Source organism: Pseudomonas sp. Q1 (assembly GCF_009935975.1).
In the GTDB taxonomy this organism is placed as follows: domain Bacteria; phylum Pseudomonadota; class Gammaproteobacteria; order Pseudomonadales; family Pseudomonadaceae; genus Aquipseudomonas; species Aquipseudomonas palleroniana.
Window position 1 is genome coordinate 1 of record NZ_QODI01000023.1, and the last position, 57,671, is coordinate 57,671.

Genomic DNA, 57,671 nt, shown 5'->3' on the forward strand with positions numbered 1-57,671 from the left:
ATGGACTTGAAGAAAGAGAAGAATTTCTTCGAGACTCGGGTGATCGAGTACCAGACCGGCGGCGCGCTGAGCTGGGATTGATCAAGACGGATGCCCAATCAAACCATCAAGACGCCCTGCGTCGGCCTCTGCTCCACCGTTTACGGGGACCTGGTCTGCCGGGGCTGCAAGCGCTATCACCATGAAGTGATCCAGTGGAACGGCTACAACGCCGAGGAGAAGCAGGCAGTCTGGCTGCGCCTGGAGCAACTGCTGGTGCAGGTAATGGCCAGCAAGCTGGAGGTATTTGACGCGTCTGTTCTGCGTCAGCAACTGGAAACCCGCAAGATCCGCTTCGTGCCGCACCAGTCACCCTATTGCTGGGCGTACCAGCTGATTGCCCGGGGTGCGCGGGTGATTTCCAAGTTGGAGGCCTATGGCCTGGCGTTGCTGCCGGAATTTCGTGAGCGCAGCCTGGCCGATCTGCGGGATGCGATTGACCGGGAGTTTTTCCTGCTGTCCGAAGCGCATTACGAGCGGTACATCGCGCCACGATTTCTGCAGGACGCATTCGAGCCGGCGTTGATCGCCACAGTCTAACCCGCAACACAAATAAAATGTGGGAGGGGCGGTGCGACGATTCGACTTGCTCCCTCCCACATTTGATCTCTGTGGATCAGGCGATCCAGGACGGGTCACGCTCCGCCTGCAAGCCATATCGCTCAATCGCCTGCCGGCACACTTCGCGCTCCAAACTGCCCTGCTCCACCAACGCCGTCAGCGCCGCCAGCACGAGGTGATGGCGGTCCACCTCAAAGAAATCCCGTAGCGCCGCCCGTGTATCACTGCGCCCAAAGCCGTCGGTGCCGAGCACGGTGTAGCTGGAGTCCAGATACGAGCCCACCATCTGCGGCACGGCCCGTACATAGTCGGAGACCGCGATCACCGGCGCGCCTTTGGGCAAGCATTCGGCCAGGTGGCTGACCCGTTTGACGCCCTGCGGATGCAAGCGATTCCACCGTTCCACCTCCCGTGCATCCCGGGCCAGCTCGCTGAAACTGGTCACGCTGAACACTTCGCTCGCCACCTGCCAATCGTCCGCCAGCAGTTGTGCCGCCGCCTGGACCTCGCGCACCAGCGTACCGGCCCCGAGCAGGCGCACTTGTGCCTCGGCAGCGCCTTCCAGGCGATACATACCCTTGATGATCGCCGCTTGCACGCCCACCGGCAGGCTGGGCTGAGGGTAGCTTTCGTTCATCAGGGTCACGTAGTAGAACTCATCCACATCCTGCTCGAGCATTTGCCGCATGCCGTGGTCGAGGATCACTGCGAACTCGCCGGCAAACGCCGGATCGTAGGCGCGACAATTGGGCACGGTGGCCGCCGTGAGGTGGCTGCTGCCGTCCTGATGCTGCAAGCCTTCGCCCCCCAGGGTGGTACGCCCGGCGGTAGCCCCCAGCAGGAAGCCCCGGGCGCGTTGATCGGCGGCGGCCCAGATCAGGTCGCCGACACGCTGGAAGCCGAACATCGAGTAATAGATGTAGAACGGCAGCATGCGCAGACCGTGCACCGAATAGCTGGTGGCCGCCGCGACCCAGGAGCTGATGGCGCTGGCTTCGCTGATGCCTTCTTCAAGGATTTGCCCGTCGGTGGCTTCGCGGTAGCTGAGGATCGACCCGATGTCTTCCGGCTCGTAACGCTGGCCGACGCTGGAATAAATACCGATCTGCTTGAACAGATTGGCCATGCCGAAGGTACGCGCCTCGTCCGCCACGATGGGCACGATGCGCGGGCCGAGCGCCTTGTCCTTGAGCAGGTTGGTGAGCATGCGCACAAAGGCCATGGTCGTGGACATTTCCTTACCGTCGGCGCCGGTGGCGAAACCGGCGTAACCCGTCAGCGGCGGCACGCTGACCGGCGCTGCCTGCTGGGTACGGCTCGGCACATAACCGCCCAAGGCTGCGCGGCGCTGGTGCAGGTAGCGCATTTCCAGGCTGTCGTCGCCAGGTTTATAGAAGCTCAGGGATTCGGTCTGCTCATCCGTCAACGGCAAGCGAAAGCGGTCACGAAAGGCGATCAATGCCTCACGATCAAGCTTTTTCTGCTGGTGAGTGGTCATCTTGCCCTGCCCGGCCTCACCCATGCCAAAGCCCTTTTTGGTCTGGGCCAGGATCACCGTGGGCTTGCCTTTGACCCGGCGCGCGGCGTGGTAGGCCGCGTGGATCTTGAGCATATCGTGGCCACCCCGCTTGAGGCCGTCGATCTGTTCATCGCTCATGCCTTCGACCCGCATGGCCATGGCCGCGCTTTGGCCGAAGAAGTGTTCGCGGTTGTAGGCACCGTCCTTGGCGGCGAACGTCTGAAATTGGCCGTCGACGGTATTCGACAAGGTGTCGACCAGCGAGCCGTCGGTGTCTTGGGCGAGCAAAGCGTCCCAGTCCGAGCCCCACACCAGCTTGATCACGTTCCAGCCGGCGCCGGCGAACAACGCCTCCAGTTCGTCGATGATCCGCCCGTTGCCCCGCACCGGGCCGTCGAGGCGCTGCAGGTTGCAGTTGACGACCCAGGTCAGGTTGTCCAGCCCTTCACGGGCGGCCAGGGTCAGCGCCGACATGCTTTCCGGCTCGTCCATTTCGCCGTCACCGAACACGCCCCACACGTGGCGGTCGGTGGTGTCCTGCAGGCCGCGGTGCTGCAGGTAGCGCATGAAACGCGCCTGGAAAATCGAACTGATGGGGCCGATGCCCATGGAGCCGGTGGGGAACTGCCAGAAGTCCGGCATCAACCAAGGGTGCGGATAGCTGCAAAGGCCGCGTGCGCCGGATTTTGCGCCGCCCAGCTCCTGGCGATAGTGCGCCAGGTCGTTCTCGCTCAAGCGCCCCTCAAGGAAGGCCCGGGCATAGATGCCTGGCGCCGAGTGCGGCTGGTAGAACACCAGGTCACCGCCAAAATGCTCGTTGCGGGCCCGAAAAAAGTGATTGAAGCCCACTTCGAACAAATCCGCGGCACTGGCGTAGCTGGCGATATGGCCACCCAGTTCACCGTAGGCCTGGTTGGCCCGCACCACCATGGCCAATGCATTCCAGCGCACCCACGAGGCCAGGCGCTCTTCGGTGGCCAGGTCGCCGGGAAAGGCCGGCTGCTGCTCGACGCTGATGCTGTTGATATACGGCGTGCCGTGGCGCGGCTTCCAGTCGATGTGCGGCGCACTGCCCTCGCGGGCGAGCAGGTCGAGGATCTGCCGCGCCCGCGCAGGCCCGGCGTGGGAGGCCAGTGAAGCCAGGGCGTCACGCCATTCGTCCAGCTCTTGCTGATCCAACGCCGTGTGATTGACTGCACTTGCGAAACCGTTCATGAGCACCTCCGGGCTTTTTTTCCAGTTTATGTGGGTGCTTGAGGATTTTTTGCCTGTTATCAGGCGCGGTTTGCAGCGGTTTGAGCATGAATCACTGCCAATCGGCTTTTTACCAGCACATCGTGCTCAAGCCCCCCGAAACCACCCAACTGTGTTTAAAATGCCGCCCGCTCAATGACCGACGCTCGACGATGACCCCAGACGCACTCGCCACCCTGCACGCTCACCTGCTCACCGCCCTGGCCAGCCCACCGGCGGAGACCCGCCGCCTGTTTCACGGCCGTGGCCGCTGCTGGCCGGGCCTGGAGCAACTGACCGTGGACTGGTTGCAAGGCGTGGTGCTGGTCGCGTTGTTCAAGGAGCCGGAGCCTGCCCAGCTGGAAGCCTTGAAACAGTTGCTGCAGACGCACTTGGGTGCTTACACCGTCGCCCTGCAACACCGTTATCTGCCGCAAAGCACCACCGAATGGCTGGTGGGCGACGCGGTAGATGAGCTGACGATTACCGAAGGTGGCCTGCGCTACCTGATCGACCTGGGTAAAAAACAGAACAGCGGGCTGTTCCTCGATATGCGCTACGGCCGCAACTGGGTACGCGAACAGGCCACGGGCCAGCGGGTACTCAACCTGTTTGCCTATACCTGCGGGTTCTCGGTGGCGGCGATCGAAGGCGGCGCCGAACATGTGGTGAACCTGGACATGGCCCGTGGCGCCCTCAGCCGTGGCCGCGACAACCATCGCCTGAATGGACATGACCTGAGCAAAGTCACGTTTCTGGGCCACGACCTGTTCAAATCCTGGGCCAAGGTCATCAACGGCGGCCCCTACGACCTGGTGATTATCGACCCTCCGTCGTTCCAGAAAGGCAGCTTTTTATTGACCAAGGACTATCAGCGCGTGTTGCGCCGCCTGCCGGATCTGCTTACGCCACAGGGCACGGTGCTGGCCTGCATGAACGACCCGGCCTTCGGCGAAGACTTCCTGATTGATGGCGTAACTCGCGAAGCGCCGGGCCTGCGCTTTGTGGAACGCCTGGCAAACCCGCCGGAATTCCCCGACATCGACCCTCAAAGCGGTTTAAAGGCCCTGGTGTTCCGTCAGGGCTGATGCCGAAACGTCTTACGCTTGCTACGCTAAGGGATACGCCGGGGTGGTGAACCTTATCCCCCCCTTCCCGGTCGATAACTGCATTCCCTGGCCAGACTCGACGGCGTTACGTTGTCGGCTGCCCTGTTTCACCTTTTGGAGATCCGCCCGTGATATCGACCCTGCATGTAGCCAGACTCAAAGCCTGGGGCGCCCACGGCTTTACCGCCACCGGTGTGGTGCTGGCCTTCCTGGCGACCCTGGCACTGCTGGAAAACTCGCCCAAGGCTTGCCTGCTGTGGCTGGGCCTGGCACTGGTGGTCGATGGCGTCGACGGCTCGCTGGCGCGACGGGTCAATGTGAGCACGGTGTTGCCCAGCTTTGATGGCTCGGTGCTGGACCTGGTGATTGATTACCTGACCTATGTGTTCATTCCGGCCTTGTTTATCTACCGCTATATCGACCTGCCGGACTTTACCCATCTGTTTACGGTGTCGGTGATCCTGGTGTCGTCGCTGTTCTGCTTCTGCAATGTGAACATGAAGAGCAAGGACAACTACTTCGTCGGCTTCCCGGCTGCGTGGAACGTGGTGGCGTTGTGCGTGTATATCATCCAGCCCGAAGCCTGGGTCACCTTGTTGACGGTGATTGGCCTGGCGCTGCTGACCGTGACGCCGATGAAGTTTCTGCATCCGTTTCGAGTGAAGCGTTTCATGCCGCTGAATATCGCGGTGACCACGATCTGGCTGTTGTGCAGCTTTCTGATGGTGGTGGACTACCCGAATACCAACCCGTGGACGTTCGGGTTGTGGTCGCTGATGTCGGCTTATTTCCTCGGGATCTGCGTGTGGCGTACCGCGCTGGAATGGCTCGACAAACGCCACAGCTGATCACGCTCGAAAAAGTGGGAGGGGCTTGCTCCCTCCCACATTTGGATCTGGGTGCATCACACGGGTAAGATGACCGCCTCTCGCTTAGCGCCCTGCCAATAATAAGCCCTGCCCATGCCCTTCGAACTCAGCGTTGACCTCACCACCCTAGCCATTCTCGCCGTCGTAGCCTTCATTGCCGGTTTCATCGACGCCATCGCCGGCGGCGGCGGGCTGCTCACCACGCCGGCCCTGCTCACCGCCGGCATGCCGCCGCACCTGGTGTTGGGCACCAACAAACTCAGCTCGACCTTCGGCTCCGCCACGGCAAGCTTTACCTTCTATCGACGCAAGCTGTTCAACCCGCGCCAGTGGGTGCACGCCATCATCGGCACGCTGGTCGGCGCGCTGACCGGTGCCGTGGTCGCCCACTACCTGCCTGCCGAAACCCTGAACAAAATGCTCCCGGTGATCGTGTTCGCCTGTGGCGTGTACCTGCTGTTCGGCGGCACACCCAAGGCACCGCTGGATGCCGATGCACCGATCAAGAAGAAATGGCAAGCCACCCAAGGTTTTGGCCTGGGCTTCTACGACGGCGTGGCCGGCCCCGGCACCGGTGCGTTCTGGACGGTGAGCACCATGCTGCTGCACCCGATCGACCTGGTGAAGGCCAGTGGCGTGGCGCGCAGCATGAACTTCGTGAGCAACGCGGCGGCGCTGACGGTGTTTATCATCAATGGCTCGGTGGACTGGATCGTCGGCCTGGCCATGGGCCTTTCGGTGATGTGCGGCGCGTTCTTTGGCGCGCGCAGCGCGATCAGCGGCGGCGCCAAATTCATTCGGCCGGTGTTTATCACCGTGGTGCTCGGCCTGACGGTACGCCTAGCCTGGCAGCACTGGTTCAGCGTGACCTAGACGACGCGCCAGGTAGAGGTCGATCAGGTAACGCGCAATCGAGCGTGAGGCCGGCAACGGCGGTAGCTCATGGATGTTGAACCACTGCGCATCTTCGATTTCGTCGGCCTGGGGCACGATATCGCCCCCGGCGTATTCGGCATGGAACCCCAGCATCATCGAATGCGGGAACGGCCAGCATTGGCTGCCCATGTACTGGATGTTCTTGACCTCCACCTGCACCTCTTCGCGCACCTCACGGATCAGGCAGTCTTCGGCCGACTCGCCCGGCTCGGCAAACCCGGCCAGGGTGCTGTAGACGCCCGTGACAAAGCGCGGCGAACGCGCCAGTAGAATCTCGTCGCCACGGGTCACCAGCACGATCATGCTCGGCGAGATCCGTGGGTAGCTGCGCAGGTCGCAGGCATGGCAATACATCGCACGCTCGCGTGGCACCTGGACCATGGCCTGGCCGCAGCCGCCGCAAAACCGATGCTCCCGCGCCCAGGTGCCGATCTGCGCGGCGTAGCCCAGCACTTTGTACAGGGTGTGATCACCTTGCAGCATAAAGCCGCGCAAGCCCTGCCAACTGCAACCCGGCACTTGGGCGGCCGAGTTGAGTTCCAGCAAGTACACCGGTTCACCGTCGAGGTGGCCGATGCCATGCTCGGCGAACACCGACAGGTCCTGGCGCTTGAGCCACTCCCTGGGAAACAGCGGGCCGTTGCTGTCATGCAAAAAGCCGTCGCGGCTGCGGGCGACGGCCCAGCCGCCTGGCGTGTCGTTGTCGAGCAGGGTTGTGGTAATCCAGCCTGGGGTCATGTCAGTCAATCCACGAATTCGGGTTTCTGCTTACTCATGTGGGCCGCAATGGCCACGCGCAGGTCGTTGGATTGCAACATAGCCGCGTTCCAGGTGGCAACGTATTCCAGACCATCATTGATCGTGTGATCACGCATGTAGCTGATCATGGCCTTGGTGCCGGTCACGGCAATCGGCGACTTGGCGGCGATCTCATGGGCGATTTCCATCACCCCGGCCAGCAGGCTTTCCGGGTCGGCATACACACGATTGACCAGGCCGATGTCACGCGCTTCTTCGGCACCGAACTGGCGGCCGGTGTAGGCCAACTCGCGCAGCATGCCGTCACCGATAATGCGCGGCAGGCGCTGCAAGGTGCCGACGTCGGCGGCCATGCCGATGTCGATTTCCTTGATCGAGAACTGCGCCCCTTCGGCGGCATAGCGCATGTCACAGGCGCTGATCAGGTCGATGGCACCGCCGATGCAATAACCCTGGATCGCCGCCAATACCGGTTTACGGCAATTGTCGACGGCATTGAACGAGGCTTGCAGTTCGAGGATCTTGCGCCGCAGCAGGCGTGCGTTGCGCCCGACATCCTTGCCGAACTCGTTGGCCACCGAGGCAAGCATCATCAAGTCGATGCCCGAAGAGAAATGCTTGCCTGCGCCGCTGAGCACCACCGCTCGTACGGCATCGGTGTCTTCGATCCATTGGAAGATGTCGATGATTTCGGTCCAGAACGCCGCGTTCATCGCGTTGATCTTTTCCGGGCGGTTGATCTGCACATGAGCAACGTTGCCGGTGAGTTCGACGACGAAAGCTTGGTATTCGGACATGGCAGTGATCCCTGACTGGCGAGTGATAAGGCTCGAACTATAACAAGGGTGCGCGACGGCGCATCGGCCAAAAACGGGACTGGCAAAGTAATGCAATGTTGCAGGCGCGCCCCTGCATGCAGTACCGATACATTTCCTCCAGCAGACGCAACTGATCGGTTATACCATCAGGGCCCTAGCCTGGAGCAACCTTATGCCGCCCACGTTTCGTTCGTCGCTGACGCTGGCCCTGGTGGTCGTGTTGACCGGTATCGGCGCGGGTTTGGGCGGGATGTGCCTGGCGCTGTTGCTGCACGGCATTCAACACCTGGCGTACGGTTACAGCCTCGACAGCCTGGTCAGCCATCAAACCTTTTTGTGGGGCGTGACCGCCGCGACACCCGAACGCCGCCTGCACGTGCTGATGCTGTGCGGGTTGGTGGCCGGGCTGGGCTGGTGGACGCTCTATCGCTATGGCCGCCCGCTGGTGAGCGTCAAGCAGGCCGTGTCGGCAAGCCTGCCGATCATGCCGGCCAAGACCACCCTCGCCCACGCCGTCTTGCAGATCATCACGGTGGCGCTCGGCTCGCCCCTGGGCCGTGAAGTGGCGCCCCGTGAGGTTGGCGCGCTGGCCGCCACCTGGCTGTCCCAACGCGCACGACTAACGCCGGAGATGCACCGGCTGCTCGTCGCCTGTGGTGCGGGCGCCGGGCTGGCGGCGGTGTATAACGTACCGTTGGGCGGCGCGGTGTTTGTGCTGGAAGTGCTGGTGGGCGCATTCAGCTGGCCGGCCGCACTGATGGCGTTGGCCACGTCGGCTATCGGCGCAGCGGTGGCATGGCTCGGGCTGGGGGCGGAAGCGCAATACGTCGTGCCGCACTTTGTGCTGAGCCCGGCGCTGATCGCCTGGGCCGTGGTGTGCGGGCCGGTGTTCGGCGTGGCCGCCTACGGCTTTACCCACCTGACCGGCGCCGCCAGGGCCAACGCGGCACGCGGGTGGCGCCTGCCGGTGCTGGCGCTGCTCAACTTCAGCCTGATTGGCGGGTTGGCCATGCTGCTGCCGCAGATCCTCGGCAACGGCAAAGGCCCGGCGCAACTGGGCTTTGATAATGAACTGGGCATTGGCCTGGCCGCCGTGTTGCTGGTCGCCAAGGTGCTGGTCACCGCTGCCAGCTTGCGCGCCGGTGCCGAGGGCGGCCTACTGACACCCGGCCTGGCCAATGGCGCATTGCTGGCGATCATCCTGGGCGGTGCCTGGAGCCTGATGCTCCCCGGCGTACCGCTGGGTGCCTTTGCAATCATCGGCGCGGCGGCCTTCCTGGCGGCCAGCATGAGCATGCCGTTGACCGCCATTGTGCTGGTGGCGGAATTCACCCGTATCGAGCATGACTTTCTGGTGCCGATCATCCTGGCCGTCATCGGCTCGGTGTGCGTGAGCAAGCTGTGCCAACGCTGGGAAAACACTGGAAAAAAGCCGGCCTAAGCGCCATCCTTCGCGCTCTAAGCTGCCCACCCGCAGCGCTCGACGCTTAAAGGATATGCCCATGCACGCCCAACCCCTCGCCCCCGCCGATTTCGAATTTCTCGAAGACACCCTGCTCAAGTACGGCGACGATCATTCGGTGCTGAACCTGGCCGAACTCGACGGCTATTTCACGGCGTTGGTCTCCAGCCCCGCGCAGGTGGAAGTCGGCGAATGGTTTCCGGCGATCTGGGGTGGGCAAAATCCCGACTGGGAAAGCGTGGACGAGGCCCAACGCTTCCTGGAACTGTGCGTACGGCATATGAATACACTGGCGGCGCAGTTGGCGACCGACGCCCAGGCGTTCAAGGCACGTTTTGATGACACCGACCATCAGGGCCAAGTTGTCACGCTCGCCGAAGAGTGGTGCTTTGGTTACATCCGTGGTGCGGCCATCGGCAACTGGCCAGAGTTGCCGGCTGCCGAAGCCGCGGCGCTGGAAAAGATCTCCTGGTGCGCCGAGCAGGATAACTTCGAGTTGCCGGCAGACCTGGATGTAGGCGCCCATCAACAGCGGGTCAGCGAAATCGAACCGGCCGCGCGGGCGCTACATGATTACTGGTTGGCCAAGCGTTAAGCCGGCCTATTTGAAGTCCAGATCAAACGCCTGGTAGAACGCATTGCCGGTGTTGGCCACGATCCACATCAGCACCACCACGTGCCGGCCCTTCTTGCCCTTGGGCAGCGTCACCTGATGCTCGACCTTGGCTTTGAGCGCGTCGGCATGTTGGTAGTACGGCACTTGGGTGTAGAAATCCTCGAAAAACGGCTTGGCTTCCAACTGAGCGCGGCTGATGCGCTGTTTCGGGTCCCAGCCATCCTTGGTGATAAGCCAGCGGTAGCCCCGGGTGACGTGGGGCGCGGTGTATTCCCACTGCACCTTGAACACCTGGCCGGCCTCGACGTTCAACAACGGCCAGGTAAACGGCGTATTGAGCTTCTTGCTCATCTCTTCATCGGTGAAGTTGAGGCAGTCGCGATCGTCAGTCTTGCCGCCGCTCAGGATATGCCCATCGACAGGTGGCGTGACACTCTGGTCATCGGTCTGATAAGGCGCGGGAAACGGCCCGGCGTTGAGTGCCGGGAAGTTCTTGCCGCCTTCCATTTCGTTGACTTGCCAGTTGCCCAGCAGCCCGCGTTCCACCGCGACCGAGCCACGGCTGGCCGGGGTCACGACGCGACCATGCTTGAGTTGAGTCTGGGGTTTGTTCATTTCAGTCACTCCTTGATTGAAAACTCCCCGGGATGGGGAGCGACCTGAACTTACCCCACCACCCGCGCTTGTCCACCGAGCCACAGCGTAGGAAAAGTTACATGGCACGCACGTCCCATTGAGCAGACGCATTTGTCCTGCGCCGGATTTGGGTATACGCCTACCTTGCAAGGGGGCATCCACCTACAGCTCTTGTCCTGGGACCGGTAGCGGCCTGAACCACCCGAGCACCGAGCGCACTGCGGAAAATGCCGCTCGGCGGTGATCCCCGCTCGACAAGCACTGCGCCTATACCCGATTATTCGGGTCCGCCCGTTGGCCGCGCCAGCCACCTTGCCTTGACCAGGAGCCTTGTACCTTGAGTTCGCAGAAAACCGTGACCGTGACACCGCCCAACTTCCCCCTGAACGGCAAGGTCGCGCCCCCCGGCTCCAAGTCCATTACCAACCGCGCCCTGTTGCTGGCGGCCCTGGCCAAGGGCACCAGCCGCTTGAGTGGTGCGCTGAAGAGCGATGACACCCGCCATATGTCGGTGGCGCTGCGCCAGATGGGCGTGACCATCGATGAGCCGGACGACACCACCTTTGTCGTCACCAGCACGGGCAAACTGCAACTGCCTGCACAACCGTTGTTCCTCGGCAATGCCGGCACCGCCATGCGTTTTCTCACCGCCGCCGTGGCCACCGTGCAAGGCACCGTGGTACTGACCGGCGACGACTATATGCAAAAACGCCCGATCGGCCCGCTGCTGGCGACCCTTGGCCAGAACGGTATCCGCGTCGACAGCCCCACCGGCTGCCCGCCGGTGACGGTGCACGGCGTGGGCAAGGTGCAAGCCAAGCGTTTCGAGATCGATGGCGGTTTGTCCAGCCAGTACGTGTCGGCCCTGCTGATGCTCGCGGCCTGCGGCGAAGCACCGATTGACGTGGCGTTGACCGGCAAGGACATCGGCGCCCGTGGCTACGTGGACCTGACCCTGGACTGCATGCGGGCCTTCGGCGCGCAGGTCGAGGTGGTCGACGACAGCACCTGGCGCGTGGCTCCGACCGGCTATGCCGCGCATGACTACCTGATCGAACCCGACGCCTCCGCCGCCACCTATCTGTGGGCCGCTGAAGTGTTGACCGGTGGTCGCATCGATATCGGTGTGGCGGCGCAGGACTTCACCCAGCCGGACGCCAAGGCCCAGGCCGTGATCGCGCAATTCCCGAACATGCAGGCCGAGGTGGTCGGCTCGCAGATGCAGGACGCGATCCCGACCCTGGCGGTGCTCGCCGCCTTCAACAACACGCCGGTCCGCTTCACGGAACTGGCCAACCTGCGCGTGAAAGAATGCGACCGCGTACAGGCCCTGCACGACGGCCTCAACGAAATCCGCCCGGGCCTGGCGACCATCGAAGGCGACGATCTGTTGGTGGCAAGCGACCCGGCACTCGCCGGCACCGCATGCACGGCGCTGATCGACACCCACGCCGACCACCGCATCGCCATGTGCTTTGCCCTGGCCGGGCTGAAAGTCTCAGGTATCCGCATCCAAGACCCCGACTGCGTGGCCAAGACCTATCCTGAATACTGGAAGGCCCTGGGTAGCCTTGGGGTTACGCTGAGCTACTGAAGCCGGCGGCGTCGGAATGGGGAGGTCGTGCACATGACAATTCGCCAACCCTGCCCACCCGGCGCCTGCGTTTGCGATCGCGAACAATTGCTGGACGTGCCCGGTGCCGACTTACGTATCCTGCATCTGACGCGCCAGGAAGAGAAACGCCTGATCGAACGCCTCGAAGACCTCAAGAGCCTGCAAGACCTGGAACACATGCAACAGCGGATGTACGAGTTATTGGGCATCCGCCTGCATATCGCGCCAGGGCATACCGAGGTCAAGAGCATGCGCGGGATCCAGATCGTCATCGACGAACTGCCCGGCATGTGTCGCAAGACCCGGCAGGCGATCCCGGCGGCGATTCGTCGCGGCATGGAGAAACGCCCGGAAATTGCCTACCGCTTGCTGGACGCCCACGACCTGTTTCGCGAAGGCTGAATCAGCTAGCGACCGGTTCGTCCTCAAACACCCTCTGCCCGATGGCCTTCGCCGTCTGCAAATGCGCCTGCGCAGTGCCGCTTTCCGATTCCAGCAACAGCTGCGACGTCACCACCTGCGCCCCGCAGTAATCAAAGATGCCGTAGTCGATTTGCGTGCGCATGGCCTGGGCGTAACCGTGCCGCTCAAACGCCCCCTCATCCGCCGCACCGACTGCGAGCAAGTGCACCTGCACATGGCGCAGCTTTTTCACCACCGGCAAATCCGGGCCGTAATCGATCGCCCAACCGTTGACGAACACGCGGTCCACCCAGCCCTTGAGCAAAGCCGGCAACGACCACCAATAAATCGGAAACACCAGCACCAAGGCATCCGCGCGGTCGATACGCGCCTGTTCGGCAAGCACGTCAGCCGGTGGGGTGGCACGGGCGCGATGCACCCGGTGATCGGCCAGGGTATAGCGCGGATCGAAGCCTTCGCCCGCAAGGTCAGCGATTTCATAGCTGTGCCCGGACGCAGTGAGGCCAGCAGCGACCTGCGCCGCCAGGCTGTGGGTGAGCGATGCCGGGTCGTGGTGAGCAACAACGATCAAAGCGTGCATGACAATGACTCCCTTTCGGTTTAGGCTGCACCTAAATTACTTTTAGTAAGTTACCTCTAGTAAGTTACGTTTGGTATATAAGCATGTCAAGTCATGAATCCCCTGCCCCACGTCGACGCTTGTCTCGCGAAGATCGCTTTCGCCAATTGCTCGAAGTGGCCTGGCAACTGGTGCGCGAAGAAGGCACCGACGCGCTCACGCTGGGTCGCCTGGCGGAACTGGCAGGTGTCACCAAGCCGGTGGTGTATGACCATTTCGTCACGCGGGCGGGGTTGTTGGCTGCGCTGTATGAAGATTTTGACGGGCGGCAGAATCAGCTTTTTGCCGAGGCCATCGAAGCCAGCGCGGCCACCCTGGAAGATCGGGCCGGGGTGATCGCCGCGTGTTACGTCGATTGCGTGTTACTGCAAGGTCGGGAGATTCCCGGGGTGATCGCCGCACTCAGCAGCTCGCCGGAACTGGAGGCGCTCAAGCGACGATACGAGGCGATCTTCCTCGATAAATGCCGTGAGGCGCTGTCGCCATTTGCCCCCGGCAGGCAGGTTTCCCAAGCCGGGCTGCGGGCCATGCTGGGGGCCGCGGAGGCCCTGTCCCAGGCCGCCGCCAGCGGCGAACTCAGCCGTGAAGAGGCGCAACAGGAACTGCTGGCGACCATCCTGGCGATGGTCAGTCGCAGTTAAACGCACATCTGCCGCAAGGGCGCGTGTTTCAGCCGCGAGCCTGTAGAAACAACTGCGCCTTGCGCGCCAATTGATCCAGATGGCGATCGCGCTGCTTCTCGGCATCGACCATGGCGCGCTTGCCGTGTTTTTGCAGCAGGTAGGTGTGAATCTGCCGCACTTCCAACGAGCGGTAGATGGCCGCGACATCCAGCACGCCCATCAGGCCGTCGGTGCCATAGTCGCGAGTGTTCATCAGCACCTGCGTGCCACGCGCACCGCGCACTTGAAACCCCATGGCCTCGAAGGTCGCGACCTTTTCCACAGCGCACGCCAGCTCGGCATGGGGGTAGCGTGCGAGTACGTCCTGCAGCATCGCCCGCGCGATCCCCTGGCGCCGATACCCGGCTTGCACGGCCATGAAGGCAATACCGCAGGCGTGCGGATCATCCTTCACCGGTAGATAGAGGCAAAAGCCCACCACCTGTTCCTCTTCCATCGCCACGACCAGTTCGACGGCGATGCCCTTTGCCCCATCCAAGGCCTCCAGGTACAGGTGCACCTCAAAACCGATGGCGTATTGGTAGATGTTGTAGAGCAAGTTGCTCGGCGGCAGCGCGACACTGCTGATGTCGGTGAGGTTGTCCACCACCATCTGCAGGATCTGGCCATTGATGGCTTCGGGGCACGGCGTGGTGTAATGGGTAAGGCTGAACATGCAAATTCCTGGGGTTTCGCGTCAAGGCAACGGCGATTGTACCTGTTGCAGGCACACCTCACGCAAACAGCCGCGCAGCCAGCGATGGGCCAGGTCGGCGTCCTGACGTGGGTGCCAGAGCATCGCCACGGTGAAAGGCGGTAGCGCAACCGGCAAGGTAAACCGGAACAGCCCCTCGGGCTGATTGGCCGTGTAGCGTTCGGGCACGCTGGCGATCAGATCGCTGGCGCGGGCCAGGGCGACAGCGGTGGAGAACCCCGCCACAACCGTGCAGATCTGCCGGCTCAAGCCCTGCGCTTCAAGGGCATCGTCAATCTGGCCACGGTCCTGGCCGCGCCGCGAGACATACACGTGGCCGCCTTCGGCAAAACGCGCAGCGCTGATTTCACCCTGGCTCAGCGCATGGCCGCTGCGCACCACCCCGATCAACCGGTCGCGAAACAGCGCCTGGGTCAGCACCTCGGGGCCGGCGCCGGCGTCGACCACGCCGGTTTCCAGGTCGACACTGCCGCCGCGGAGCCAGTCCGTGTGTTTGTCGGTTTTATTGATGAAGCGCAGCCGCACGCCCGGCGCGTCCCGGCCGATGCGCGCGAGCAGCGCAGGGCCGAAGCTTTCGACGAACTCCTCGCTGGTGCGCAGGGTAAAGCTGCGCGTCACGCGTCGCATATCCAGGGATTGTGCGGGGCGCAGAACGCCTTGGGCCTGCTGCACCAGGCTGCCGACCTGTTCGCGCAATGCCTGGGCACGTGGCGTGGGCACCAGTCGGCGACCGGCGCGGACCAGCAACGGGTCGCCGGTGGTTTCGCGCAGACGCGCCAGTGCCCGGCTCATGGCCGACGGGCTCAAGCCCAGGCGCTTGGCGGCACCGGCGACGCTGCCTTCGCTCAACAAGACGTCCAGGGTAATCAGCAGATTGAGATCGGGCATCGGCACTCCTGACAAGGCGTTATACGCACGTATTAACTGCAAACCATGCGTCTTCCGCCATGTTAAACGAGGTCGTAGATTGGTGACATCCGCATTCATTCAAGGAATCGTCCATGCAGACCTCCTCCCGAGGCGCTCTTTGGAGCCTGTGTTTGTCCATGTTGCTGGCCTCGCTCGGCACCAGCATTGCCAATGTCGGCTTACCCTCGTTGGCGCAGGTGTTCGAGACGTCATTTCATGCCGTGCAGTGGGTGGTACTGGTGTATCTGCTGGCAATCACGGCGGTGATTGTTGCGGCCGGCAGCCTGGGTGATCGCGTGGGGCGCCGGCGCTTATTGCTGATCGGGCTGCTGCTGTTTGCGCTGGCCTGCGGGTTGTGTGCGGCCGCGCCGTCGCTGCCATGGCTGGTGGTCGCACGGGGACTGCAGGGGCTGGGGGCGGCGAGCATGATGGCAATGACCTTGGCGCTGGTCGGCGACACCGTCACCAAAGCGCACACGGGCCGTGTCATGGGGTTGCTCGGCACAATGTCGGCGCTGGGTACCGCCCTGGGTCCGAGCATCGGCGGAGTACTGCTCAGCCTGTGGGGTTGGCGGGCGCTGTTTCTGGTCGGCCTGCCATTGGGCTTGCTGGCCACCACCCTCGCCTATCGCTACCTGCCGACTGATCGGCTACGCAGATCGAATGCCACCGGCCTGGGCTGGCGTGTCGCGCTGGCAGACGGGCCGTTGCGCGCCGGCCTGGCGATGAGCGCGCTGATTGCCGCCGTGATCATGGCGACCTTTGTCGTCGGTCCGTTTTATTTGTCCCGTGGCCTGGGGCTCGATGCGACCTGGATGGGCCTGGCCATGGCCGTTGGCCCCTGCGTGGCGGCCTGCGCCGGCGTACCGGCGGGCCGTCTCACCGACCACTTCGGCAGCCGCCGCATGACCCTTGCCGGCCTGGGCTTGTTGTTCTGTGGCGCCCTGCTGTTGTCATGCGCCAGCGGCCTGCCGGCGTACCTGACGGCACTGGTGGTTTTGACCTGCGGCTACAGCCTGTTCCAGGCGGCCAACAACACCGCGGTGATGAGCGACGTGCACGCGCCCCACCGAGGCACGGTCTCGGGCCTGCTGAACCTGTCGCGCAACCTGGGCCTGATTATCGGCACTTCGGCCCTCGGCGCAGTGTTTGCCTGGGCCACGCCGGATGTTACGAATGCCCCCGCACAATCGGTCGCCAACGGCCTGCATGCGACCTTCAGCGTCGCGCTGGGGCTGATCCTGTTGGCGGTCGTAATACGACACAAATATTGACAAGATAAAATCGTAACGACTATTGTCTGACAACCTGATCAACAAGGCTGTCCCATGCTTGAGCTCCAACGCCCCGACTCGCTGGTCGTACGGGTTGTCAGCGCCATTCGCGCAGAAATCGATTCCGGCCGACTGCCGCCGGAGTCCCGCATGCCCACAGAGCAGCAACTGGCCGAGCAGCTCAACGTCAGCCGTTCCGTGGTGCGCGAAGCCATCGCACAGCTCAAGGCCGATGGCGTCATCACCGCACGAAGGGGCCTGGGTTCGTTCATTTCACAGACGCCGGCCGGTACAGTGTTCCGTTTTCCGCAGCAAGATGGCCGCCGTCCAGACCTGGCGCAAATGTTCGAGGTGCGTCTGTGGATCGAAACCCAAGCCGCTTCAATCGCTGCCCGGCGCCGCGATGAGGCTGACCTGCAGCGCATGAAAGGCGCCTTGCAGGCCATGCAGGACAACCGCGATAACTTCGAAGCCGCCGCCATCGCCGATGTGGAGTTCCATCGCGCCATTGCCGACGCCAGTAAAAATGACTACTTCGTGGCCTTCCACGACTTCCTGCGTAGCCAGTTGGCCAGCGCCCGCAAAACCGCCTGGGAAAACTCGGCGTCGCGTTTTGCCACCGGCTCCGCTGATGCGACGCAGGAACACCAACGGCTCTACCAGGCGATTGCCGACGGTGATGCGCAACGCGCCGCCGCCAGTGCCGAGGCGCATTTGCGAGCCGCAGCCCGGCGCCTGAGCCTGGAACTGCCGACTACCGCCTGATCCTATGAATAGCGTGTCCTGGACACGCCCTTTTTTAACAAAAACATTAGTCTGACAACCTGATAAGCAGACCAAAATGTATAACGGTAGGTATTTCACGCAATGATTCACGACTTTTGCATTATCGGTGGCGGCATCGTCGGCCTGGCCACCGCGATGGAACTGCTCAAGCGCCAACCGGGCGCTTCGGTGGTGATCCTGGAAAAAGAACCGGTGCTGGCCAGGCACCAGACCGGTCACAACAGTGGTGTCATCCACGCCGGCATCTACTACGCACCAGGCAGTCTCAAGGCAGACCTGTGCAAGCGCGGCGCCGCAGCTACCAAACAGTTCTGCACCGAGCACGGCATCAAGTTCGAGGTGTGCGGCAAGATGCTGGTGGCCTCAAGCCCCCTGGAAATGCAGCGGATGGAAGCGCTGTACGCCCGCGCCCAGCTCAACGGCATGCACGTCGAACGCCTGGACGCCGACCAGTTGCGTCAGCGTGAACCGAACATCGTCGGCCTGGGCGCGCTGTTTCTCGACGCCACCGGCATCGTCGACTACCGCCAGGTGTGCGAAACCATGGCCCAAGTGATCCGTCGCGGCGGCGGCGAGATCTGCCTGGAACGCACCGTCACCGCGATCCACGAGGACACCGACAAAGTCAGCGTCAGCACCCTCGGCGAAACCTGGCAGGCTCGGCACCTGGTGGTCTGCGCCGGCTTGCAGTCGGACCGTCTGGCCACCCTGGCCGGGGTAGCGATCAATCACCAGATCATCCCGTTCCGTGGCGAGTACTTCCGCCTGCCCGCGTCGAAAAACACCCTCGTCAACCATCTGATCTACCCGATTCCTGACCCGGAGTTGCCGTTTCTCGGCGTGCACCTGACCCGCATGATCGACGGCAGCGTGACCGTCGGCCCGAACGCGGTGCTGGGCCTGGGCCGCGAGAACTACCGCAAGTTCTCGGTGAACTGGCGCGACGTGGCGCAGTACGCCAGTTTCCCCGGCTTCTGGAAAACCCTCTGGCAAAACCTCGGCTCGGGCACCACCGAGATGAAGAACTCACTGTTCAAGTCCGGCTATCTGGAGCAGTGCCGCAAATACTGCCCATCGCTGACCCTCGACGACCTGTTGCCCTGCGAAGCCGGTATTCGCGCCCAGGCGGTGATGCGCGACGGTAGCCTGGTGCACGACTTCCTGTTCGCCCAAACCCCACGAATGCTGCACGTCTGCAACGCGCCCTCGCCGGCCGCCACGTCAGCCATGCCCATCGGCGCAATGATCGCCGACCGCCTGTTCACTCCCCAGTAACACCCGGCAATACGCGTCCATTTGACAATAACTATAAAGACTCAGAAGGAAGTACAGCATGACGGCCCCCGTCTCTATCGCCACCCACGAAACGCCCGAGCAAACCCGCAAACGCCTGCGCAAAGTCGCCGCCGCGACCATCTTCGGCTCCATGCTGGAGTGGTATGACTTCTACCTGTACGCCACCATGGCGGCTATTGTGTTCTCGAAGATTTTCTTCGATAACAGCGACCCGAAGACCGCTTCGCTGATGGCGTTCTCCACCTTTGCCATCGGTTTTATCGCCCGCCCGTTCGGCGGCATCCTGTTTGGTTACCTGGGCGACAAGTTCGGCCGCAAGCAAGTGCTGGTGCTGACCTTCTGCCTGATGGGCGTGTGTACCACACTGATCGGCCTGATCCCCAGTTACGCCTCCATCGGTATCTGGGCGCCGATCGTGCTGGTGTTTATCCGCATCATTCAAGGCCTGGGCGCCGGTGCCGAGCTGTCGGGTGCCGCAGTGACGTCCTATGAACACGCCTCCCAGGGCAAACGCGGCAGCCAGGGGGCGTGGCCGGCGCTGGGCCTGAACCTGGGCCTGTTGCTGTCGTCACTCACCGTGTACTTGCTCACCATGAACGGCAATGAGTTCCTGCTGGCCGGAGGCTGGCGAATTCCGTTCGTGTGCAGCATCGTGCTGGTGGGGGTCGGCCTGTGGGTGCGTAACAGCATTCCGGAAACCCCGCAGTTCAAGGAACTGAGCCAAGAGGCCGCCAAGGTCAAGGCTTCGCCGCTCAAGGCCTTGTTCAAGAACGACCTGAAGGGGTTGGCGGTGGTGTTCTTTGTGGCCGTTGGCTATAACGCCCTGAGCTACATCTTCAAGACCTTCTCCCTGGCCTACCTGACCCAGTTCAAAGGTGTCGATGTGCATGTCACCTCATTGTCGGTGACGATCGCCAGCCTGATCGCCATCGTCGCGGTGCCCTGCTTCGGCTGGCTGTGCGACCAGTGGAGCAGCAAGACCGTACTGATGCTCGGCGGGGTGTTTTCGCTGCTGTTCGCCTACCCGTTCCTGGCCCTGCTCAACAGTGGCGAAAGCCTGATGATCTACCTCGCCATCGGCGTTGGCACCGGCATTCTCGCACCGATGATGTTTGCCCCGCAGGGCTCGTTCCTGAGCCGCCAGTTCCCGACCCAGACGCGCTCCTCGGGCTTCGGCACCGGACGTGAAATCGGCACCGCCATCGCCGGCGGCCTGGCACCCTTGGGTGCGCTGTCAATGGTGGCGGCGTCGGCCACCCACTCCACCGATGGCGTGGTGATCATCCTCGCTGTTTCGGCGTTGCTGGTAGTGGTGTTCGCCTTGTGCGACCAGGGTCGCAAACACTCGACATTCAAGAACTGAGGCAAAAAGTTCAGATCAATGGGTGCATGGATGCACCCGGATCGCGCATCATGGGCACTTTCAAGCTCAAGGGTAACGTCCATGCGCGTTCTGTCATTGATGATGGGCCTGACGACGCTGGCCGCCACTACGGTGTTCTGCGCCAGCGCGATGGCGAATGAAGAAAGTCAGTTGGTACAACAGATCAACCAGTACCGCAGCCAGGTGCAACGCTGTGGTGACCAGGGTTCCCAGGAACTGCCGCCGCTGACCAGCGACACACGGTTGGTACTGCCGGCGACCAACGTCGGCGATTTGCAGCAATCGCTGGCGCGGGCGGCGTATCCGATGGTCAACGTGCAAGCCATCAGCCTGTCCGGGCCCAAGGATGCGCAAGCGGCGATGAAAGCCGTGCGCGAGAGCTTCTGCCGCGTAGTGCTGGACCCGCAATTCGTCGACATCGGCGTGAGCAACAGCGGCCAGGACTGGCGCATCGTGCTGGCCCGACCGCTGCTGACCAGCGGCCTGGGTGACTGGTCGACCGAAGGCAAGCAACTGCTCAACCTGATCAATGCCGCCCGCGCCCAGGCGCGCCAGTGTGGCACCCAGGCCTTCAACGCGACCACGCCACTGACGTGGAACGACGACCTCGCGGGGGCCGCCAACAGCCATACCCGCAACATGGCCAACGGCAACTTCTTCGACCACCTGGACCACGACGGCCGCACTCCGGGCGATCGGGCCGAGCTGGCCGGGTACAGCGCGAAGAACATCGGCGAAAACATCGCCGCCGGCCTCGATACGCCACGCAAGGTGGTAGACGGTTGGCTCGCCAGCCCAGGGCATTGCGCGAACCTGATGAACCCGCAATTCCGCGAGCTGGGTGCGGCCTACGCCATGGACCCGAAGAGTGATGCGGGGATCTACTGGACGGCGGATTTCGGCGCACAGCAGTAGCGGTACACCCGCCCGGCATACTGGGCGGGTGTCGACTCAAATAAAGACGACATCAAATTGCCATCTCCTGGATAATCGCGCTGAACTGGCCGCGTTGATTCCGGTCTGTTGCTTGTCAGGCTGCCTTTCGGCATCGACAGTACGTGGCAAACAAGGTGTTAGTGCAATGATGAATTGGCTGCAAAGCAGCAGCGACATGGCCGAGCAGGTGCGCCGCCATGATTGGGCCAGTACTCCGCTGGGGCCACTGGAGCAATGGCCGGACGTGCTCAAGACCACGGTCGCGCTGTGCTTTGCTTCAAGCTTCCCGCAGGCCATCGTCTGGGGGCCGTCCCTGACGACGCTGTACAATGACGCCTTTGTGCCGATTCTGGGCGACAAGCCGTTTGCCCTCGGACGCCCGTTCAGTGAAATATGGCAAGAGGCCTGGCACGAAATCAGCCCGATCGCCGACGCGGCCTATCAAGGCCATGCCACCTACATCGAAAACTATCCCCTGGTGATCGAGCGTGGCGCCGGCCCTGAGCAGGCGTATTTCACCTTTTGCTACAGCCCGATCCGCGACTCCCAAGGCAAGGTCGTGGGCCTGCTCGACACCGTCACCGAAACCACCACCACCGTCTTCCTCGCCCGCCGCCTCGCCGCGCTGGATGCCATCGGCAATGCCGTGGCCGGCGCCACCGACGCGCAGGCGATCATGAGCATCACCACGCGCCTGCTGGCCGAGCACTTGCAGGTGTCCAATTGCGCCTATGCCGATATGGATGCCGATGAAGACGGCTTCACCATTCGCGGCAACTGGGCCGCGCCCGGTTCGCCCAGTATTGTCGGGCGCTATCGACTGGCCTCGTTTGGGGCGCGGGCAGTCAGCAAACTGCGCTCGGGCGAGCCCCTGGTGATCAGCGACAACCGGGTAGAGTTCACGCCCGAGGAGTCGGCCCGCTACCAGGCCCTGGGCGCCACGGCGACGGTATGCTTTCCGCTGATCAAGGAGGGTCGCCTGACGGCCCTGATGGCGGTGCATCACAAAACCCAGCGCGTCTGGTCGCCGTATGACCTGGCGCTGGTGGGTGAAGTCACCGAACGCTCCTGGGCACATATCGAGCGCGTACGCGCCGACGCCGCCGTGCGCGAGGGGTTGGCGGCCATCACTGAACTGAACGCCACCCTGGAACAACGGGTGCAAGAGCGCACCCTCGCCCTCACCCAGGCTGAAGCCGCGCTGCACCAGTCGCAAAAGCTCGAAGCCATCGGCCAACTGACCGGAGGCGTGGCCCACGACTTCAACAATTTGCTGACGATCATTCGCTCGTCCGTGGATTTTCTGCGCCAGCCAGGGCTGTCCGAGGAACGCCGCCAGCGCTACCTCGGCGCCGTCTCCGACACCGTCGAGCGGGCCAGCAAACTCACCAGCCAGTTGCTTGCGTTCGCCCGCCGCCAGCCGCTGAACCCGGAAGCCTTCGACCTGAGCCGGCGCGTGCAAAATATCGGCGAGATGCTCGAAAGCGTCACCGGTTCACGCATTCATGTGCAGGTCGAAGTGCCTGCGCGTCCCTGCCATGTGTGTGTCGACGCCAGCCAGTTCGAGACTGCGCTGATCAACATTGCCCTCAACGCACGCGATGCCATGGGTGGCCAAGGCACCCTGACCCTGCGCGTCGCGTGCGTCTCAGCGCTGCCGCGCATCCGTGGCGATGCCCCAGTCCAACAGCCGTTCGTGACGGTGTCCCTCACCGACACGGGCACGGGCATCCCGCGTGAGACGTTCGAGCGTATTTTCGAACCGTTCTTTACCACCAAGGCCGTCGGTAAAGGCACCGGGCTGGGCCTGTCCCAGGTGTTCGGGTTTGCCAAGCAGTCCGGCGGTAACATCGACGTGGCCAGCACCCTGGGCCAAGGCACGGTGTTTACCCTCTACCTGCCCGAGGTGGAAGCGCCGGTCGCCCAGCACACGGCGCCGGACCCGGCACACAGCCCACTGCGGGACATGGCCATGGGGCATATCCTGATCGTCGAAGACAACCTCGAAGTCGGCCGTTTCGCCAACCAGATCCTCCAGGACCTGGGCTACCGGACCACCTGGGCTACCGATGCCGAACAGGCACTGGCGCTGGCGGGTGAGGACGCGATGGCCTTCGACGGCATCTTTTCGGATGTGGTGATGCCCGGCATGACCGGCGTGGCCATGGCCAAGCTGCTGCGCCAGCGACGGCCGGACTTGCCGGTGGTGCTCACCTCAGGCTACAGCGAAGAGCTGGCCGACAGTGGCTATGAGGGCTTCGAATTCCTGGCCAAGCCCTATTCCGCCGATCAGGTGGCATGGACGCTGGTCAAATCGATGCGCCGGGACTGAGCCCTACTCCGCCACGCCCCACTCCGCCACAGCCACTTGGTTACGCCCCATGGCCTTGGCGCGATACAGCGCCTTGTCTGCGCTGTTCATCAAGCTGTGCAGATCCTGATCGGGGCTGCGTACAAGGGCCACGCCGAGACTGGCCGTCAGGCCCTGCACCGGCTCGACCGTCAGGCCGGAAATCGTCTTGACCAATTGCTCGGCGATATCGCGCGCGGTTTCCAGCGACGTATTGGGCAGCAACACCGCAAACTCTTCGCCGCCGAGGCGACCATACACATCCGAATGGCGCAACGATGCACTGATCACCCCACCAATCTGCCGCAGCACGTGATCACCGGCCTGGTGGCCGTAGGTGTCGTTGACGCTCTTGAAATGGTCCATGTCCATCATCAATGCGCACACCGGCTGCTGGTTATCGCGACATTGCGCATACCGCTGCTGCGCGTGTTCGAAGAACGCACGGCGATTCATCAGCCCGGTCAGTTCATCAGTCTGGGCGGCCCGTGTGGAGGCGTTATGGGCGCGTTCCATTTGCCGGGTCAGGCGAAAGGCCTTTTCCAGGGCATCGGAAAATTTACGCGTCGCGCTGACCACGAAGGTTGAAAACACCAGCACTGCGATCGCCACCCCCACTTGCATCAGGGTCGGCTGAAACAGCAACCACAGCGTACATGGCAATAACACCAGGGCCATGGCGCCCAGGGTCATGTAGCGATAGGCCGAATAACACGAAACCGCACTGACCGACATGCCCACCGTAAACAACATCACCAGCACCTGGGACACACGGTCGTCGGGGGGCATGACCGCCAACGCGCCCATGCCCCAGATCCCGGCCGACAACATCAACGTGACCGCATAACGTCGTTCCCAGCGTGCGGGCGTACGGTCGATATCAGGGCAACGAAACCAGTCCATGAACATTTTCAGGCGCAACAGTGACGACACCGACAACGCCACCAGCCAGATCAGCATGACCTGGTGGTTGAAGCGGTCCCAACACAGCCAGCAGAGCATGGCGGCGCCGAGGAAACTGCCGAAGATCGCGGCGAACGATTGGCGAAACAGCTGGTGCAAACGGTCCGTTCGCACCTGCTCTTCGATCACGCAATCCGGGTCCAGCCCATGCCCAAGGTTGCTCATGAAGTCAGCCTGCTTCGATTGCCATGATAGAGCCAGCATTGTGGCATCCGGCCAGCAGCTGGGACAACCGTCTCTCCGATGCCAGAGCCCTCAAAGCCCTTCAGGACGCAAAATCAACACCCCCAGCGGCGGCAAATTTAGCGACAGCGACACCGGTTGCCCATGGCGCGGTTCTTCCTGGGTGAACACGGTGCCCCCATTGCCGTAGTTGGAGCCGGCGTAGGTGTCGGCGTCACTGTTGATCACCTCTCTCCAACGCCCGGCAAACGGTACGCCAACGCTGTAAGCTTCGCGCGGCACCGGGGTGAAGTTAGCCACTACCAGGACCGGCCGGCCCTCCTTGCTCCAGCGCAGCCAGGCATAGACGCTGTTGATCGCGTCGTCGCCGATCAGCCACTGGAAGCCCTGGGGTACATCGTCCTGTTCGTGCAGCGCCGGCTCCTCGCGGTACAGGCGGTTCAGGTCACCCACCAGCTTCTGCACACCTTTGTGCTCGGCGTACTGCAACAAGTACCAGTCCAGTTGCTGGTCGTGGTTCCACTCGCGCCACTGGCCGAACTCGCAGCCCATGAACAGCAGTTTCTTGCCGGGGTGCATCCACATGAAACTCAGGTAGGCCCGCAGGTTGGCGAACTTCTGCCAGCGATCGCCGGGCATCTTGTCGATCAGCGAGTGTTTACCGTGCACCACTTCGTCGTGGGAGATCGGCAGGATAAAGCGCTCGGACCAGGCATACACCAGGCCGAAACTCAGTTCGTTGTGATGGTGGGCGCGGTACACCGGGTCTTGCTGGATGTAATGCAGCGAATCGTGCATCCAGCCCATGTTCCATTTGTAGCTGAAACCCAGGCCGCCCTGTTGGGTGGGCTGGCTGACGCCTGGCCAGGCGGTGGACTCCTCGGCGATCACCAGCGCCCCTGGCGCCTCCAGTGCGACCACATCGTTCAAGTGGCGCAGGAAGTCGATGGCTTCCAGGTTCTCCCGTCCACCATGGCGGTTGGGCACCCATTCGCCGGCCTTGCGGGAATAGTCGCGGTATAGCATCGACGCCACCGCATCCACCCGCAGCCCATCGACGTGAAAGTGCTTGAGCCAGTGCAAGGCCGAAGCCAGCATGAAGCCATGGACCTCGGTACGCCCCAGGTTGTAGATCAGGGTGTCCCAGTCCTGGTGGAAGCCTTCCAGGGGGTTGGCGTATTCGTACAGCGCCGTGCCGTCGAATTGCGCCAAGCCATGGGTATCGGTAGGAAAATGCGCCGGCACCCAATCCAGGATCACCCCGATATCCGCCTGGTGCAGGGCATTGACGAAATAGCCGAAATCCTCCGGCGAACCGAATCGGGCGCTCGGGGCGAACTGCGACAACGCCTGATAGCCCCAGGAGCCGCCGAACGGATGTTCCATGATCGGCATCAGCTCGATATGGGTGAAGCCCAATGACTGCACATAGGGAATCAACCGCTCGGCCAGTTCACGCCAGCCGTATTGGCGGGCCACTTCGCCCGCCTCATCCAGCTCGCATTGCCAGGAGCCCACATGCAGTTCGTAGATCGACAACGGGGCGCTGCTCTTCTGCCGTTCGCTGCGTGACTGCATCCACGCCTGGTCCTGCCAGTCCACCTGCAAGGGGGCGGCGACTTTGGATGCCGTGTCCGGCGGCAGTTGGGTGGCCAGGGCCATGGGGTCGGCCTTGAGTGGCAGAATCCCGTGGGCGCCGAGTATCTCGAACTTGTAAGCCGCGCCCGGTTGCAGGCGTGGAATAAAGATTTCCCACACGCCCGAGGGATGGCGCAAGCGCATCGGGTGGCGGCGGCCGTCCCAAATGTTGAAATCGCCCACCACCGATACGCGCCGGGCATTCGGTGCCCACACGGCAAAACGCACGCCCTGCACACCATCGACCGTGGTGACCTGGGCGCCCAGGCAACTGCCCAGGTCACGATGATTGCCTTCGGCAAACAGGTACAGGTCCATTTCCCCGAGGAGCAACTGGCTGAAACTGTAGGGGTCTTCGGTGATCTGTTCACCACCGGCCCAGTGGATTTTCAGCAGGTAGGCCTGGCGCGTGCCGAACTGCCCGACAAACAGCCCCGGCACCTGGGTCTGATCCAGGCTGCCGATCGGCTCGCCGCTATCACGGCTCAGTACCTGGACACTCAGGGCCTGCGGCAAAAATGCGCGGATAAATTGGCCCCCTTGCTCGTCATCGTGCGGCCCCAGGATCGAGAACGGGTCCGGGTGCTCGGCGCGCACCAGCGCTTCGACGTCGCTGGACGCCGGCATTGCAGTCAACTTGGGCTGCAGCGGTTCTTTGTGCGTATAACTCATGACATCTCTCCACCGCGTGCATTTTTCGATATAGGTACAAGCCCATTGAGCAAGCTGTGCAGCCCCTGCAAGGGCACCGGCAACCAGCTCGGGCGGTTTTCCGCTTCGTAGGCTACTTCGTACGCGGCCTTCTCCAGGCTGAACAACGTCAGCGCTGCATCCTGGCCACCGGCATCCTGCCAGTCATGCGCCAGTGTAGACGTCGCCACCTGATAAGCCTCGGTGAACGCTTGCCTGGCCTCTTTGAGGTAGCGATCAGTCACGCGTTTGCGCGCCTGCTCGGCTTCAGGCGAGTTATCCACGCCTTGCCCCTGCACATTCAGGGCCATCGCCGCCGCGTAATCAAAGGAGCGCAACACGCCGCTCACATCTTTGTAGGGGCTGTGCTTGCCACGCCGTTCATGCAACGGCCGCGCGGGTTCCCCTTCAAAATCGATCAGGAACGCATCCCCCTTGACCACCAGCACCTGGCCCAGGTGCAAATCGCCATGCACCCGAATCCGCAGCCCGCCCGCCGTGGCTTTCGCCAGCGCCTGGACATGCCCGGCGATGGCCTTTTTCTGCGCCAGCAGTTCACTGACCAACGCCTGGTCGGCGGGGTTCAACTGTTGTTGATGAAGCTTGAGCAATTGCAGCGCACGCTCGATTTGTGCGCCGACATCCTTGGCCCAGGCCTGGGTAAGCTTGAGCGTGGTGGCTTCAGGCTTGAAGTCTTGGTTGGCGGTCGGCTTGGCCAATACCTGGTGCATTTCACCCAGGCGTTGCCCCAGCAAACCGGCGAAGTCCTTGAGTTCGCCGAGGGCGTTGTAATGCTGCTCCTGTTCGGACACAGCCTGAGCCAGCTCATCGCGAAGCGCCCGCTCCAGGTTGTTTTGCGTCCAGGCCCAGGCATCGCCCTGGTTACTCAAATAGCCTTGGGCGATCATCAACAGGTTGTCCTGGCCTTGGCTATCGCGGCGGATCACCGAGCCCAACAGCGGCGAGATATTGGGGTAGTTGGCGGCGGTCAGGTAAGCACTCATCTCCAGTTCCGGGTGCACGCCGCTGCTGACCTTGCGGATCAGCTTGAGTACCAAGTGTTCACCCACCACCACCGAGCTGTTGGACTGCTCGGCCGAGAGATAGCGCACCTCGGTGCTCTCCGTCAGCCCCAGGCTGCCCAGATGCGCGGTGGCTTCGAACCGCAGATCGCCCTCTGCGGTATTCAGCACCGAACCGGCCTGCAAGCCCTGGATCACGGCGCGCACAAAGTGCTCAAGGCTGAACGCGTCGGTCACCAGCCCGACCTGGCGCGCCCGGCGTACGCGGGCCATGGCCAGTTGCTGGGGCAAGGCGCTGGTGAACTGGTCTTCGGGCAAAAAGCCGAATGGCAACTGGTAACGGCTGACCTGGCCGCCACTGGTCACGTCGATTTCGCTGAGGAGCACAGGGTGCGCGGGGTCGCCGAAGCGCACGCCATAGGCAATATGCACACGGTCGATGCTCGCGTCCTTGCCGGCGAACCAACGCCGCTTGGGCAACCAGGTCGGCAACGCGGTCTGTTCCAAGGTGGTGCGACACGGTTCTTCGAGTAATTCTTCCATGCGTTTTTTCAGTACCAGGGTGGTGAAGTCGGGCATGCTTTGCGCAGGTTCCACATGCCAGCTGGGCATCTGGTTCTGCGCCGCCAGCACAAACCAATAGAAACCGTAGGGCGCCAAGGTCAGCAGGAAATGCAGTTGGCCGATGGGCGGGAATGCGTTACCCCCGAGCATCTCCACCGGCACCATGCCGGCGAACGCCGACAGGTCCAGCTCGGCGGCCTGGGCGCTGCGTGACACGTTGGCCACACACAAAATGATTTCGGTACGCCCGTCTTCCCCCGTGTATTCGCGGGTGTAGGCCAGAATGCGGCGGTTGCTCGGCGAGAGCATTTTCAAGCTGCCCCGGCCGAACGCCTTGGACTGCTTGCGCACCGCCAACATGCGCCGGGTCCAGTTCAGCAATGAATGCGGGTCTTGGGTCTGGGTTTCGACGTTGACCGACAGGTAGCCGTATTGCGGGTCCATGATCGGCGGCAACACCAGGCTGGCCGGGTCGGCGCGCGAGAACCCGCCGTTACGGTCGATGGACCACTGCATGGGCGTACGCACCCCGTCGCGGTCGCCGAGGTAGATATTGTCACCCATGCCAATTTCGTCGCCGTAATACAGGGTCGGCGTGCCGGGCATCGACAGCAGCAGGCTGTTGAGCAACTCGATCCGGCGGCGGTCGCGCTCCATCAGCGGCGCCAGGCGCCGACGAATCCCCAGGTTGATCCGCGCACGACGGTCGGCCGCGTAGTAATTCCACAGGTAGTCACGCTCTTTGTCGGTGACCATTTCCAGGGTCAGCTCATCGTGATTGCGCAGGAAAATCGCCCACTGGCAATTGGCGGGGATCTCCGGGGTCTGGCGCAGGATATCGGTGATGGGGAAGCGGTCCTCCTGGGCCAGCGCCATATACATGCGCGGCATCAGTGGGAAGTGAAAGGCCATATGGCATTCATCGCCGTCATCGCCGGTCTGTTCGCCGAAGTAAAGCTGCGTGTCTTCCGGCCACTGGTTGGCCTCCGCCAGCAGCATGCGGTCAGGGTAATGGGCGTCGATTTCCGCACGGATCTGCTTGAGCACCGCGTGGGTTTCGGGAAGGTTCTCATTGTTGGTGCCATCGCGCTCGATCAGGTAGGGAATGGCGTCCAAGCGCAAGCCATCGATACCCATGTCGAGCCAGTAACGCATCACCGACAGCACCGCCTTCATGACTTGCGGGTTATCGAAGTTCAGGTCGGGCTGGTGGGAGTAAAAGCGGTGCCAGAAATACTGGCCGGCGACCGGGTCCCAGGTCCAGTTGGACTTTTCGGTGTCGAGGAAAATGATCCGGGTGCCATCGTATTTCTGGTCGTCATCGGACCACACGTAGAAATCCCGCGCCGCCGAACCCGGCTTGGCCTTGCGCGCACGCTGGAACCAGGGGTGCTGGTCGGAGGTGTGGTTGATCACCAGTTCGGTGATGACCCGCAACCCGCGTTGATGCGCTTGGGCGATAAAACGCTTGGCGTCGGCCAGGGTGCCGTAGTCACTGTGCACGCCTTGGTACTCGGCGATATCGTAGCCGTCGTCGCGGCGTGGCGAGGGGTAGAACGGCAGCAGCCAGATCGTGTTGACGCCCAGGTCGGCGATGTAGTCAAGCTTGTCGATCAGCCCGGCAAAGTCGCCGATGCCGTCGTTATTGGCGTCGAAAAAAGATTTGACGTGAACCTGATAGATCACCGCGTCCTTGTACCACAGTGGGTCTTTGATGAACGTCGCGGAACTGGGTCTCTTCGCCATTGGAAACTCCTGAATAGGCTATTTGTGCAGGCCGGATCCCACAGGACTCAAGCAACGCTGATGCGCCAGATGCCGAACGGCATATGCGGTTCAAGCCGCGTCCACTGGGTCTTGCCATACCAAGTCCAGCGATGGCCGCTCATCAGGTCTTCGCCCTGGGTCTGGGCGTCGTCCGGCAGGCCCAGCTCCCACAACGGCAGTTCGAAGTGCGCTTCCTGGGCGTTATAGGGGTCAAGGTTGACCGCCACCAGGATGAAGTTGTCGCCCTCCTCAGTGCGCTTGCCGAAGTACAGGATGTTGTCGTTCCAGGCGTTGTACAGCTTCAACCCCAAGTGCGTATGCAATGCCGGGTTCTGACGACGGATGCGGTTGAGCTGGGCGATCTCGGCGATGATGTTGCCGGGCGCGGTGAAGTCCCGTGGGCGGATCTCGTACTTCTCGGAGTCCAGGTACTCTTCCTTGCCCGGCACCGGCGCGGCTTCACACAGCTCAAAGCCCGAATACATGCCCCACAACCCCGAGCCCATGGTGGCCAGCGCGGCGCGGATCAAAAAGCCGGGGCGGCCGGACTCATGCAGGAAGCCGGGGTTGATGTCCGGCGTGTTGACGAAGAAGTTCGGCCGAAAGCACTCGCGCCATGGCGATTGACCCAACTGCGTGAAGTATTCGCTCAGCTCGGCCTTGGTATTGCGCCACGTGAAATAGGTATAGCTCTGGGAATAACCGACCTTGCCCAGGCGCGCCATCATCGCCGGCGTGGTGAACGCTTCAGCCAGGAAGATCACCTCGGGGTACTGGGCGCGCACGTCGCTGATCAACCATTGCCAGAACGGCAGCGGCTTGGTGTGCGGGTTATCCACGCGAAAGGTCTTCACGCCCTCTTCCACCCAGCCCACGACAACGTCGCGCAGCTCAGTCCACAGGCTTGGGATGGCATCGGCGGCGTAGAAGTCGACGTTCACGATGTCCTGGTATTTTTTCGGTGGGTTCTCGGCATACTTGATCGTGCCGTCCGGGCGCCAGTTGAACCAGCCCGGGTGTTGCTTGAGCCACGGATGGTCCTGGGAACACTGGATGGCGAAGTCCAGCGCAATCTCCAGGCCATGGTCGGCAGCCGCCCGAACCAGGCGGCGGAAGTCATCGAGCGTGCCGAGCTGGGGATGGATGGCCTCGTGGCCGCCGCTCTCGCTGCCAATTGCGTAGGGGCTGCCAGGATCATCGGGACCGGCCGTCAACGCGTTGTTCCGCCCCTTGCGGTGGCTGCGACCAATCGGGTGGATCGGCGGGAAGTACAGCACGTCAAAACCCATGTCCTGGATCATCGCCAGGCGTGAGTGCACATCGTTGAACGTGCCGTGACGCGCCGGGTCGTCGGTGATCGAGCGGGGAAACAGCTCGTACCAGCTGGCGAACTGCGCCCGCTCGCGCTCCACGTCGATCGGGTAGAGCTTACTGATGCTCAGGTAGGCGCGATGGTCGGCCTGGGTCATCAGGTGTGCACTGTCTTCGTGCAGAAACTGCGCGACCTGCTCGGTTTCCAGCAAGCCGGAGAGTTCGTGATGCAGCAGCATCAGGCGGTCACGCAGCTCATTGTCACTGCGTTCGGCGGCCTGCAGCACCAGGCTGCGGCCCTCCTGCAACTCGAGGCTGACCGGCACCCCGGCCTCATGCTTCTTGCGCAGTTCATAGCAAAAGCTGGCGAAGGTATCGATCCAGGCTTCGATGCAAAATTCGTGGGGGCCTTGGGTCGTGACGGTGAACGCGCCTTCCCAGCCGTTATTGCCGACATCCGTCATCACCACGCTGTGCCAACTCTGCTCATCCAGGGCGCGCCAGCGGATCAGCACCGCAAGCTGGTCATGGCCGTCGGCAAACACCTTGCTGGTGACGTTGACGCGCTGCCCGACCACGGCTTTCACGGCAAACTCGCCGCCGTCGATCACAGGTGTGGTGCTCTCAATCGCGATCCGGGGCAATAACAGCGCCTGGGACAGCGGTAATCGGGAATCTTCTGGAGCCTGTATTTCAGCAGTCATCGAGCCTCTCCCCCTAACGCCCTGTGGACGCGCTTGTGTGCTTGATCCAATGGCCAGACGCCCAGTGCTCAACCTGGATCTGGCCGTCATAGGTCCGAGCCTGGGCCAGTGTTAAAAGTTCAGGCGGATATGCCGCCATCGGGCGGGGAATCAATTCGCCCGGGTGGCTGTCCACCGATAGAGCAAAGCACAAAGGAGGCCACACCGATGACTATCCCGATCCCGGCGGAAACCCCGGACCCGAATATCGACAAACCGACGCTTCCACCGACAGAGCCGGAGCCGATCCCGGAGAAAGAACCACCGGAAACCCAGCCGCCGCCGGTGGAAGAACCGCCGACCACCATGCCGCCGGTAATCGTCAGTCCTTCTCCAACAGCTTGACGATCCGCGGCATGATGCTGAACACCGCCAGGGCCAACAGCGTACTGAGCACCGCCGTGGACTCACGCCCCATTCCCGCCGCCACGCCAATCGCGGCGGTCATCCACAGGCCTGCGGCGGTGGTCAGCCCTTTGACGTGCTGGCCCTCCTCATCTTCCTTGCCCTTGAGAATGGTGCCGGCCCCCAGAAAGCCAATCCCCGCAATGACCCCCTGCAGTACCCGGCTCATGGCGTCCGCCTGGCTGCCGGACATCTGCGGCACCAGCACGAACAAGGCCGCGCCCAAGGCCACCAGCATGTGAGTGCGGACCCCGGCCGCCTTGCCTTTTTGTTCTCGTTCAAAACCGAGGATGCCCCCCAGGATCGCGGCAATCACCAGCCGTACAGTGACTTGGGTGAGCTGCCTGGCATCGCCGATATCGGCAAACTCGGCCAATAGGGTGCGCCACACTTCGTGCAACCACGTATCCATGAAGCTTGTCCTCTTTTTATGATCGTTAGGGGGATGGACAGCAGCGACCGCCAGTCAGTTGCCTTGAACCCCAGGCAAACCGCGAGCCCTAAAGGTTATCCGGGGTAAAAAAAAGGAAATCAGCATGCCCGTCCGTATCGAACACCAGACCTGTTACTTCAAGATCGACGACAGCGGCCAGGAGCAACGTCTCGACGCCACTGACGTGACCGTGAGCACAGACAGCGCAAAGTCCATGTCTTATGTGCAACTGGATGACCGGCGCCTCTACATCACCGAAGCTGAGGCGGATGCCTTGACCGTTGCAGGCGCCCAGGATGGTCGCAAGCATGTGAAGGCGACGGATGATGATTCGGTGATTTGACTGATCTGTATCCAGCTGGGCTGAATCACCGCTGCACTGTGCATGGCACTGGGTGCAGCAGATTGTCGCAGGCGTTGCGTCACAGCCCATCTGATCCGCTTTTTATCGCCATAGCTGAGTCTGTTATGCAAACAGTGCCACGCGCATAGTTCATTGGCCTGATGGAGGCTGATGAGCGAACGACCGTGAGCGAAAGAATCCCTACCGTGGAAACCTTTGAGCCCATCCACCCAAAGAAGGTGAAGGCCAAATCCAGCGACAACCTGATCCATACCCGCAGCTTCACCGGCCTGTTCCGCACCTTGCGCATGGCCGGTGCGGGCTTTCTGTTCCTGGCGTTTTTCGGCACCGTGTGGCTGAACTGGGGCGGGCGCCAGGCGGTGCTGTGGGACTTGGCGGAGAGTAAATTCCACATTTTTGGTGCGACCTTCTGGCCCCAGGACTTCATCCTGTTGTCGGCGTTGCTGATCATCTGCGCTTTTGGGCTATTTGCCATCACCGTATTCGCCGGTCGTGTGTGGTGCGGCTATACCTGCCCACAGAGTTCGTTCACTTGGCTGTTCATGTGGTGCGAGAAGGTCACCGAAGGCGAACGCAACCAGCGCATCAAGCTGCAGGCGGCGCCCTGGAGTCTCAACAAACTGGCGCGGCGCTCGGCCAAGCACACCTTATGGCTGGGCATCAGTGTGCTGACCGGCTTGACCTTTGTCGGCTATTTCACGCCAATCCGCCCCCTGGCCGCCGAACTGCTGAGTCTGCAAATGGGCGGGGTCAGTCTGTTCTGGGTGTTGTTTTTTACCGGCGCGACCTACCTGAACGCGGGCTGGCTGCGCGAAGCGGTGTGCATGCACATGTGCCCCTATGCGCGGTTCCAGAGTGTGATGTTCGACAAAGACACCCTGACCATTTCCTACGATTCGGCCCGTGGTGAACACCGTGGCCCGCGCAAACGCGAGGTCAAACCCTCCGACGTCGGGCTGGGCGATTGCATCGACTGCCAGCTGTGCGTACAGGTCTGCCCCACCGGCATCGACATCCGCGACGGCTTGCAAATGGAATGCATCGGCTGCGCGGCGTGCATCGACGCCTGCGACTCGATCATGGACAAAATGGGCTATGCCCGTGGCCTGGTCAGCTACACCTCTGAACATCAACTGCAAGGCGGCAAAACCCACCTGCTCAGGCCGCGCCTGATCGGCTACAGTGCCGTGCTGCTGGTGATGATCGCCGCACTGGTGGTGGCCCTGGTGGGGCGGCCGATGGTGTCGCTGGATGTCACCAAGGACCGTGGCATGTTCCGCGAGAACAGCCAGGGCTTGATCGAGAACATCTACAGCCTCAAGGTCATCAACAAGACCCAGCAGCGCCAGGACTACCGCCTGGAACTGGAAGACGCCGCAGGCTTCCAGCTGCAAGGCAAGACCGAGATCAGCCTGGCACCGGGGGAAATCAGCGATATACCGGTGTCGGTGGTCCTGCTGGCGGACAAACCGACAACCAGCTCGCAGACCCTGCGCTTCAAGGTGACGGACATCGACGAGCCCTGGATCCATAGCGCCGCCGATAGCCGCTTTGTGGCGCCGATGAACCGATGAAAACCCAGTGTTCGGGCACACCGAGCCTGAGCGAGGTGCCGAGTGGTGGGGCAAAGCGTTTTTGGTTACTTTTGGCGCTCTTCCAAAAGTGACCCGCCGTAAGGGCGGAACCCTAAGCCGCCGTTACCGCAGCAATGGATATGTACACGACCCACATCCCGGTCGGCTGACAGACCGCCACGGGAGCAAGCTCCCTCGCCACAGGTTTCAACTTGGCACCGGGAGCAAGCCCCGTCCCACACCTTTAGCCGTGCTCATTCTAAAAAACCACCCAAGGCCCCCATGAAACGCTACGAAAAATTCGCCGACGACATCGCAGAACTGATCCGCACCGGCGTCCTCGGCCCCGGCCAGCGCGTCCCATCGGTGCGCTATGCCAGCCAGACCTACGGCGTCAGCCCATCCACCGTGTTCCAGGCCTACTACCTGTTGGAGCGCCGCGGGCTGATCCGCGCACGGCCGCGTTCGGGCTACTTCGTCAACACCCATGCCCCCCGCCCGTTTTCCGAACCGGTCGTGAGCGAACACGTGCACGAGTCCACCGAAGTGGATGTGAGCGAACTGGTATTTTCGGTACTCGACTCCATCAAGGACCCGAATACCGTGCCCTTCGGCTCGGCCTTCCCCAGCCCCATGCTGTTCCCATTGCCACGCCTGGCGCGCTCCCTGACCAGCGCCAGCCGTGCGATGGACCCGCGCCTGGTGGTCACCGACATGTCGCCGGGCAACCCGCAACTGCGTCGGCAAATTGCCCTGCGCTACATGGTCGGCGGCCTGATGCTGCCCATGGAGGAGTTGCTGATCACCAACGGTGCCCTCGAAGCCCTGAACCTCTGCCTGCAAGCCGTGACCGAACCGGGCGACCTGGTAGCCATCGAGGCGCCCGCGTTCTATGCCTGCCTGCAAGTGCTGGAACGCTTGAAACTCAAGGCCGTGGAAATCCCCGTGCACCCGCGCGACGGCATCGACCTCAATGCCTTGTCACAAACCCTGGAGCGCTACCCGATCAAAGCCTGCTGGACCATGACCAGCTTTCAGAACCCCATGGGCGCGACACTGCCGCAAGCCAAGAAACAGGCGTTGGTGGAACTGTTGCGCAGCCACCAGGTGCCGTTGATCGAAGACGATGTCTACGCCGAGTTGTACTACGGGCAACAGCCGCCCAAACCGGCGAAAGCCTTCGACACCGAAGGCTTGGTGATGCACTGCGGCTCGTTTGCCAAGAGCCTGGCGCCGGGCTACCGCGTCGGCTGGGTGGCAGCCGGGCGCTTTGCACAGAAGGTCGAGCGCTTGAAGCTGATGACCTCGCTGTGCCCCTCCATGCCGGCGCAGGCGGCGATTGCCGACTACCTGCAACACGGTGGCTATGATCGACATCTGCGTAAATTGCGCTACGCCCTGGAAGAACAGCAGAGTGCCATGCTGGCCGCCATCGCCCGCTACTTCCCCGCACAGACGCGGGTCAGCCAACCGGCCGGCGGGTATTTCCTGTGGCTGGAACTGCCGGAGCAGACCGATTCGCTCAAGCTGTTCCAGATGGCCTTGGCCCAAGGCATCAGCATTGCGCCGGGGCCGATTTTTTCGGCAACCCAGCGTTTCAGAAATTGTATCCGCTTGAATTACGGCAGCCCCTGGACCGAGGCTTCAGAAAAGGCCATGGAGACGTTGGGGCGGATTGTGCGCTCGTTCTAACGCCCGCCGCCCAAGTCGAGGAACGTCCCCGTGGTATAGGAAGCCTTGTCCGACAGCAGCCAGATAATCGCCTCCGCCACCTCATCCGGGCGCCCGCCACGGGCCATCGGGATACCGGACTCCAACTTGCTGACGCGGTCCGGGTCGCCACTGAGGGCATGGAAGTCGGTGAAAATGTAGCCGGGGCGCACCGCATTGACGCGAATGCCCTCGCCCGCCACTTCCTTTGACAGGCCAATGGTGAAGGTATCCAGAGCGCCCTTGGACGCCGCATAGTCGACATACTCACCCGGCGAACCCAGCCGCGCCGCCACCGACGACACGTTGACGATACTGCCGCCCTGCCCTCCGTGCCTTGGCGACATGCGCAGCAGCGCGTGCTTGGCACACAGGATCGGGCCCAGCACGTTGGTTTTCATGATTTTCAGGATACGGAATTCGGACATCTCATCGACCCGCGACTTGTGCCCCACCGTACCGGCGTTGTTGACCAGCGCGGTGACACGGCCCAGCTCGGTATCCACGCGATGAAACAGTGCGATCACCTCATCTTCAATGCTGACATCCGCCCGCACGGCGATCGCCTGCGCCCCTAGCGCGCGGACCTGTTCCAGCACGCGCAGGGCCGCGGCTTCATCCGACTGATAGTTGATGCAGATGCGATAACCCTGCCGGGCAGCCAACAGTGCCGTCTTGGCGCCGATCCCTCGGCTACCTCCGGTGATAATGACGACTTTATCCATGGGTGCTGCCTCCTGATTCAACCAAACGTTTAGGGTTGAATCCAGAATACCTGTCACACCTCGTTCTTGTCAGGCGCTGCCGCGTCTTCGGCACGCCGGATATCCGCCATGAACCTATCGGCGGGTAACGGGTGGCCCAAAAAGTAGCCCTGCAGAGCGTTGCAGCCCAGGCGCGTCAGAAAGCTTTGCTGAACATCCGTTTCCACGCCTTCGGCAACGATGCGCAAGCCCAGGGCCTGGCCCAGCGCGACGATCGCCGAGACGATCGCCGCATCATCGCTGTCGTGTTCCAGGTCACGCACGAACCCCCGGTCGATCTTCAACTCGTTGGCCGGCAGGCGCTTGAGGTACATCAGGCTGGAATAGCCGGTGCCGAAGTCATCGATGGACAGGTCGACGCCCATGTCCGAGAGCTGCTGCAATACCGCCATACTGGCATCGGCGTCGCTCATCGCGGTGGTCTCGGTGATTTCCAGGGTCAGGCTGTTGGCCGGCAATTGGTGACGGGCCAGGGCGGCGGCCACACTCTTGACCAACCCGGCATGGCAGAACTGCAATGCGGACAGGTTCACCGCGATCCGCCAATCCTGATAGCCCTCGGCGCGCCAGAGGGCCATCTGCCGACAGGCTTCATTGAGCACCCAGTCACCGATGGCAATGATCAAGCCGGTCTTTTCCGCCAATTCGATAAAGGTGGCGGGCAACAACAAGCCCTGTTGCGGATGCTCCCAACGCAGCAAGGCTTCGGCACCCACCGCCCGACCACTGAGCGCATCGAATTTGGGCTGGTAATGCAGGCGCAACTGCTGCTGTTCGATTGCGTTGCGCAAGTCCTGCAACAACTGCAGTTGTTTGCGCGCATTGGTGTTCATCGAGACATCGAAGAAGCTGTAGCCATTCTTGCCCATGCCCTTGGCGTGATACATGGCGGCATCGGCGTTCATCAACAGGTCTTCGGGGCTATTGCCATTGCCCGGGAACAACGCGATACCGACGCTGGCGGAGATCTGCAGGTCGTGCTCGGCCACCCTGAACGTCCGGTTGATCAGGTCGACCTGGCGCGCGGCCAGGCTCATGGCGTCATCCGGTTGCATCAGTTGCACCAGCAGCACGAACTCATCGCCACCGATACGGGCCAGGGTGTCCTGGCTGCGCAGGTCTTCGCGCAAGCGTACACCCACTTCGCGCAGCAACTGGTCACCCATGTGGTGGCCGAAGGCATCGTTGACCGGTTTGAAACCGTCCAGGTCGATAAACATCAACGCGAAGCAGCCACCTTGCTCGTTCACCGTCTGCATCGCTTGCTGGATGCGGTCGGAAAGCAACATGCGGTTGGGCAACCCGGTGAGCATGTCGTGCAAGGCCAGGTGGGTCAGTTCCTGGTTGGCCTGCGTCAGGGAGTCGGCCAGCACGGCGGTACGTGCCTCCAGGCGAGCATCTAGCAAGGAGGTCAACAAGGCGATGATCAGTACCGAGAGGCTGGTGACCAGCACCAGATTATCCAGGCCTTTGCCACTCAACCCCGACAATGCGGCGCCGCAATAACTGTCTTCGGGAAACTGGGCGGCCGCCATTCCGGTGTAGTGCATGCCGACGATGGCCACCCCCATGACCACCGCCGCGCCTGCGCGGGCCAAGCGGACATAGGGCGTATTGCGCCGCAGGTTGAAGGCGATCCACAACGCAGCGCCCGAGGCCACCACGGCGATCAGCAAAGACGCGCCAAACAGGCTGGGGTCGTAGTCGATACCCGGGGTCATGCGCATGGCCGCCATCCCGGTGTAGTGCATGCTGCTGATGCCCGCGCCCATCACCAACGCACCGAACCCCAGTTGCCAAACAGGCAGGCGTTGCTGGCTGACCAGCCACAGGGCAAAGCCGCTGGACAAGACCGCAATCAGCAACGATAGCGCGGTGATCTCGACGTCGAATCCCAATGCAAACGGCAGGCGCAAAGCCAGCATGCCGATAAAATGCATGGACCACACCCCCACGCCCATCGCCAATGCGCCGCCGGTCATCCATAAATACACCGCACGGCCCTGGGTGGTCGCGATGCGGCCGGCCATGTCCAGTGCGGTATAGGACGCCAGGATCGCCACGAACAGGGAGATCACCACCAAAGAGGGAGAATAACTACCGATGAGCATGGGTTTTCTCAGAACCGACGGGGCTGAAAAAAACCCGTACCAGATGGAAAAGGCGGCGATTGTAGCGAGAAAAATTATCGGCGGCTCGCTTAATCGTCAAAATGCCACTAGTGGCATTTGCCCCTGTAGGAGCGAGCTTGCTCGCGAAGAATTCACAGGCACCGCGTTCATTCAGGCAACCCGCGTTATCGTTGAGGTTTTTCGCGAGCAAGCTCGCTTCTACATTCCAGTCGCTCCAAAAAGCCGGCCGCCGGGGCCCCGTTACCGCAACAACGGTTCGGCCCCTATCAGTCCTTGCCCTCTGCCGACGTATGCCCATCCCATCCCCCGCCCAACGCCGCTATCAACTGCACACTCGCCACCAACCGAGTCTGCAGCAAGGTCAACACGGTGCGTTCATTACTCAAGGCTGTCGCCTGCACCGTGACCACATCCAGATAACCAATCAGCCCTGCCTTGTACTGGTTCTCGGTCAAGCGCAGCGATTCGCGGGCCGATTGCAGCGCTTCGTTGCTGACCACCGCCTCGTCTTCCAGCACCTTCAACTGCACCATGTAGTTTTCGACTTCACGGAAACCATCGAGCACCGTCTGGCGGTACTTGGCCACAGTCTCATCATAAGAAGCCACGGTACGGTCGACTTCCGCCGAGCGCTGGCCGCCATCGAACAGGGTCATGGCCAGTTTCGGCCCCACCGACCAGAAGCGGTTAGGCAGGCTGATCCAGTCAGCATAGGTGCTGCTGGAATAACCGCCCGCCAGACTCAGCGTCAAATCCGGGTAGTAAGCGGCTTTGGCCACACCGATATTGGCGTTGGCGGCGATTACCGAACGTTCAGCGGAGGCAATGTCCGGGCGACGCTCAAGCAACTGTGAAGGCACGCTGACCGGCACCTGCGGCAGCGTCGGAATGCTCTTGCTCACCGCCAGGTTGAAGTTGGCCGGAGCTTCGCCGATCAATACGGCGATGGCATTTTCCAGCTGCGCGCGCTGCCAGATCAGATCGATCAGGCTGGCCTGGGTGGTCTTGAGCTGGGTTTGCGCCTGGGCGATGGCCGCCTTGTCCGACACACCGGCGCGGTATTGGTTTTCGGTCATTTTCAGCGAGCGCTGGTAAGTCTCCAGCGTGGCTTGCAACAGATGGGTCTGTTCATCCATGACGCGCAGTTGCAGGTAGTCCTGCACCAGCTCTGACTGCTGGCTCAAACGCATCGCCGCCAGGTCCGCCGAGCTGGCCTCGGCGGTGGCTTCGTTGGCCTCCAGGCCACGGCGCAGCTTGCCCCACACATCCGCCTCCCAGCTCACCCCCAGTTGGGCGTTGAGGGTGTCGCGGATGCCGCTGCTGGAGCTGCTGAGGCTGGCGCTGCTGCTGCCGGTGCCCTGGCTGGCGCGGGTTTTCCCGACGCTCAAGTCAACCGTGGGGAAAAACGCACCGCGGGCGCTGCGCACCTGGGCCTGGGCCTGGCGAAAACGCGCTTCGGCCTGGGCCACGGTCTGGTTGGAATTATTCAGGCGTTCCACCAGCTCATTCAGTTGGCGATCACCGTACAACTCCCACCAGGCCCCACGGGCCAGGGCGTCGCTGGGGGTCGCCTGGCGCCAGCCCTGGGCTTGCTTGAATTGCGCGGGCTCGGCAACGTCCGGGCGCTTGTAGTCCGGGCCGATGGCACAGGCGCTGAGCAAAGCGCCGCAGAGCACCAGGCCGGCCAGGCGGGAACCACGGGGCATGCTCATGGCCAATTGGGCAAAGGTTGAATCGGTCATAGCGCAGTGTCCAAGGCAGCATCGGTACGCACGCCGCGCCAGGCGTTGAAACGGTGGCGCGCGCGGTCGAGATAGAGGTAGACCACCGGAGTGGTGTAAAGGGTCAGGATCTGGCTGAACACCAGCCCGCCGATGATCGTCAGGCCCAGAGGCTGGCGCATTTCCGCGCCATCGCCGGCGCCGAGCAGCAACGGCAAGGCACCGAGGATGGCGGCCAGCGTGGTCATCAGGATCGGCCGTAGGCGCAACAGGCAGGCGCTGCGAATCGACTCCAGCGGGCTCATGCCGTCATGGCGCTCCAGTTGCAGGGCCAGGTCGATCATCAGGATCGCGTTTTTCTTCACCACCCCGATCAACAGGAACAGCCCCAGCAAGGAGATCAGGCTGAATTCGCCGCCCAGCAAATAGATGGAGAGCAATGCGCCCACCCCCGCCGACGGCAAGGTCGACAGGATCGTCAGGGGGTGAATGTAGCTTTCATACAGAATGCCCAACACCAGGTACACCGCTACCAACGCGCCGAGGATCATGAACGGCTGGCCCTTCTGGGTCGCCGCAAACGCATCGGCCGTGCCGGCCATCTTGGCGATCACATCTTCCGGCAAACCGACCTTGGCCACCGCTCGTTCGATGGCGGCAGTGCCCTGCTCCACCGTCACGCCAGGCGCCAGGTCGAAGGCGATGTTTTCCGAAGCGAACTGGCCCTCATGCCGCACGGTATCGGCGGCCAGGCTGTTTTCGTAATGAGCGATGGTGGACAACGGCACCCGCGCGCCCGTGGAGGTGATCACCTGCATCTGATTGAGGGTGATCGGGTCCTGGGCATATTTCGGGTTGACCTCCATCACCACCTGATACTGGTTGAGGCTGTCGTAGATGGTGGAAATCTGCCGCTGGCTGTAAGCATTATTCAGCACCGCCGTGACCATGCTCATGTCGATGCCCAGGCGCTTGGCCTGGTCGCGGTCGACGATCAACGTCACCTGTGCGGCGCCACGGCCTTCACGGGCGTCGATGGCCGTCAGTTCCGGCAGTGAGTGGAACGCCGCCACCACTTTCGGAAACCACGTGCGCAACGCGGCCAGATCCCCGCTTTGCAGGATGTAGGAATACTGCGCACTGCTCTGGTCACGGCTGCCGCCAAATTGCAGGTCCTGGTCGGCCATCAGGAACAGGCGCCCGCCCGGCACCAACGGTACATCCTTGCGCAAACGCTCGATGACTGCCTGGGCCGAAATCTTGCGTTCGGCAATGGGCTTGAGGCGCACCAGCATCACCGCGTTATTGGTACCGTTGTTGCCGCCGATAAACCCGGCCACGCTGAGCACGGCCGGGTCCTTGAGGATGGCCTTGCGGAAGGTTTCCATCTTCGGCTGCATCACGCCGAACGACAGCCCGTCGTCACCGCGCACAAAACCGATCAACTGGCCGGTGTCCTGCTGCGGCATGAAGGTCTTGGGCACGACCACGTACAGCGCAATGTTCACCCCGACGGTGATCAACAGGCTCAGCAGCGTGAGGCGCCGATGACGCAACACCCAGTCCAGGCTGGTGGCATACGCCGCGACCATGCGGTCGTTGACCCGCTGGCTCCAGCGCTGCAAACCGGTCATGTGCCCTTTGACATGGGGCTTGAGCCAACGGGCGCAGAGCATCGGGGTCAAGGTCAGCGACACAACCAGCGAGACGATGATCGCCGAGGACAAGGTGATGGAAAACTCACGGAACAGGCTGGTGACGATACCGCCCATAAACAGGATGGACAGGAACACCGCCACCAGCGACACGTTCATCGACAACAAGGTAAAGCCGACTTCCTGGGCGCCCAGGTAGGCCGCTTTCATCGGCGGCACGCCGTCGTCGATATGCCGGGAGATGTTCTCCAGCACCACAATGGCATCGTCCACCACCAGCCCGGTGGCCAGGATCAGCGCCATCAGCGAGAAATTGTTCAGCGAAAAGCCGAACAGGTACATCACCGCAAAGGTCCCCACCAACGACACCGGCACCGCCAGGGTCGGGATCAGCGAGGCGCGGAAGTTACCCAGGAACAGGTACACCACCAGCACCACCAGGGCCACCGCAATCAGCAAGGTCATCTCGGCTTCATGCAAGGTGGCGGTGATCACCGGCGAGCGGTCCATGGCCAGGTTGAGCTTGACGCTGGACGGCAGCACCGCTTGCAAGGCCGGCAACTGGGCCTTGATCTGGCGCACCGTCTCGATGATGTTCGCGCCGGACTGGCGGTTGATCACCAGCAGCACCGCCGCATCATTGTTGAAGAAGCCGCTGTTGTAGCGGTCTTCCACGCCATCACTGATCTTGGCCACATCGCCCAGGCGCAGGGCAGCGCCATTCTGGTAGCGGATCAGCAGCGGCTCGTAGTCCTTGGCCTTTTCCAACTGGTCGTTGGCCTGGATCTGCCAGTTGCGTTCGCTGTCTTCCAGGGAGCCCTTGGGCCGGCGCTGGTTGGCATTGGCGATGGTGTTGCGCACGTCATCCAGGGCCACGCCATACTGGTCGAGGGCCTTGGGCTCAAGCTCGATACGCACCGCAGGCAGGGAGCTGCCACCGATCTGCACTTCGCCCACACCCGGCACCTGGGACAGGCTCTGGGACAGGATGGTCGAAGCCAGGTCGTACAGCTCGCCCTTTTGCAGCACATCGGAGGTCAGCGACAGCACCATGATGGGTGCCTGCGACGGGTTGATCTTCTTGTAGGTCGGCATGCTGCGCATGCCGCTGGGCAGCAGGTTGCGCGAGGCGTTGATCGCCGCCTGCACTTCCCGTGCGGCGCCGTTGATATCACGCCCGGAGTCGAATGCGAGGATCACCCGCGTAGAGCCCTGGCTCGACGAACTGCTCATGGTGGTAATGCCGGCGATCGCGCCGAACGAACGCTCCAGCGGCGTCGCCACGGTCGATGCCATCACCTCGGGGCTGGCACCGGGCAAGCTGGCCGACACCACGATCACCGGGAAGTCGATCTGCGGCAGCGGCGACACCGGTAACAGGTTGAAACTCACGCCGCCCAGCAACAGGATCGCCAGGCTCAGCAGCATGGTAGCGACCGGCCTGAGGATGAAAGGTCCGGACAGGTTCATGACTCAACCGGCTCCAGGCTTTGCGGCTCTTTGCGCCAGCGACGGCCAAGGCGGTCGAAGTACAGGTAGATCACCGGCGTGGTGAACAGGGTCAGGACCTGGCTCACCAGCAAACCACCGACCATCACCAGCCCGAGCGGCTGGCGCAACTCCGCACCGGAGCCGGTGGCCAGCATCAGCGGCACCGCGCCGAACAACGCGGCCAGGGTGGTCATCAGGATCGGCCGGAAACGCAAGAGCGCCGCCTGATAGATCGCCGTCTGTGGGTCCAGGCCCTGGTTGCGTTCGGCGTCGAGGGCGAAGTCGATCATCATGATCGCGTTCTTTTTCACGATACCGATCAGCAGAATGATGCCGATGATCGCGATCATGCCCAGGTCATTGCCGCTGAGCAGCAACGCCAGCAAGGCCCCCACGGCGGCCGACGGCAAGGTCGACAGGATGGTGATCGGGTGGATGTAGCTCTCGTACAGCACGCCCAGCACGATATACATAGTGACCACCGCCGCCAGGATCAGCAGCAAGGTGCTCGACAGCGACGCTTCGAAAGCCTGGGCCGCCCCCTGGAACTGGGTCTGCACGCCGATCGGCATGCCGATGTCCTTCTGGGTCTGGTTGATCAGCTCCACGCCTTTGCCCAACGCGACGCCAGGGGCCAGGTTGAACGACATCATCACCGCCGGGAACTGGCCGATGTGGGCTATCGCCAGTTGGGCCTGGCGCTGTTCCACATGGGCCAGGCTCGACAGCCGCACCTGGCCGCCGTCGGTGGTTTTCACGTGGATCTGGTTCAGCGCCGCCGGGCCCAGGGTTTCACCGGATTGGGCCTGCAGGACCACGCGGTATTGGCTGGCCTGGGTGTAGATGGTGGAAATCTGCCGCTGGCCGAACGCATCGTACAGCGCATCGGTGATGGTCGACACGCTGACGCCCAGGCGCGAGGCCGCATCGCGGTCGATCACCAGGAACACCTGCAAGCCCTTATCCTGCAGGTCACTGGCGACGTCGGTAAGCTCCGGCAGCTGGCTGAGAGCGTGCACCAGTTTGTCACTCCACAGCGCCAGCAGCTCGGCGTCCGGTGAGGACATGCTGAACTGGTATTGCGTGCGGCTGACGCGGTCTTCGATAGTCAGATCCTGCACCGGCTGCATGAACAGGCGGATCCCCACCAGCTTGTCGATTTGCGGTTGCAGGCGGGTAATCACCTGGGCCGCGCTCAAGTTGCGCTGCCCATGGGGCTTGAGGTTGATCAGCAAGCGGCCGCTGTTGAGGGTGGCGTTGTCGCCATCCACGCCAATGTAGGACGACAGGCTTTGCACCGCCGGGTCAGCCAGGATGATCTTGGCCAATTCCTGCTGGCGCTGGCTCATGGCCGCAAAGGAAATCGACTGCGGCGCCTCGGAAATCCCCTGGATCACGCCGGTGTCCTGCACCGGGAAGAAACCCTTGGGCACCACCAGGTACAGGAATACCGTCAAGCCCAGGGTGGCGACGGCCACCAGCAAGGTCAGCGGTTGATGCTTGAGCACCCACTGCAATTTGCGCCCATAGGCTTCGATCAGCCAGTCGATCCAGGCGCCGCTGGCCTTGTAAAAGCGGCCCTGCTCGGCTTCCTTGGGTTCGCGCTTGAGCAAACGTGCGCACATCATCGGCGTGAGGGTCAGGGACACCACCAGGGAAATCAGGATCGCCACCGCCAGGGTAATGGCGAATTCACGGAACAGCCGACCGACCACATCGGCCATGAACAGCAGCGGAATCAGTACCGCGATCAGCGACAGGGTCAGGGAGACCAGGGTGAAGCCGATCTGCTTGGCCCCCTTGAGTGCCGCCGCCAGTGGCGTCTCGCCCTCCTCGATATAACGCGAAATGTTCTCCAGCATCACGATCGCATCGTCCACCACGAAACCGGTGGCGATGGTCAGGGCCATCAGCGTCAGGTTATTGATGGAGAAGCCCGCCAGGTACATCACGCCAAAGGTGCCGACCAGCGACAGCGGCACGGCGATCGACGGAATGATCGTGGCGCTGAAACGACGCAGGAACAGGAAGGTCACCATTACCACCAAGGCAATGGCGATGAGCAGTTCATGTTGCACGTCGGTGACGGAGGCACGGATGGTCTGGGTGCGGTCGGTCAGCACCGTCACATTGAGGCCGGCCGGCAGGTTGTCGGTGATGCTCGGCAACAGCGCCTTGATGCGGTCCACCACTTCGATCACGTTGGCGCCCGGCTGGCGCTGGATATTCAACAGCACGGCCTGGTTTTCGTTGGCCCAGGCGGCCAGACGCTCGTTTTCGGCGCCGTCGACGATCTGTGCCACGTCTTTCAGGCGCAGCGGCGCGCCATTGTTGTAGGCCAGGATCAGTTCGGCATATTGCTGCGGCGAGACCAACTGGTCGTTGGCGTCGAGCATCGACACACGGGTCGGCCCGTCGAAGTTACCCTTGGGCTGGTTGACGTTGGACGCGGCGATCAGAGTGCGCACATCCGACAGGTTCAACCCGTTGGCCGCCAGCGCTTCGGGGTTGACCTTGATGCGCACGGCCTGGCGCTGGCCACCGGCGATGCTGACCATGCCGACGCCGCTGATCTGGGCAATTTTCTGCGCCATGCGTGTATCGACCAGGTCATTGAGCTTGGGCAGCAACATGGTCTTGGAGGTGATGGCCAGGGTCAGTACCGGAGTGTCCGCCGGGTTGACCTTGTTGTACACCGGCGGTGCCGGCAGATCCTTGGGCAGCAGGTTGGTGGCGGCGTTGATCGCGGCCTGTACCTGTTGCTCGGCGACATCCATATTGATGTCGAGGTTGAAACGCAGGGTCAGCACCGACGCGCCGCCGGAGCTGGTGGATGCCATTTGGGTCAGGCCGGGCATCTGGCCGAACTGGCGCTCCAGGGGCGCGGTGACGGCGCTGGTCATCACGTCCGGGCTGGCGCCGGGGTACAGGGTCATCACCCGGATGGTCGGGTAGTCCACCTGGGGCAATGCCGATACCGGCAGCAAGCGATAAGCGATGATGCCGGCCAGGACAATGGCCAGCATGCTCAGGGTGGTGGCGACCGGGCGAAGGATAAACAGCCGCGACAGGTTCATGAACCGACCTTTTGCGCCTTGCCGGCGTCAGCACCGGTCTTCTCCTTTGCTGCGGGTTTGCCTTGCAGGTGCTCGGTCGGGGTCGTCGGCACTTCGCTGCTGTCGTTGACCACTTCGATTTCGCTGCCATCCTTCAAGCGGTCGGTGCCTTCCAGCACCACACGGTCACCGGCGACTAGACCTTCCTTGACCACCGTGTTGTCGCCATCGGAATCACCGACCACCAACGGCTGCATCTTGACCTTCTTGTCGCCGTCGAGCTTGTAGACAAAGGTGCCGTTATTGCCGAACTGGATCGCGGCGGACGGTGCCAGCACCACGTTATGCAGGGTATCGGCCAGCAGGTGCACATTGACGAACTGGTTGGGGAACAGCGCCTGATCCTTGTTATCGAAGCGCGCCTTGAACTTCAGGGTGCCGGTGGTGACGTCGATCTGGTTGTCGAGGCTCTGCAACACACCGACGGCCTGTTTCTTTACGTCGCCACGGTCCCAGGCTTCCACGGGCAGCTGGTTGCCGGCGTGAAAGCGGGCGAGCACGGTGTCGAGGGTGTTTTCCGGCAGGGTGAAGACCACGCTGATCGGCTGGGTTTGAGTGATCACTGCAAGGAAGGTGGTGTCATTGGCGGACACCAGGTTGCCCACGTCGACCTGACGCAAGCCCACTCGCCCACTGATGGGGGCGCGGATCTTGGTGAATTCGAGGTTGAGTTTGGCGTCGTCTACCGCGCCCTGGTTGGTCTTGACCGTGCCCTGGTATTGCAGGACCAGCGCTTCGGCAGTGTCCAGGGTTTGCTTGGCAATACTGTCCTGGGCATACAAGTCGCGATAACGCTGCACATCGACCTGGGCGTTTTTCAACTGGGCCTGGTTCTGCAACAGCGTGCCCTGGGCCTGAAGCAAGGCGTTCTGGTAACTGCGCGGGTCGATTTCCGCCAAAAGGTCGCCGGCCTTGACCATCTGCCCTTCTTCAAAGGCGATCTTCACCAACTCACCGCCCACCCGGCTGCGTACATTGATGGTATTGAGCGCGGTGACCGTGCCCAATGCCTTGTAGTACACCGGGAACTCCCCTTGCACCGCCGGTGCCACGCGCACCGGGATCGGGCCGGTGGAGCCGCCAAAGCCCGGCCGCATCATCCCCGACTTGCCGGCGCGGCCTTCCGACTTCGGTGCGGCGGCGTCCTTGTGGCTGCTGCCAGGCCAGAACTTCCAGCACAGGCCGGCGATGACCAGCAGCACAAACAGGCCGAACAACCAGCGGCGGGACTTACGGGGGGAGGATTGCATGGATTGATCAACCATTGGGCGCGAGAGCTTCTTCTTTGGGAGGCTGAAAGATAAGCACTGGGGCGCATTAAGAAAAGCGCCTTTACCGGCTATTTACCTTGGACTTACAAGTTTTAACTTCTGAGCTTAGTCGGCCCGCTATTTCGCTAAGCATCTGAGACGCAAATAAAAACGGCCTGGACTAGGCCAGGCCGCAAGCATGCATCACGCGTGTTACTGCAAAACGACAGTCACGCGCAGAAACAGTTACTTCAAAACAGCCAGGGCTGCTTCGTAGTTCGGTTCCTGGCCGATTTCGGAAACCAGCTCGCTGTGCAGCACGTTGTTGTTTTCGTCCAGTACCACCACGGCACGCGCGGTCAGGCTGCGCAGCGGGCCATCAACGATGTTTACGCCGTAGTCTTCGGAGAACGCAGCGCTGCGGAAGTCCGACAGGTTCTTCACGTTTTCCAGGCCTTCGGAACCGCAAAAGCGCGCTTGGGCGAATGGCAGGTCCGAGGAGATGCACAGCACGACAGCGTTGCTCAGGTCATTGGCCTGGGCGTTGAACTTGCGCACCGAAGTCGCGCAGGTCGGCGTGTCGACGCTTGGGAAGATATTCAGCACTTTGCGCTTGCCGGCGAAGGTCGCCAGGGTGGCGTCCGACAGGTCAGCGGCAGTCAGGGTGAAGTCTGGGGCCTGGGAGCCGACTTGCGGCAGTTCGCCTTCAACTTGCACAGGGTTACCACGAAGGGTGACTTGAGCCATGAACAGAATCCTTATGCTGGTTTATTGAAACGAATTCGAGAGGCGGAAGTTAACCACAAAGTCCCGTCGCTACCTACCGCCGTACACAAATTGTCATGTCGTGCCGTTGTGGTTTAATTGCGCGCTTTCGCCCGCCCCTCAAGGAACTCGTCGTTGATGAATCAGCCCGCCACCAAAGTCCTGGTCATTGGTTACGTCTGGCCGGAACCCCGTTCTTCTGCCGCAGGCGGGCACATGATGCAGATCCTGGAGAGTTTTCTTACACAAGGTTGGGACATTACCTTCAGTAGCCCTGCCACCATTGGCGAACATAAGGCCGACCTGCCGGCACTGGGCATTGCCGAACGCGCCATCGAACTCAATAACAGCAGTTTCGATGATTTTATCCGCGAACTGGCCCCGGATATCGTGCTGTTCGACCGCTTCATGATGGAAGAACAGTTCGGCTGGCGCGTGGAAAAATGCTGCCCGGATGCCCTGCGCGTACTGGAAACCTCAGACCTGCAAAGCCTGCGCGACGCACGCCATCAGCGCCTCAAGGACCATCTCAAGGTCGACCCCGACGGTGATGACTTCAGCGCCCTGTTCTGCGCCGATTTGCAACTGGCGTTCCAAGGCATGGCCGACACCGACCTGGCCAAGCGCGAGATCGCCGCGATTTACCGCTGTGACATCAGCCTGATGATCTCCGACCTGGAGATCCGCCTGCTCACCGAGCAGTTCAAGGTGCCGGCGGCCCTGCTCCATTGGTGCCCGCTGATGATGGTACCCCCTACCGAGCCCTTTGCGCCCTTTGAAGACCGTGCGCACTTCCTCAGCATCGGCAACTTCCGCCACGCCCCGAACTGGGATGCGGTGCTCTGGATGAAAAACAGCCTCTGGCCGCTGATCCGCCTGCAGTTGCCGGGCGTCCAGCTGCATATCTACGGCGCCTACACCCCGCCCAAAGCCACGGCCCTGCACAACCCAGCCCAGGGTTTCCATGTGATGAACTGGGCCGAAGATGCCTTGCAAGTGATGACCGCGGCGCGTATCTGCCTGGCGCCCTTGCGCTTCGGTGCCGGCATCAAAGGCAAACTGGCGGATGCCATGCTCTGCGGCACCCCGAACATCACCACGCCGATCGGCGCCGAGGCCATGGGCGGCGAGCAGCCCTGGCCCGGCATGATCGAGCAGAGTGCATCCGCCCTGGCTGCGGCGGCCGTGGCGTTGTGTCAAGACCGCGAACGCTGGACCCAGGCCCAGGAAAACGGCCGCCAGCTACTGGCCCGGCGCTATGATCAGAACGTCCACGGCCCGGCGTTGGTGGCGTGCCTGGAGGAGTGCCGCAGCCGGCTTACGGCCCATCGCCGGGATAACTTCACCGGCAGCATGCTGCGTCACCATGCCCATAAAAGCACCCAGTACATGTCCCAGTGGATCGAGGCAAAAAACCGCCTGCCTTAAACGCCGAGGCTGGCGGGGTTGTATGCAACGAGGCATTATCCTACGCAGCAACCACAATAAAGCGACGGCAGCATGACCCGAGCAACGCGAATCACCGACCCTTCCTACGAGCTGATGGACGACCACAACGGCCTGTCCATCATCTATCGCCAGCATGGCTTCCCCTGCCCCCTGGTGCGCTGGCACTTCCACAAGGAATACGAGCTGCACCTGATCGTCGCCAGCTCCGGCAAGGTGTTTATCGGGGACTATATCGGCAATTTCTACCCGGAAAGCCTGTTCCTCACCGGCCCTAACCTGCCCCACAACTGGATCAGCCAGGTGGAGGAAGACGAGGTGGTGCCCAAGCGCGACATGCTGGTGAATTTCACCGATGAGTTGCTGGAGAACGGCAGCCAGATCTTTACCGAACTCAAGACCTTGGCGCCGCTGTTGGAGCGGGCACAGTACGGCATCGAATTTCGCTGCAAAAAGACCATCGCCCAAGCCATGACCTTGATGCAACGTATCGAAGACGCCCAGGGCATGGCGCGCCTGGGGCACTTCTTCATCCTGCTGGAGGTGCTCAGCGCCTGCGAGGACTACCAGTTGCTCTCGGGCGTCACCACCCCGCAACTGGCGGATGAACACAGCATCGACCGCACCAACCGCGCGGTGGACTATATCTTTGCCCACTACGCACGCGAGCTGCCGCTGGAGGAAGTGGCGGACTACCTGGGGATGAAGCCGACCTATTTTTCACGGGTCTTCAAACAGGCCACCGGGCGCACGTTTATCGAATTCGTCAATCGACTGCGCATCAGCAAATCCTGCGAACTGTTGGCCGACGGCGATAAAGCGGTGACGGATGTGTGTTTTGAATCCGGCTTCAACAACATCTCCAACTTCAACCGACGCTTTCAGCAGCTCAAGGGCATGACCCCGTCCCACTATCGGCGTTTGGCGGTGCAGCGGTTGACTGAGCAGAACCTGGCCTGAAGCTTTCAGTCACCGGCCGCGAGTGCAAAAAAGTATCAGCCGAAGTGCTCCCAAGGATTTGTCACCTCCCCATTTCAAGGCTGTAATCAACGCACACTCTTCCTGACTCCCTGTGGGAAGACACAACAACAATAACTGTCCTTCTGTAGCCCTCTGGGCGCGGAAATGGAGTGCGCGATGAAGTTCACAGCAAAATCTCTGCTTGCCTTTACTTGCATGACCACCTGCATGACCCTCAGCGCCGTCAGCTTTGGCGCACAAACCCTGACCATCGCCACCGTGAACAACAGCGATATGATCCGCATGCAAAAGCTCTCGAAAACCTTCGAGACCGAGCATCCGGAGATCAAGCTGAACTGGGTGGTGCTCGAAGAAAACGTATTGCGCCAACGCCTGACCACCGACATCGCCACCCAGGGCGGGCAGTTCGACGTGTTGACCATCGGCATGTACGAAGCCGCACTGTGGGGCGCCAAAGGCTGGCTGGAGCCGATGAAGGATCTGCCGGCGTCCTACGACCTCGACGACGTATTCCCTTCGGTGCGTGACGGCCTGTCGGTCAAAGGCTCGCTGTACGCGTTGCCTTTCTACGCCGAAAGCTCGATCACCTATTACCGCACCGACCTGTTCAAGGACGCCGGGCTGACGATGCCCGAACACCCCACCTGGACCCAGATCGGCGAATTCGCCGCCAAACTCACCGACAAGACCAAAGAGCAGTACGGCCTGTGCCTGCGTGGCAAAGCCGGTTGGGGCGAGAACATGGCGCTGATCACCACCCTGGCCAACGGCTACGGCGCACGCTGGTTCGATGAGAAGTGGCAGCCGGAATTCAATGGGCCTGAGTGGAAGGACGCGCTGACCTTCTACGTCGACAACATGAAGAAATCCGGTCCGCCCGGTGCGTCCAGCAACGGTTTCAACGAAAACCTGGCGCTGTTCAACAGTGGCAAATGCGCGATCTGGGTCGACGCCAGCGTGGCCGGCTCATTCGTCACCGACAAAACCCAGAGCAAGGTGGCTGACCACGTCGGCTTCACCTTCGCCCCCCACGAGAAAACCGATAAAGGCACGTCCTGGCTCTACTCGTGGAGCCTGGCGATCCCGACCAGTTCCAAAGCCAAGGACGCCGCCAAGGTGTTCACCAGTTGGGCCACCTCCAAGGAATACAGCCAACTGGTGGCCAAGACCGACGGCATCGCCAATGTGCCGCCAGGCACGCGCAAGTCGACCTACAGCGACGAATACATGAAGGCCGCGCCGTTCGCCAAGGTGACGCTGGAATCGCTGAAAGTCGCCGACCCGACCAAACCGACGCTCAAGCCGGTGCCGTATATCGGTATCCAGTTGGTGACCATTCCTGAGTTCCAGGCGATTGGTACCCAGGTCGGCAAGTTCTTCTCCGGTGCGCTGACGGGCCAGCAGACGGTGGACCAGGCCTTGACCGCAGCGCAGACCACCACCGAGCGTGAAATGAAGCGGGCCGGTTACCCCAAGTAACCCAGGCATCTCACCGTCAAATGTGGGAGGGGGTTTGCCCCCTCCCACCCTGACCGCACTCCGATTCTCGCTCTGTACTGGCCTTGAATACCATGAATACACCCGCCAAAAACCGCCTGGCCAACCCTGGCTGGTTCCTTGTCAGCCCTTCGGTAGCCTTGCTGCTGTTGTGGATGATCGTACCGCTGGGCATGACCCTGTACTTTTCGCTGATCCGCTACAACCTGCTCTACCCCGGCGAAAACTCATTCGTGGGGTTGGAAAACTTCACCTACTTCATCACCGACTCGGGCTTCCTGCCCGGCGCGACCAATACCCTGCTACTGGTGGGCAGCGTACTGCTGATCAGCGTGGTGTTCGGCGTGCTGATCAGTGCCCTGCTGGAAGCCAGTGAGTTCTTCGGCCGCGGCCTGGTGCGGGTGATGCTGATCTCGCCGTTCTTCATCATGCCCACCGTCGGTGCACTGATCTGGAAGAACCTGATTTTCCACCCGGTCTCGGGGATTCTCGCCGCCGTGTGGAAGCTGTTCGGTGCCGAGCCGGTGGACTGGCTGGCGCACTACCCGTTGCTGTCGATCATCATCATCGTGTCGTGGCAATGGCTGCCCTTCGCCATTTTGCTGCTGATGACCGCCATGCAATCCCTCGACCAGGAACAAAAGGAGGCGGCGCGCCTGGACGGTGCCGGCGCCATCGCGATCTTCTGGCACCTGACCCTGCCCCACCTGGCGCGCCCGATTGCCGTGGTGGTGATGATCGAAACCATCTTCCTGCTCTCGGTGTTCGCCGAAATCTTCACCACCACCAACGGTGGCCCGGGCTACGCCTCGACCAACCTCGCCTACCTGATCTACAACCAGGCGCTGGTGCAGTTCGACGTGGGCATGGCCTCGGCCGGCGGCTTGATCGCCGTGGTCATCGCCAATATCGCGGCGATCATCCTGGTGCGGATGATCGGCAAAAACCTGACTGACAAGCCTTGAGGGCCGCGCCATGACGCTTCAACAATCCCGCCGCCTGCAAAGTGTGTTGCTCGGCACGCTGGCCTGGGCCATCGCGATCCTGATTTTCTTCCCGATCTTCTGGATGGTGCTGACCAGCTTCAAGACTGAAATCGATGCCTTTGCCACGCCGCCGCAGTTCATCTTCACGCCGACGCTGGAGAACTACCTGCACATCAATGAGCGCAGCAATTACTTTGCGTACGCCTGGAACTCCGTGGTGATTTCCTTCAGCGCTACCGCCCTGTGCCTGCTGATCTCGGTGCCGGCCGCCTACTCCATGGCGTTCTACGAAACCCAGCGCACCAAAGGCACGCTGCTGTGGATGCTGTCCACCAAGATGCTGCCGCCGGTGGGGGTATTGATGCCGATCTACCTGCTGGCCAAGAGCTTTGGCCTGTTGGATACGCGGATTGCGCTGATCATCATCTACACCCTGATCAACCTGCCGATCGTGGTCTGGATGGTTTACACCTACTTCAAGGACATCCCCAAGGACATCCTCGAAGCTGCCCGCCTGGATGGCGCCACCCTGTGGCAGGAAATGGTCCGCGTGCTGCTGCCGATCGCCAAGGGCGGCCTGGCGTCCACCGTGTTGCTGTCGCTGATCCTGTGCTGGAACGAGGCGTTCTGGTCGCTGAACCTGACCTCGTCCAGCGCCGCCCCGCTGACCGCGCTGATCGCCTCGTACTCCAGCCCCGAAGGCTTGTTCTGGGCCAAGCTGTCGGCCGTGTCGACGCTGGCCTGTGCGCCGATCCTGATCTTTGGCTGGATCAGCCAGAAACAGCTGGTGCGCGGTTTGTCCTTCGGCGCCGTGAAGTAACGGTTTCCTGATAATAATTTGAAGATGGAGGCCCATCATGGCCAACCTGAAAATCAACAATCTGCAAAAAGGCTTCGAAGGCTTCTCGATCATCAAGGGCGTCGACCTGGAAGTGAATGACAAGGAATTCGTGGTGTTCGTCGGCCCATCGGGCTGCGGTAAATCGACCCTGCTGCGCCTGATCGCCGGCCTGGAAGAGGTGACCGAAGGCACCATCGAACTGGATGGCCGCGACATCACCGAAGTGACCCCGGCCAAGCGCGACCTGGCGATGGTGTTCCAGACCTATGCGCTGTACCCGCACATGAGTGTGCGCAAGAACATGTCGTTTGCCCTGGACCTGGCCGGTGTCGACAAAAAACTGGTTGAAAGCAAAGTCAGCGAAGCGGCGCGCATTCTCGAACTGGGTCCGTTGCTGGAGCGCAAGCCCAAGCAACTGTCCGGCGGCCAGCGCCAACGCGTGGCGATTGGACGCGCGATTGTGCGCAATCCGAAGATCTTCCTGTTCGACGAGCCGCTGTCCAACCTCGACGCCGCGCTGCGCGTGCAGATGCGCCTGGAACTGGCACGCCTGCACAAGGAACTGCAAGCGACCATGATCTACGTGACCCATGACCAGGTCGAAGCCATGACCCTGGCCGACAAGGTGGTGGTGCTCAACAGCGGCTGCATCGAGCAAGTCGGCTCGCCGCTGGAGCTGTATCACCGGCCGGCCAACCTGTTTGTGGCAGGGTTTCTCGGCACGCCGAAAATGGGCTTCCTCAAAGGCCAGGTCACCCGCGTCGACAGCCAAGGCTGCGCCGTGCAGCTGGACGCCGGCACCCTGATCAACCTGCCCTTGAGCAGCGCCAGCTTGAGCGTAGGCAGTGCCGTGACCCTGGGGATTCGCCCGGAGCACCTGGAAATCGCCGCACCCGGCCAGACCACGCTGACCGTCACCGCCGACGTCGGCGAACGCCTGGGCAGTGACACCTTCTGCCATGTCGTGACCACCAGCGGCGAGCCTTTGACCCTGCGCATTCGCGGCGACATGGCCAGCCAGTACGGCGAAACGCTGCACCTGCACCTGGACCCGGCGCACTGCCATCTGTTCGATACCGAGGGTGTCGCCGTGGCCCGCCCACTGCGCGCCGCCGCCTGATTTCGCGAGACTTGTGATGAAACTGAATAAACAGCACCTCACTCAACTGGCGCCGCAGGTGAAACTGCCGGCCTATGCGATTGCCGACACCACCCAAGGCATCGCCCATATTGGCGTCGGCGGTTTCCACCGTGCGCATCAGGCGTATTACACCGATGCCCTGATGAATACCGGCGAGGGCCTGGACTGGAGCATCTGCGGCGTCGGCCTGCGCAGCGAGGATCGCAAGGCCCGCGACGACCTGGCCGGCCAGGACTACCTTTTCACCCTGTATGAACTGGGGGATACCGACGACACCGAAGTGCGCGTGATCGGCTCGATCAGCGACATGCTGCTGGCCGAAGACGGTGCCCGGGCGCTGATCGACAAACTGGCCAGCCCCGAGATTCGCATTGTTTCGCTGACCATCACCGAAGGCGGCTACTGCATCGACGACAGCACTGGCGAGTTCATGGCCCATCTGCCGCAGATCCAGCACGACCTGGCCCACCCGAACGCACCAAAAACCGTGTTCGGTTTCATCTGCGCGGCGCTGACCCAACGCCGTGCGGCGGGCATTCCGGCATTTACCGTGATGTCCTGCGATAACCTGCCGCACAACGGCGCCGTCACCCGCAAAGCGCTGCTGGCGTTTGCCGCCTTGCACAACGCCGAGCTGCACGACTGGATCAAGGCCAACGTGAGTTTTCCCAACGCCATGGTCGACCGCATCACCCCGATGACCAGCACCGCCCATCGCCTGCAACTGCATGATGAGCATGGCATCGACGACGCCTGGCCAGTGGTGTGCGAACCCTTTGTGCAGTGGGTACTCGAAGACCGCTTCGTCAACGGCCGCCCGGCGTGGGAGAAGGTCGGCGTGCAGTTCACCGACGACGTCACACCGTATGAAGAAATGAAGATCGGCCTGCTCAACGGCAGCCACCTGGCGCTGACCTACCTGGGTTTTCTCAAGGGCTACCGGTTTGTGCACGAGACCATGAACGACCCGCTGTTTGTGGCCTATATGCGTG

The 57,671-nt window shown here is 62.1% G+C and carries 46 protein-coding genes (1 of these 46 running past the window's edge); 27 read left to right on the forward strand and 19 right to left on the reverse strand.

Going from position 1 to position 57,671, the window contains the following annotated elements; all coding sequences use genetic code 11:
* Both DK870_RS29790 and DK870_RS26860 read left to right on the forward strand, forming a co-directional pair.
* The coding region (locus tag DK870_RS29790) for a hypothetical protein (protein WP_223820096.1) at positions 1-81 on the forward strand (81 nt) is incomplete at its 5' end.
* Between the two features lie 9 nt (positions 82-90).
* Complete coding sequence (locus tag DK870_RS26860; RefSeq protein WP_090371333.1) at positions 91-579, forward strand: DUF1289 domain-containing protein; 489 nt, start codon at positions 91-93, stop codon at positions 577-579.
* 76 nt (positions 580-655) lie between these two features.
* Here the strand turns inward: DK870_RS26860 and mdeB are convergent, their stop codons facing one another.
* Positions 656-3,334 carry an alpha-ketoglutarate dehydrogenase gene (mdeB, locus tag DK870_RS26865; protein WP_161550210.1) on the reverse strand — a complete coding sequence of 893 codons (2,679 nt, stop codon included), beginning with the start codon at positions 3,332-3,334 and terminating at the stop codon, positions 656-658.
* A 191-nt stretch (positions 3,335-3,525) separates the two neighbouring features.
* Between mdeB and DK870_RS26870 the strand changes: the two genes are divergently transcribed.
* From DK870_RS26870 to DK870_RS26880, 3 genes are all read left to right on the forward strand, one after another.
* Positions 3,526-4,440 (forward strand): class I SAM-dependent methyltransferase, encoded by a 915-nt coding sequence (locus DK870_RS26870; RefSeq protein ID WP_060757015.1) that lies wholly within the window; start codon positions 3,526-3,528, stop codon positions 4,438-4,440.
* 149 nt (positions 4,441-4,589) lie between these two features.
* Positions 4,590-5,309, forward strand: coding sequence for a phosphatidylcholine synthase (gene pcsA / locus DK870_RS26875; protein ID WP_060757016.1), 720 nt, complete (start codon positions 4,590-4,592; stop codon positions 5,307-5,309).
* A 114-nt stretch (positions 5,310-5,423) separates the two neighbouring features.
* Positions 5,424-6,203, forward strand: a complete 780-nt coding sequence (locus tag DK870_RS26880; protein ID WP_161550211.1) for a TSUP family transporter — start codon at positions 5,424-5,426, stop codon at positions 6,201-6,203.
* On the opposite strand, the gene nudC is transcribed toward DK870_RS26880, so the two are convergent.
* On the reverse strand, positions 6,171-7,004 hold the full coding sequence (gene nudC, locus DK870_RS26885) for an NAD(+) diphosphatase (protein WP_161550212.1): 834 nt from the start codon (positions 7,002-7,004) through the stop codon (positions 6,171-6,173). The two genes, DK870_RS26880 and nudC, sit on opposite strands and share 33 nt — an antisense overlap.
* Before the next feature lie 5 nt (positions 7,005-7,009).
* Entirely contained in the window at positions 7,010-7,822 is an 813-nt protein-coding gene (locus tag DK870_RS26890; protein WP_060757019.1) for a crotonase/enoyl-CoA hydratase family protein, read from the reverse strand.
* 193 nt (positions 7,823-8,015) lie between these two features.
* Here DK870_RS26890 and DK870_RS26895 point away from each other — a divergent pair, with 193 nt between their 5' ends.
* Positions 8,016-9,284 carry a chloride channel protein gene (locus DK870_RS26895; protein WP_161550213.1) on the forward strand — a complete coding sequence of 423 codons (1,269 nt, stop codon included), beginning with the start codon at positions 8,016-8,018 and terminating at the stop codon, positions 9,282-9,284.
* 61 nt (positions 9,285-9,345) lie between these two features.
* Positions 9,346-9,900: a UPF0149 family protein gene (locus tag DK870_RS26900; RefSeq protein ID WP_161550214.1), complete on the forward strand. Its 555-nt coding sequence runs from the start codon at positions 9,346-9,348 to the stop codon at positions 9,898-9,900.
* Positions 9,901-9,906: 6 nt separating this feature from the next.
* Here DK870_RS26900 and DK870_RS26905 read toward each other — a convergent pair whose 3' ends face one another.
* On the reverse strand, positions 9,907-10,536 hold the full coding sequence (locus tag DK870_RS26905) for a lytic polysaccharide monooxygenase auxiliary activity family 9 protein (RefSeq protein ID WP_161550215.1): 630 nt from the start codon (positions 10,534-10,536) through the stop codon (positions 9,907-9,909).
* A gap of 358 nt (positions 10,537-10,894) precedes the next feature.
* On the opposite strand from DK870_RS26905, the gene DK870_RS26910 reads away from it, so the two are divergent.
* Together DK870_RS26910 and DK870_RS26915 are read left to right on the forward strand one after the other, a co-directional pair.
* Positions 10,895-12,151 (forward strand): 3-phosphoshikimate 1-carboxyvinyltransferase, encoded by a 1,257-nt coding sequence (locus DK870_RS26910; protein ID WP_090371344.1) that lies wholly within the window; start codon positions 10,895-10,897, stop codon positions 12,149-12,151.
* Positions 12,152-12,184: 33 nt separating this feature from the next.
* Positions 12,185-12,574 (forward strand): hypothetical protein, encoded by a 390-nt coding sequence (locus DK870_RS26915; RefSeq protein WP_060757024.1) that lies wholly within the window; start codon positions 12,185-12,187, stop codon positions 12,572-12,574.
* Between the two features lies 1 nt (position 12,575).
* Here the strand turns inward: DK870_RS26915 and DK870_RS26920 are convergent, their stop codons facing one another.
* Positions 12,576-13,175 (reverse strand): NAD(P)H-dependent oxidoreductase, encoded by a 600-nt coding sequence (locus DK870_RS26920; protein WP_161550216.1) that lies wholly within the window; start codon positions 13,173-13,175, stop codon positions 12,576-12,578.
* 83 nt (positions 13,176-13,258) lie between these two features.
* Between DK870_RS26920 and DK870_RS26925 the strand changes: the two genes are divergently transcribed.
* Complete coding sequence (locus DK870_RS26925; RefSeq protein WP_161550217.1) at positions 13,259-13,855, forward strand: TetR/AcrR family transcriptional regulator; 597 nt, start codon at positions 13,259-13,261, stop codon at positions 13,853-13,855.
* Between the two features lie 28 nt (positions 13,856-13,883).
* On the opposite strand, the gene DK870_RS26930 is transcribed toward DK870_RS26925, so the two are convergent.
* Positions 13,884-14,552, reverse strand: a complete 669-nt coding sequence (locus tag DK870_RS26930) for a GNAT family N-acetyltransferase (protein ID WP_161550218.1) — start codon at positions 14,550-14,552, stop codon at positions 13,884-13,886.
* A 21-nt stretch (positions 14,553-14,573) separates the two neighbouring features.
* Entirely contained in the window at positions 14,574-15,479 is a 906-nt protein-coding gene (locus tag DK870_RS26935) for a LysR family transcriptional regulator (protein WP_161550219.1), read from the reverse strand.
* A 113-nt stretch (positions 15,480-15,592) separates the two neighbouring features.
* On the opposite strand from DK870_RS26935, the gene DK870_RS26940 reads away from it, so the two are divergent.
* The 6 genes from DK870_RS26940 to DK870_RS26965 all read left to right on the forward strand — a co-directional run bounded on the left by DK870_RS26940 (position 15,593) and on the right by DK870_RS26965 (position 23,508).
* Positions 15,593-16,774 carry an MFS transporter gene (locus tag DK870_RS26940; protein ID WP_161550220.1) on the forward strand — a complete coding sequence of 394 codons (1,182 nt, stop codon included), beginning with the start codon at positions 15,593-15,595 and terminating at the stop codon, positions 16,772-16,774.
* 54 nt (positions 16,775-16,828) lie between these two features.
* On the forward strand, positions 16,829-17,539 hold the full coding sequence (locus DK870_RS26945; RefSeq protein ID WP_090371356.1) for a FadR/GntR family transcriptional regulator: 711 nt from the start codon (positions 16,829-16,831) through the stop codon (positions 17,537-17,539).
* 102 nt (positions 17,540-17,641) lie between these two features.
* Positions 17,642-18,835, forward strand: a complete 1,194-nt coding sequence (lhgO, locus tag DK870_RS26950; RefSeq protein WP_060757031.1) for an L-2-hydroxyglutarate oxidase — start codon at positions 17,642-17,644, stop codon at positions 18,833-18,835.
* Positions 18,836-18,893: 58 nt separating this feature from the next.
* Positions 18,894-20,219 carry an MFS transporter gene (locus DK870_RS26955; protein ID WP_104993511.1) on the forward strand — a complete coding sequence of 442 codons (1,326 nt, stop codon included), beginning with the start codon at positions 18,894-18,896 and terminating at the stop codon, positions 20,217-20,219.
* A gap of 81 nt (positions 20,220-20,300) precedes the next feature.
* Positions 20,301-21,155, forward strand: coding sequence for a CAP domain-containing protein (locus tag DK870_RS26960; protein WP_060757033.1), 855 nt, complete (start codon positions 20,301-20,303; stop codon positions 21,153-21,155).
* Between the two features lie 166 nt (positions 21,156-21,321).
* Entirely contained in the window at positions 21,322-23,508 is a 2,187-nt protein-coding gene (locus DK870_RS26965) for an ATP-binding protein (RefSeq protein WP_161550221.1), read from the forward strand.
* Between the two features lie 3 nt (positions 23,509-23,511).
* Here DK870_RS26965 and DK870_RS26970 read toward each other — a convergent pair whose 3' ends face one another.
* The 4 genes from DK870_RS26970 to DK870_RS26985 are packed head-to-tail and all read right to left on the reverse strand — an operon-like array spanning position 23,512 to position 32,368.
* Complete coding sequence (locus DK870_RS26970; RefSeq protein ID WP_104993508.1) at positions 23,512-24,693, reverse strand: GGDEF domain-containing protein; 1,182 nt, start codon at positions 24,691-24,693, stop codon at positions 23,512-23,514.
* A gap of 51 nt (positions 24,694-24,744) precedes the next feature.
* Complete coding sequence (glgB, locus tag DK870_RS26975) at positions 24,745-26,982, reverse strand: 1,4-alpha-glucan branching protein GlgB (protein WP_161550222.1); 2,238 nt, start codon at positions 26,980-26,982, stop codon at positions 24,745-24,747.
* Positions 26,979-30,332 carry a maltose alpha-D-glucosyltransferase gene (gene treS / locus DK870_RS26980; RefSeq protein WP_161550223.1) on the reverse strand — a complete coding sequence of 1,118 codons (3,354 nt, stop codon included), beginning with the start codon at positions 30,330-30,332 and terminating at the stop codon, positions 26,979-26,981. Before treS ends, glgB begins: the two co-directional genes overlap by 4 nt.
* 47 nt (positions 30,333-30,379) lie before the next feature.
* On the reverse strand, positions 30,380-32,368 hold the full coding sequence (locus tag DK870_RS26985; protein WP_161550224.1) for an alpha-1,4-glucan--maltose-1-phosphate maltosyltransferase: 1,989 nt from the start codon (positions 32,366-32,368) through the stop codon (positions 30,380-30,382).
* Positions 32,369-32,575: 207 nt separating this feature from the next.
* On the opposite strand from DK870_RS26985, the gene DK870_RS29470 reads away from it, so the two are divergent.
* Positions 32,576-32,752: a hypothetical protein gene (locus DK870_RS29470; protein ID WP_178126910.1), complete on the forward strand. Its 177-nt coding sequence runs from the start codon at positions 32,576-32,578 to the stop codon at positions 32,750-32,752.
* On the opposite strand, the gene DK870_RS26990 is transcribed toward DK870_RS29470, so the two are convergent.
* A complete protein-coding gene (locus DK870_RS26990; RefSeq protein ID WP_090371370.1) occupies positions 32,730-33,224 on the reverse strand; it encodes an MgtC/SapB family protein in 495 nt (164 codons plus the stop codon). The two genes, DK870_RS29470 and DK870_RS26990, sit on opposite strands and share 23 nt — an antisense overlap.
* Positions 33,225-33,348: 124 nt before the next feature.
* On the opposite strand from DK870_RS26990, the gene DK870_RS26995 reads away from it, so the two are divergent.
* The 3 genes from DK870_RS26995 (at position 33,349) to mapR (ending at position 36,875) form a co-directional block, all read left to right on the forward strand.
* Complete coding sequence (locus DK870_RS26995; RefSeq protein ID WP_161550225.1) at positions 33,349-33,588, forward strand: DUF3203 family protein; 240 nt, start codon at positions 33,349-33,351, stop codon at positions 33,586-33,588.
* Positions 33,589-33,773: 185 nt separating this feature from the next.
* The gene (gene ccoG / locus DK870_RS27000; protein WP_161550226.1) at positions 33,774-35,183 is read left to right on the forward strand and encodes a cytochrome c oxidase accessory protein CcoG; all 1,410 of its coding nucleotides are present in this window, start codon (positions 33,774-33,776) and stop codon (positions 35,181-35,183) included.
* Positions 35,184-35,465: 282 nt separating this feature from the next.
* Complete coding sequence (mapR, locus tag DK870_RS27005; RefSeq protein ID WP_161550227.1) at positions 35,466-36,875, forward strand: GntR family transcriptional regulator MpaR; 1,410 nt, start codon at positions 35,466-35,468, stop codon at positions 36,873-36,875.
* Here mapR and DK870_RS27010 read toward each other — a convergent pair.
* The 7 genes from DK870_RS27010 to tpx form a co-directional block, all read right to left on the reverse strand.
* On the reverse strand, positions 36,872-37,618 hold the full coding sequence (locus DK870_RS27010) for an SDR family oxidoreductase (protein WP_161550228.1): 747 nt from the start codon (positions 37,616-37,618) through the stop codon (positions 36,872-36,874). The genes mapR and DK870_RS27010 overlap by 4 nt on opposite strands.
* Positions 37,619-37,671: 53 nt before the next feature.
* Positions 37,672-39,768 carry a bifunctional diguanylate cyclase/phosphodiesterase gene (locus DK870_RS27015; RefSeq protein WP_161550229.1) on the reverse strand — a complete coding sequence of 699 codons (2,097 nt, stop codon included), beginning with the start codon at positions 39,766-39,768 and terminating at the stop codon, positions 37,672-37,674.
* A 287-nt stretch (positions 39,769-40,055) separates the two neighbouring features.
* Positions 40,056-41,531 (reverse strand): efflux transporter outer membrane subunit, encoded by a 1,476-nt coding sequence (locus DK870_RS27020; protein ID WP_161550230.1) that lies wholly within the window; start codon positions 41,529-41,531, stop codon positions 40,056-40,058.
* Positions 41,528-44,635, reverse strand: coding sequence for an efflux RND transporter permease subunit (locus DK870_RS27025; protein ID WP_060757046.1), 3,108 nt, complete (start codon positions 44,633-44,635; stop codon positions 41,528-41,530). The genes DK870_RS27020 and DK870_RS27025 overlap by 4 nt, the downstream gene beginning before the upstream one ends.
* The gene (locus tag DK870_RS27030; RefSeq protein WP_161550231.1) at positions 44,632-47,733 is read right to left on the reverse strand and encodes an MdtB/MuxB family multidrug efflux RND transporter permease subunit; all 3,102 of its coding nucleotides are present in this window, start codon (positions 47,731-47,733) and stop codon (positions 44,632-44,634) included. The genes DK870_RS27025 and DK870_RS27030 overlap by 4 nt, the downstream gene beginning before the upstream one ends.
* Positions 47,730-49,037, reverse strand: coding sequence for an MdtA/MuxA family multidrug efflux RND transporter periplasmic adaptor subunit (locus tag DK870_RS27035; RefSeq protein ID WP_060757048.1), 1,308 nt, complete (start codon positions 49,035-49,037; stop codon positions 47,730-47,732). The genes DK870_RS27030 and DK870_RS27035 overlap by 4 nt, the downstream gene beginning before the upstream one ends.
* A gap of 231 nt (positions 49,038-49,268) precedes the next feature.
* Positions 49,269-49,769 (reverse strand): thiol peroxidase, encoded by a 501-nt coding sequence (gene tpx / locus DK870_RS27040; protein WP_090371392.1) that lies wholly within the window; start codon positions 49,767-49,769, stop codon positions 49,269-49,271.
* Positions 49,770-49,925: 156 nt separating this feature from the next.
* Here tpx and DK870_RS27045 point away from each other — a divergent pair, with 156 nt between their 5' ends.
* The 7 genes from DK870_RS27045 to DK870_RS27075 form a co-directional block, all read left to right on the forward strand.
* The gene (locus DK870_RS27045) at positions 49,926-51,215 is read left to right on the forward strand and encodes a glycosyltransferase (RefSeq protein ID WP_161550232.1); all 1,290 of its coding nucleotides are present in this window, start codon (positions 49,926-49,928) and stop codon (positions 51,213-51,215) included.
* A gap of 72 nt (positions 51,216-51,287) precedes the next feature.
* Complete coding sequence (locus tag DK870_RS27050; RefSeq protein ID WP_060757051.1) at positions 51,288-52,193, forward strand: AraC family transcriptional regulator; 906 nt, start codon at positions 51,288-51,290, stop codon at positions 52,191-52,193.
* A 216-nt stretch (positions 52,194-52,409) separates the two neighbouring features.
* On the forward strand, positions 52,410-53,693 hold the full coding sequence (locus DK870_RS27055; RefSeq protein ID WP_372241730.1) for a sugar ABC transporter substrate-binding protein: 1,284 nt from the start codon (positions 52,410-52,412) through the stop codon (positions 53,691-53,693).
* 92 nt (positions 53,694-53,785) lie between these two features.
* Positions 53,786-54,676: a carbohydrate ABC transporter permease gene (locus tag DK870_RS27060; RefSeq protein ID WP_060757053.1), complete on the forward strand. Its 891-nt coding sequence runs from the start codon at positions 53,786-53,788 to the stop codon at positions 54,674-54,676.
* A 10-nt stretch (positions 54,677-54,686) separates the two neighbouring features.
* Positions 54,687-55,517 carry a carbohydrate ABC transporter permease gene (locus DK870_RS27065; RefSeq protein WP_060757054.1) on the forward strand — a complete coding sequence of 277 codons (831 nt, stop codon included), beginning with the start codon at positions 54,687-54,689 and terminating at the stop codon, positions 55,515-55,517.
* Positions 55,518-55,554: 37 nt separating this feature from the next.
* Complete coding sequence (locus DK870_RS27070) at positions 55,555-56,658, forward strand: ABC transporter ATP-binding protein (protein WP_161550233.1); 1,104 nt, start codon at positions 55,555-55,557, stop codon at positions 56,656-56,658.
* 16 nt (positions 56,659-56,674) lie between these two features.
* Positions 56,675-57,671, forward strand: the 5' portion of a protein-coding gene (locus DK870_RS27075) for a mannitol dehydrogenase family protein (protein WP_161550234.1). Its footprint extends 485 nt past the window's final position; the window shows 997 of its 1,482 coding nt (coding positions 1-997); the start codon lies at positions 56,675-56,677; the stop codon falls past the right edge of the window.

Excerpts from the sequence above, each read along its gene's own strand:
- nudC (WP_161550212.1), bottom strand. The coding sequence starts at position 7,004 with ATGACCCCAGGCTGGATTACCACAACCCTGCTCGACAACGACACGCCA.
- DK870_RS27025 (WP_060757046.1), bottom strand. The coding sequence starts at position 44,635 with ATGAACCTGTCCGGACCTTTCATCCTCAGGCCGGTCGCTACCATGCTG.
- DK870_RS27045 (WP_161550232.1), top strand. The coding sequence starts at position 49,926 with ATGAATCAGCCCGCCACCAAAGTCCTGGTCATTGGTTACGTCTGGCCG.
- DK870_RS26900 (WP_161550214.1), top strand. The coding sequence starts at position 9,346 with ATGCACGCCCAACCCCTCGCCCCCGCCGATTTCGAATTTCTCGAAGAC.
- DK870_RS26880 (WP_161550211.1), top strand. The coding sequence starts at position 5,424 with ATGCCCTTCGAACTCAGCGTTGACCTCACCACCCTAGCCATTCTCGCC.
- DK870_RS26860 (WP_090371333.1), top strand. The coding sequence starts at position 91 with ATGCCCAATCAAACCATCAAGACGCCCTGCGTCGGCCTCTGCTCCACC.
- DK870_RS26870 (WP_060757015.1), top strand. The coding sequence starts at position 3,526 with ATGACCCCAGACGCACTCGCCACCCTGCACGCTCACCTGCTCACCGCC.
- DK870_RS26935 (WP_161550219.1), bottom strand. The coding sequence starts at position 15,479 with ATGCCCGATCTCAATCTGCTGATTACCCTGGACGTCTTGTTGAGCGAA.
- DK870_RS26925 (WP_161550217.1), top strand. The coding sequence starts at position 13,259 with ATGTCAAGTCATGAATCCCCTGCCCCACGTCGACGCTTGTCTCGCGAA.
- DK870_RS29470 (WP_178126910.1), top strand. The coding sequence starts at position 32,576 with ATGACTATCCCGATCCCGGCGGAAACCCCGGACCCGAATATCGACAAA.
- DK870_RS27030 (WP_161550231.1), bottom strand. The coding sequence starts at position 47,733 with ATGAACCTGTCGCGGCTGTTTATCCTTCGCCCGGTCGCCACCACCCTG.
- mdeB (WP_161550210.1), bottom strand. The coding sequence starts at position 3,334 with ATGAACGGTTTCGCAAGTGCAGTCAATCACACGGCGTTGGATCAGCAA.
- lhgO (WP_060757031.1), top strand. The coding sequence starts at position 17,642 with ATGATTCACGACTTTTGCATTATCGGTGGCGGCATCGTCGGCCTGGCC.
- DK870_RS26965 (WP_161550221.1), top strand. The coding sequence starts at position 21,322 with ATGATGAATTGGCTGCAAAGCAGCAGCGACATGGCCGAGCAGGTGCGC.
- DK870_RS27065 (WP_060757054.1), top strand. The coding sequence starts at position 54,687 with ATGACGCTTCAACAATCCCGCCGCCTGCAAAGTGTGTTGCTCGGCACG.
- DK870_RS27015 (WP_161550229.1), bottom strand. The coding sequence starts at position 39,768 with ATGCTCATCGGTAGTTATTCTCCCTCTTTGGTGGTGATCTCCCTGTTC.
- DK870_RS26985 (WP_161550224.1), bottom strand. The coding sequence starts at position 32,368 with ATGACTGCTGAAATACAGGCTCCAGAAGATTCCCGATTACCGCTGTCC.
- treS (WP_161550223.1), bottom strand. The coding sequence starts at position 30,332 with ATGGCGAAGAGACCCAGTTCCGCGACGTTCATCAAAGACCCACTGTGG.
- DK870_RS26960 (WP_060757033.1), top strand. The coding sequence starts at position 20,301 with ATGCGCGTTCTGTCATTGATGATGGGCCTGACGACGCTGGCCGCCACT.
- DK870_RS27060 (WP_060757053.1), top strand. The coding sequence starts at position 53,786 with ATGAATACACCCGCCAAAAACCGCCTGGCCAACCCTGGCTGGTTCCTT.
- tpx (WP_090371392.1), bottom strand. The coding sequence starts at position 49,769 with ATGGCTCAAGTCACCCTTCGTGGTAACCCTGTGCAAGTTGAAGGCGAA.
- DK870_RS27035 (WP_060757048.1), bottom strand. The coding sequence starts at position 49,037 with ATGGTTGATCAATCCATGCAATCCTCCCCCCGTAAGTCCCGCCGCTGG.
- DK870_RS26890 (WP_060757019.1), bottom strand. The coding sequence starts at position 7,822 with ATGTCCGAATACCAAGCTTTCGTCGTCGAACTCACCGGCAACGTTGCT.
- DK870_RS26915 (WP_060757024.1), top strand. The coding sequence starts at position 12,185 with ATGACAATTCGCCAACCCTGCCCACCCGGCGCCTGCGTTTGCGATCGC.
- DK870_RS26930 (WP_161550218.1), bottom strand. The coding sequence starts at position 14,552 with ATGTTCAGCCTTACCCATTACACCACGCCGTGCCCCGAAGCCATCAAT.
- mapR (WP_161550227.1), top strand. The coding sequence starts at position 35,466 with ATGAAACGCTACGAAAAATTCGCCGACGACATCGCAGAACTGATCCGC.
- DK870_RS26905 (WP_161550215.1), bottom strand. The coding sequence starts at position 10,536 with ATGAACAAACCCCAGACTCAACTCAAGCATGGTCGCGTCGTGACCCCG.
- DK870_RS26945 (WP_090371356.1), top strand. The coding sequence starts at position 16,829 with ATGCTTGAGCTCCAACGCCCCGACTCGCTGGTCGTACGGGTTGTCAGC.
- DK870_RS27055 (WP_372241730.1), top strand. The coding sequence starts at position 52,410 with ATGACCACCTGCATGACCCTCAGCGCCGTCAGCTTTGGCGCACAAACC.
- DK870_RS27020 (WP_161550230.1), bottom strand. The coding sequence starts at position 41,531 with ATGACCGATTCAACCTTTGCCCAATTGGCCATGAGCATGCCCCGTGGT.
- glgB (WP_161550222.1), bottom strand. The coding sequence starts at position 26,982 with ATGAGTTATACGCACAAAGAACCGCTGCAGCCCAAGTTGACTGCAATG.
- DK870_RS26955 (WP_104993511.1), top strand. The coding sequence starts at position 18,894 with ATGACGGCCCCCGTCTCTATCGCCACCCACGAAACGCCCGAGCAAACC.
- DK870_RS26940 (WP_161550220.1), top strand. The coding sequence starts at position 15,593 with ATGCAGACCTCCTCCCGAGGCGCTCTTTGGAGCCTGTGTTTGTCCATG.
- DK870_RS26995 (WP_161550225.1), top strand. The coding sequence starts at position 33,349 with ATGCCCGTCCGTATCGAACACCAGACCTGTTACTTCAAGATCGACGAC.
- DK870_RS26920 (WP_161550216.1), bottom strand. The coding sequence starts at position 13,175 with ATGCACGCTTTGATCGTTGTTGCTCACCACGACCCGGCATCGCTCACC.
- DK870_RS27050 (WP_060757051.1), top strand. The coding sequence starts at position 51,288 with ATGACCCGAGCAACGCGAATCACCGACCCTTCCTACGAGCTGATGGAC.
- DK870_RS26970 (WP_104993508.1), bottom strand. The coding sequence starts at position 24,693 with ATGCTGGCTCTATCATGGCAATCGAAGCAGGCTGACTTCATGAGCAAC.
- DK870_RS27010 (WP_161550228.1), bottom strand. The coding sequence starts at position 37,618 with ATGGATAAAGTCGTCATTATCACCGGAGGTAGCCGAGGGATCGGCGCC.
- DK870_RS26895 (WP_161550213.1), top strand. The coding sequence starts at position 8,016 with ATGCCGCCCACGTTTCGTTCGTCGCTGACGCTGGCCCTGGTGGTCGTG.
- DK870_RS26990 (WP_090371370.1), bottom strand. The coding sequence starts at position 33,224 with ATGGATACGTGGTTGCACGAAGTGTGGCGCACCCTATTGGCCGAGTTT.
- DK870_RS27070 (WP_161550233.1), top strand. The coding sequence starts at position 55,555 with ATGGCCAACCTGAAAATCAACAATCTGCAAAAAGGCTTCGAAGGCTTC.